We start from the raw sequence: 57,671 nt of genomic DNA on the forward strand, positions 1-57,671 counted from the left end.
ATTCCAAACACCCCCATTCCAATGAATGGGGGTGTTTTTTATTGTGTGGGAAAAATATATTTGTAGGAAATAAATATAAAATAGTAAGGAAGAGCTGTGCTATAAATAATAAGAAAATTAATCTATTAAGTATGCATAATAAGGGAAGAGCATTTATGATAATTTATGGTGATATCGGTTCGGGTAACTGTTATAAGATAAAACTATTACTTTCCTTATTAAAAATTAATCATAAATGGGTACATGTTGATATTTTAAATAAAGAAACCCAATCAGCTGATTTTTTGTCGTTAAATCCTAATGGAAAAATACCTGTATTAGTTCTAGAAGATGGTCGTGTTTTGAGTGAATCGAATGCTATTTTAGGTTACTTGGCTGAAGGAACAAAATTTATTCCTACAGATTCTTTTATTAAAGCCAAAATGTACCAATGGATGTTCTTTGAGCAGTATAGTCATGAACCATTTATTGCAGTTGCTCGTTTTATTAATAAATATTTAGGGTTACCACCAGAAAGAATAGAGGAATACCATAATTTACAGCCAAAAGGCCATAAAGCACTATCTATTATGGATAAAGCTCTAGTAGATCACGACTATCTTGTTGGAGATCAATTAACTATTGCTGATATTGCCTTATATGCATATACCCATGTCGCGGAGGAAGGTGGTTTTGATTTGGAGCTATATCCAAATATTCAAGCTTGGTGTCAAAGAATTCGAGAATATTTAGGTTATGTAGATATGATTTAAATAAAAAAAGAACTCATATAGAGTTCTTTTTTATTTCTGAAATTCTTCTGATTTAGAAATGTGCTTCTAAGCCTACATATGGGCCTTTAAACTCAAATTTAAGGTCATTGTTATCGTAGTCATCTAAATCGATATTAAGTATGCGATAGCCTGCTGTTAGACCCAGATCAATGAGTAGGTTATCTGCAAATTTATATTTTACCTCTGCCAGCGCATCTGTAATTCGTGCATCATCAAAGTTTGTATAAGTTGCTTCACCTTTAGCACTTAAGCCTGTAAACGGTAGTTTTACTTCACCTGACAAATAAGCAATAGGATATGTTTTATCAATATCCACGCGCTTACCTGTGTACGCAGTAATATCACCATTTAATACAGTTGCACCAAGACCAGCATCTACACTTACGATATTATCTAGTAACTCGTAGTAGAGGATAAAATCGCTATGATCTAAATCAACTTTATAATTGGCTTGACCTAAAGTTTCTGATTTAGTTTCGGTATCTAAATTTACATAACGAATTTTGGCATTGGGAAGAAATGGAATTGGGTGCTCTACTGCTAATGAGATTTGAGCACTACCTTTTTGGTCTAAGTCTTGATCTTCGGATGATTGAGAAGACATATTCGCTTTACCGTCATAAAACCAGTAACCGACGTCTCCTTTTACTCCTACGAAGTCTGCTTGAGCAAAGCCACTTAAGCCCATCCCGAGCGTTAATAAAGATATTTTTAATATTTTCATTTTTACATCCACATAAAAGAAATCTTTGAGCGCATGATATAGACATCTTGCTACAGATGCATTGATAAAAAATAAGGATCTGAGATGTGTGATATGAATAAATTTTTAATCCTTAAAAAAGTTTATTTATTTCAAGGAATTAATATTTTCTATTTAATTTAAATGAATTTAATCTTGTAGAAAATTTAGTATAAATTTTGTCAATCTTATCGCGCTTATTAAATTTTAATTGATAACTGGAGAGTTAAAAATAAATTAGTGGATAAGTTGAGTAATTAAAGGAGCTTTTTTAAGAGTTGGCAGAAAATGTCATTGAACAATAATGTTGAGCTACAAGTAGTAGAACGTAAACATTAGCTGAAAAATAACCAATTGTGAAAAAAACTCAGAAAATTCGTAAAATTTCTGACGGAAATTACAGTAAAAAGAAATAAAAACAGGTATTGTTCAGCTATATAGGGGCAAAAAATGGACAAAAATCTTTAAGGAAGAATTTTCTATTTTTGCTTGTTTGTTAAGGGAATAAAAATACTCAAAAGGTGCTTTTTATTTTCTACAAACACAAAAGTATTTTTTGGTTCTTTTTTTGCATGCGGAATAACAATCAACAATAGCAGTAAAAATAAGTAATCTTTTAACATTAGGTGTTCTATGACAGATTCTCGTGAAAACTGGACGTCACGATCTGGTTTTATTATTGCAGCCGTTGGTTCGGCTGTAGGCTTAGGTAATATCTGGCGCTTCCCATACGTTGCTTATGAAAATGGTGGCGGTGCGTTTCTTATTCCCTATCTATTGGCACTCATTACTGCTGGTTTACCGTTGCTATTTTTAGATTATGCGGTAGGTCATCGTAGTACTGGTTCACCTCCTAAAGCTTATCGTGCCCTATTTAAAGGCGGAGAAACTTTAGGTTGGTGGCAGGTTTGTGTCTGTATTATTATTGGTTTGTACTATGCAAGTGTACTCACTTGGGCTGGTAGTTATGTTTATTTCTCTATTGGTCAAATGTGGGGAAGTGATCCAGAAGGTTTCTTCTTTAATACCTATTTGCAGACCACAAAAGCAACTGGTTTTGATTTACAGTTTGTAGGCCATTTATTCTGGCCGATTGTTGGGATTTGGGCACTTACTTTAATCATTCTTTATGGTGGTGTGAAAAAAGGTGTGGAATTATCAAATAAGATTTTCATGCCTTTATTATTCATTCTCTTCACTATTTTAGTGATTCAATCATTACGTTTACCAGGTGCAGTTCAAGGCTTAAATGCTTTCTTTACGCCAAACTGGTCAGCAATGATGGATTATAAAGTTTGGTTAGCGGCTTATGGTCATACTTTCTTCTCCCTCTCTGTCGGTTTCGGGATTATGGTGACTTATGCATCTTATTTAAAACCGAAAACGAATTTAACAGGTTCTGGTCTTGTTGTTGGTTTTGCAAATGCATCAACAGAGATTTTAGCAGGTATTGGTATCTTCGCCGCACTTGGCTTTATGGCACATGCGGCAGGTACTGAAGTTAAAGATGTCGTGAGTGGCGGGATTGGATTAGCATTTATTGCATTCCCTAAAATTATTTCAAGTCTAGGTACAGGTGCCGATTTATTTGGCTTCTTATTCTTTGCTTCACTTTTCGTCGCAGGTATTTCTTCGATGGTGAGTATTTTGGAAGTACCTATTGCAGCAATGCAAGATAAATTGAAATGGGGTCGTAAAAAAGCAGTAACCATTATTGGTGGTGGTAGTGCGCTTGTATCAATTATTTTATTTTCAAGTGTAAACGCAATTAAGTTGGTTGATATCGTTGACCACTTTATCAATAACATCGGTATTATTGGCGGGGCTTTACTTTCTATTATTACCGTGGCTTGGTTTAAACGTTCTGCTCTAATTGAACTTCGTGATCACGTCAATCGCATCTCAACTATTCAATTAGGTAAGGGGTGGGATTTCACTTTAACAGTCATTACATCGTTAATCTTGTTAACTACACTCAGTATGACTGTATTTAATTTGATCAAAAATGGCTATGATAGTTACAGTATGAGCTTACAAGGTGTATTCGGCTGGGGCAGTGTGATTTTCTGTGCAGTCGTTGCAATTGTTTTAAGCAAAATGAAAGATCGCTAGGAGGATAGAATAATGAATACTTCAGCAATCGTGATGATGGTAATTTCGATGGTGTTTTTATGGGGCGGCTTGGCTTTATCCATTATCCATTTATCGAAACATCCTGAAGATTTAGATGACGTTTTAGAAGAAGTAAAAGATCAGCACACACTTTAATGCTGATCGAGTAAAAAAGCAGGCTTTAAGCCTGCTTTTTTTATGCAATTTTTTGGATTTTACAATAATAAAACCCATCACCAGACTGCGCTTCTGGCAGTAATTGACGGCCATGAGTTTGCTCGATTCCCCAATCAGCTTCAATTTTAATCTCTTTTGCATTTGGATTTTCAGCAAAAAATTTCATCATCTGCTGTTCATTTTCAGCTTTTAAAATTGAACAGGTGATGTAAAGCAATGTACCGCCAACTTTGAGTTGTTGCCACATGTGGTCCAAGATCTGCTTTTGTAGCTCAATGGTTTGAGCTATATCACTAGATTGGCGTAATAGGCGTATGTCAGGATGACGACGAATAACCCCTGTAGCAGAGCAAGGTGCATCGAGCACAATACAATCTACTGGTTGTGCAGGAGTCCATTGAGTTGCATCGGCTGCTAAAATCTCTGTATGACTTTGATCAAGTGCTAAGCGATTTAAGTTCTCAGTTACACGCACTAAACGGCTTGGGTCCTGATCAATCGCAATGAGCTGAGCAGGTTTAAATTTTTCAAGTAAATGAGCAGTTTTACCGCCTGGGGCAGCACATGCATCAACTACTATTTTATCGTTCAAATCTGGCAATAATGTTGCGCAAAGCTGAGCGTGTTCATCTTGTACAGAAAACCAACCTTGTTCAAAACCAGGTAGTTGAGTAATTTGTACAGATTGTTCAAGAACAATACCTGCCTCAGACAAAGTACATGCACGTGCCTGAATTTCTAAACTCTGTAATTTTGCTAAATAAGCATCGCGGCCAATATGACGCTGGTTCACTCTTAAGGTTAAAGGCGCGACTTGCTTCAAAGATTGGCAGAGAGATTCCGTTTGTTCACCCCAATCCTTTTTTAAGCGTTTGAAAAGCCAGCTTGGTAAGCCATGCGCCTGCTGTAAACCTTGCTGAAAGTCATCAGTTTCACGAGTAGCTCTGCGTAAAATTGCATTCACAATACCGCTGAGTGCAGGAAATCCAAGTTGTTTTGTCGCATCTACTGTTTCTGAAATAGCAGCATGTGCTGCAATACGCGTGCATAAAACTTGATAAAGACCAACATAAAGACAGGTTTCTACTGTCTCATTATTTAGAGGCTTGCTGAGTAGAGGTAGGCTAATTGATTTAAGTGCAAACCATTGGCGCAATGTACCTAAAACAAGTTCGTGAAACAAAGCACGATCACGCTCTGCGACCTGATTCAGCTGTGTATTTAAAATACTAGCGAGTGATTGGCCTTGCTGAACTTTTAATAATGTCTGGACGACTTGAGCACGCAGGTTAAAACGTGAGGAATTTGAGGTAACCTGACTCATGGCAAAATTTGTCCTACATGAAGTTTTTGAGTTTGTGCAATTTGTTGAGCGTTTAATGCTTTACCACCCGGCCACTGCACGCTAGTCAGACAAATAAATGTATTTTCACCGCAAGCAACATGTACACCTTGCTTATCGATTGCAATAATTTCACCAGCTTGAGCATTCGCTTTGCTTTGACTAGAAATTATTGAGTTCCAGACACGTAGAGCATTACTTTCATCTAACTGAATGAAGGCAACTGGCCAAGGATTGAATGCACGAATATTTCGGTCAACTTGAACAGCATCAATTGACCAGTCAATACGAGCTTCTGATTTTACGAGCTTATGAGCATAGACAGTTAAGCTTTCGTCTTGAACTTCGCGTTCTGCCAAATATTTTTGTAGTGTTTCTTCTGACTCAAGTACCGCACAAATTGCTGTTGCGCCTTGAGCTGCGAGTTTGTCATGTAAAGTCGCTGATGTATCTTCGGCAGTGATTGGGCAGAAGGTTTTATACATCATATCGCCTGTATCTAAACCAGCAGCCATTTGCATGATGGTGATACCAGTTTCGTCATCACCTGTTGCAATCGCACGTTGAATTGGTGCTGCTCCACGCCAGCGTGGTAATAATGAACCGTGAATATTTAAACAACCATATTTAGGTGTATCGAGCACAGTTTGTGGAAGAATTAAACCATAGGCTGCAACCACCATCACATCTGCGCCTAAAACTGCAAGTTCTTGTTGAGCTGCTAAACCTTCTTCGGTTGAAGCTTTGAAGTGAAGAGGTTGATAAACAGGGATATTATGCTCAAGTGCAAGTTGTTTTACGGGAGATGGCGTTAGTTTTTGTCCACGACCCGATTTACGATCTGGCTGAGTATAAACCGCGATAATTTCATGGGAAGTTTTTAATAAAGCCGCCAATGCTGTTGCAGCAAATTCGGGGGTGCCAGCAAAAATAATTTTCACAAATGCAATCCAAAAAGAGTTTAGGCGTAGTATACGTGAAAAACGATTGAAGCCCTAAACTCATGGCGATTGAGCATTTTAGTTTTTAAATAGTGAACAAAAAATTATTGAAAAACTTTTATTGATAAAAAAAGGTTATGAAAAAATAAAAAATTATTCATGTAAGTTTTGCTAAATATTGACTGTCTATTACTGTTCTTGGCTTTCCGAATATTATTTGCTTCTATAGAATGGAGAATGATCAAATTATGATGATGAGTCAATATTCCGACTGATCTAACGCTATATCAGTATCATCCGCCAGAGCGGGAAAAATTCCGCTCAAGCACAACTTGTTGGAAACACTAATGCCTGACTATCGTTCAAAAACATCGACACACGGAAGAAATATGGCTGGCGCACGTGGCTTATGGCGTGCAACAGGAATGAAAGATGAGGATTTCGGCAAACCGATTATTGCGGTGGTCAACTCATTTACCCAATTTGTGCCGGGCCATGTACATCTTAAAGATCTAGGGCAGCTTGTCGCAGCAGAAATTCAGGCAGCAGGTGGCGTTGCTAAAGAGTTCAATACGATCGCAGTAGATGACGGGATCGCAATGGGGCATGACGGCATGCTTTATTCATTACCATCACGTGATTTGATTGCTGACTCAGTTGAATATATGGTGAATGCACATTGTGCTGATGCAATGGTATGTATTTCTAACTGTGACAAAATTACTCCGGGAATGCTCATGGCTGCGATGCGCCTGAATATTCCTGTTGTTTTCGTGTCTGGCGGACCAATGGAAGCTGGTAAGGTTAAGTTCCGTGGTAATGAAAAAGCGATTGACCTTGTTGATGCAATGGTTGTTGCGGCTGATGAAAGTTATACAGACGAAGAAGTTGAAGAATTTGAACGTTCGGCATGTCCAACCTGTGGTTCATGTTCAGGTATGTTCACGGCAAACTCGATGAACTGTTTAACAGAAGCTTTAGGTTTATCTTTACCGGGTAATGGTTCGATTGTTGCGACGCATGCAAATCGTAAAAAATTATTCTTAAAAGCAGGCCAGCTTATTGTTGAATTGGCTAAGCGCTATTACGAACAAGAAGATGCAAGTATTTTACCTCGTTCGATTGCAACCAAGGCTGCATTTAAAAATGCGATGACCCTTGATATTGCAATGGGTGGTTCAACCAATACCGTTCTGCATTTATTGGCTGCGGCAAGTGAAGCAGAAGTTGATTTTACAATGGACGATATTGACGAATTATCACGTCGAGTTCCTGTATTGTCGAAAGTAGCACCTGCAAAACAAGACGTTCATATGGAAGATGTTCATCGTGCTGGCGGTATTATGGCTATTTTGGGCGAACTTGATCGCGCGAAGTTGCTTGATGTATCTGTACCGACTGTACACGAGAAAACTTTAAAAGATGCGTTGGATAAGTGGGATATTATTCGTACTGAAGATGCAGACGTTTATGAATTCTATCGTTCATCACCAGGTGGTGTTCCAACTCAAGTTGCATTCTCGCAAAATCGCTATTATTCAACGTTAGATGGCGACCGAGAAAAAGGCGTTATCCGTAATGCAGAACATGCATTCTCTAAAGATGGTGGTTTAGCTGTTCTATACGGCAACATCGCGCTTGATGGTTGTATCGTGAAAACCGCGGGTGTTGATGAATCAATCTTGAAATTTACAGGCACGGCACGTGTATTTGAAAGCCAAGATGCAGCTGTAGATGCAATTTTGGGTCATGACATTAAAGCTGGTGATGTTGTTGTGATTCGTTATGAAGGTCCACGTGGTGGTCCAGGCATGCAAGAAATGCTGTACCCAACTAGCTATCTTAAATCGAAAGGTTTAGGAAAAGACTGTGCATTGGTAACAGATGGTCGTTTCTCTGGTGGTTCATCAGGTCTTTCGATTGGTCACGTTTCACCAGAAGCAGCTGAAGGTGGTGCAATTGGTTTGGTTGAAGATGGCGATACCATTGAAATCGATATTCCAAACCGTACCATTCACTTAAACGTTGATGATGCGACTATGGCGCATCGCCGTACAGTGCAAGAAGCGAAAGGCTGGCATCCGAAAGAAGAACGTAAACGTAAAGTATCAAAAGCGTTAAAAGTTTATGCAATGCATACAACAAGTGCAGCGAAAGGAGCTGTACGCGTTCTATAAAATATTCAATTTTAATAATTGATTAGGAATCATGCACCCTTTAACACGATGAATTGCTATCATGTTAGGGGTGCATTTTTCATGTCTGGTAAAAAAAATCAGCTTGTAGAAAAAGGTGTTTTTAGATCATTCTATGGGTTTGCCATAAAATGGTGATAAAATCTTCACCTACGTAGAAACTTGCTAAAAACATGACTTATTTTCTGCGTGAACTAAGGTAGTTATATTTCAATCTCGACTACTGTTTTACCTTGCATTATGATCAAAACAATCTTTGATCTCGCTTAGGATTTATTTTTAGAGGCACAACTCATGTCACTGCTACGCCGTTGGTTTGACCCTATTCGATCGAGCTGGTTTTACCAAAAGCCTTCTCGTCAAGCGGTGTTACCCACGGAAAATGGTTTAAGTATTTATTTACGACTTGATGATGTGTATAGCTATTTGGCTGTTCAGCAATTGTCTCAGCTAGATGAAATTTTAAGTGATGAACTTAAGCCTTTAAAAATTATTATTTCGCATACGGCTTCTGAACCTCCAAACAGTATGTCGCATGAAGAGTGGCAGAATTATTGTCTAAATGATGCCAAGATATTAGCCAAACAACATCGTTTCGGTTTTGATGAATTTCCAGAAATCCCAAGCCCAGAATCTTTAAAACAAGCGGCAGTCATATTAAAAAGAACCCCATTACAAGGTCAGAATTTCTTCCATTTACTAGAAGATATTTTTCACATGCTTTGGCAACAACAATATGGAAAGTTGCGTACTTTACATGCCATGGCAGTTAAACATCAGCTTCCTCAACATTTTTCAGAACGTATTTTTACGGATGAGCCTGTACCTGCAGCATACTTTGAATTTGGTGGACGTAAATATCACGCAGTAGATGATTTATTACGTTTAACTCGTCGTCTGAAGCAGCAAAAGTTACTGACGGGCAATCCAATTTTTTTAATTAATCATATCGAATGGCGTGAACATTTGATTAATGATGCTGAAGCACTTACCGAGATTCAGACCCTTCATCCTGAGCTTGATATCTATATTGCTTTAGAGGATCCAATGAGTTGGCTGTTACTTGCCTATATTAAGGAAGAGCTTGCTGATTATTATGATATTCAACTAAAAGTTTACCCTTTAAGTTATCAAGGTCGAGACTGGTTTGACTGGAGTTTGGCGACACGTGTTTCTAAACGAACAGGGGTGGCCTTTACGCCATTTTGTCGCCCTACTGAGGAAAGCACATTAGAGATGGCAAAGCTTTTCTATAGTGTGCAAGAGAATCAGCAAATCGATACAATTTTTACGATATTGCAGGCAGTTTGGACAAAAGGAAAAGATTTATCTTTCTTAAAACATTTCCAACAGTTACAGCAACAACTTGGGATTGAGCAGCTAACCGACCAAGATGTGCAATCTGTTTTGGCGCAGAATGATGCACTTTGCAAAGACAAGCATCAGCCTGATTTGCCAGTTTTAGAGCTGCGTATTGATGGTCAGAGCTACGTATTTAATAGCTTGTATCGTGTATGGATGATCGAAAGTATTTTTAGCAATGTATTAGAAGAGAAATATAAAACAGCCTCAACTTTTAATTGAGGCCTACTTCTAAAAACAAGAATAGGGCAATACCTGTTTTTTCCGTAGCATATCCTTTAAGGAATCGGAGATAAACAGTGACTTTTTTAGCAATTATTATGGTGGTCTTTGCCTTCGCTGGCATGATTAAAGGCATGATTGGTTTAGGATTGCCCGCAGTATCTATGGGCTTACTCACCATCGCAATGAGTCCTTTTCAGGCAGCTTCTCTTCTGATAGTTCCTTCAATGGTCACCAATGTCTGGCAACTTTTTGCTGAAGGACATGTCTGGGCTTTTATTCGCCGTTTCTGGACGTTGCTTGCGGGCATTGTGGTGGGTTCAATATGGAGCTTTTTACCTACTTTAAGTCAAAGTCATGGGCATAGTAGTGAGATTTTATTGGGCTGTATGTTGGCCTTATATGGACTCTATGGTCTGTGCGTGAAGAAACTTCCACACTTAGGGAAGTATGAACGTTGGCTATCACCGATTATTGGATATATCGGCGGGGCAGTGACTGTAGCAACTGGTGTCATTATTATTCCAATCGTTCCTTATTTGCAGTCTTTACATTTAAAGCGTGATGAGTTGGTTCAGGCTTTAGGACTAACGTTTACTGTCTCTACCATTTGTCTTGCAGTCTTTTTACACCACAACCCGATGTCGGGAATGGCATTGGATTATCGTTTATCTTTCGCTGCATTGTTGGCGGCGCTCGTTGGAATGTGGTTAGGTAAAAAAATCCGTTATCGGTTAAATGAGCAGTTATTTCGTCGTATCTTTTTTATAGGTTTGGTGTCATTAGGGCTTTATATGATTTTGCATTAAGCCAATTTTTAAGGGCAATGTTGCAATAAAAAATCTGAAAACTGTTTATAACTATTAGGGAGCTGATTGAAATTTTGTGTAGCCAAAAGCAGTTTACGATTTGCCCAAGCACCTAGCAGTTGAATGGAATGAAAGTCATAGTCCGATTGCAAACGCTGGGCAGCGCGAGCCGGCATAATCGCAATTCCGACACCTTTGGCGACTACCTCAGCAATCGCCCCAAAATTAGGTAAGCGCAAACGGTACTGTATGTTAAAGCCTAATAGCTTAGCTTGAGTTTCGATGGACTGTTGCAATGAATGATGGGGTTTAAGACCAATAAAACCATAACTTAAAGCCTCTACCAAATTCAGCTGTTGGTGTTGAGCTAAGTTGTGAGTAGGAGGACAAATCAGAACTAATGGATCGCTAGCAAATTCCTTAGTTTGCAAATGCCTGGTATCAAAAAAACTTGAGACCAGCCCAAGACTTGCAACTCCTTGCGTTAATGCCTCTACAATTTCTGAACTTTCTGCCTCATGTAAATCAATGTTCATTTCGGGATGAAGCACCAAATATTGTGGTAATAACGGAGGCAAATATTCGCTTTGAGCAGAAGAGTTACACCAAAGCGTTAATGACTCTGTGGTAGGCGGCCTAAAACGCTGCATTTCTTGTTCGAGCTGCTCTTTTTGTGCTAAAAGCTGACGAGCATGTTCTACAAAAGCATGTCCTGCTGTGGTGAGCTCTACACCAGTGGTGTGACGAATAAATAAGGGCGTTTCGAAATATTGTTCGAGTTTTTTAATACGTTCGCTTGTGGCTTGAAGTGAAATCGCAGAGCGGTCTGCACCTTTGGTTAGACTACCTGTAGAGACAATATGAAGAACCAGCTGTAAATCAAAAAAATCAAAACGCATGAGAGGGAACGTATTGAAGGCTAAAAAGTCATCATACTAAATCGTAATAAAAAAAGGCAGCTTGCGCTGCCTTTTTGAATTTAGGTTTTATCTTTTAAACTAAACAGCCAATTTAAAATAATGGCCGCAAAAGTTGCTGTACCAATACCACCTAAATTGAAATTACCGAACAATAATTCAAAGTTACCAGCACCTAAAATAATCGTGACCGAAGCAACAATCAGGTTTTTATTGTTAGAAAAATCAACTTTGTTTTCAATCCAGATTTTTGCACCGGCAATGGTAATTAAACCAAACACAACAATAGATGCACCTGTTAAAACTGCGCTTGGGATCGTACTAATCACCGCGCCAAATTTTGGAGATAGACCTAAGAAAATTGCAAAGACACCTGCGATCACAAAAACAATGGTTGAGTACACACGAGTGACTGCCATCACACCAATGTTTTCACCGTAAGTGGTCATCCCTGGAGCGCCGACACTACCAGATAGTGTTGTTGCCAAACCATCTGCAACAAATGCTTTACCTAATTGTGGAGTCAGGTTTTCACCAGTCATCGCGCCAACAGCTTTAATATGTCCTAGGTTTTCTGCTACTAAGATAAGTGCAACTGGTGCAATAATTAGCATAGCATTCGTGTCAAAGGTAGGATGTGAAAAGCTTGGAATCCCAAACCATGCGGCTTGTGAGATCTGGCTAAAATCGATTGGTTTACCTAAACCTAGTCCATTGGTGGTGATGGCATAAATCACATAGGCCAAGATCAAACCAATCAACAGAAGTAAACGTTGCAACAGGCCACGAGTAAAGACTGCAATACTGCCCATACAAAGTACTGTAATTAAGGCCATCCACATTTCAAATGGTTGGCCTGCAACACCTTTAATCGTAACAGGTGCAAGGTTTAGACCAATAATCATCACAATGGCGCCAGTCACCACAGGTGGCATGAGTTTTTCAATCCAGCGTGTACCTGTAAGCATCACAATAAAACCGATGATGGCATAAAAAACACCACATGCTACGATTCCACCTAAAGCCATGGATAGATTTGGATTGGCACCTGAACCTGTAATATGTCCAGTTGCAGCTGCAACCACACCAATAAAGGCAAAACTTGAACCTAAGTAACTTGGAACACGACCACCTGTAATTAAAAAGAACAAGATGGTACAGATGCCAGACATTAAAATAGCAAGGTTAGGATTAAAACCCATGAGTAACGGTGCTAAAACAGTCGCCCCAAACATGGCAAATGCATGTTGAATACCCAAAACAGCACTTTGAACGGGTGGAAGATATTCATTGGTAGAGACTGGCCGATGGTCAATATCACCTTGGTAAGGCTGCCATTTTGGAAACCAATTGGACATAAAATGAGCTCATTATTCTTTAATTGCTGCAATGATACTCTTTCTTGGGAAAGCATTTAATCTCTAGTGAGAAGTATGTAAGTGAAAAGTAATTATTTTTTAACGATTGGTATAATTTTTAAAAAACTAAATATCCGTATTTAGTTATTTTTTTCTCATAAAAATTAATTTTATGATTTTTAAAAAATATTCAAAAAAATAGAAAATCGAGGAAAGTTTAAGAAAAATAGAGAATTTTGCAAGTAAAAAGCAGCACATCGGGATGCACTGCTTTATAAAACAATCGGTAAAATCAGCCTAGCCCGTATTACGTAATCCAGCGGCAATACCTGCAATACTCACCATAAGTGCATGGTCGACAGGGGTGTGCTCTGCCTGACGCTGCGCTAGGTAATCGCGACGGCGTTTCATAAGCTCGGCCTGTAAAAGATGCAAAGGAAGTAGGTATGGCTTACGAACCTGCATAGATTGATCAAGAACATCGTTATTACTCAGAAGCTTTGATTCATCTTTTAATGCAAGCAAGGTTTCAACCGCATCTTTTAAGCGCTGACGTAATTGGTTGCCGAGCACTTTTAAATCTTCATCTTCAGTCAAATGAGACTCGTAATAGAGTGCAATGTTGGCATCGGCTTTAGACAATACCATTTCCAGCATATCAATGAGTGTTTGGAAATAAGGCCATTGCTGGAGCATTTCATCAAGTGTCGCTTTTTGCTGATCTGCAATCACTTCATTAATAGCTGCGCCAGTGCCTAGCCATGCAGGTAACATCAAACGGATTTGAGTCCATGCAAACACCCACGGAATCGCACGTAAAGACTCGATGCCACCACTCACTTTACGTTTTGCAGGACGCGAGCCTAACGGCAACATTTGTAATTCAAGCTCAGGGGTAACCGTACGTAAATACTTCACAAAGTGTGGATTTTCACGGACTGTTTGGCGATAAACCTTAACAGAATGATCTGTCATACGGTTCATGAGTTCACGCCATTCGGCCTTAGGTTCTGGTGGTGGTAATAATGTCGCTTCAAGTGTTGCTGCGGTATAGATTTCAAGGTTTTGCATCGCAATACCTTCTAGACCGAATTTGAAGCGAATCATTTCACCTTGTTCTGTGACACGGATTGCCCCAGAAATTGAACCAGGAGGTTGCGAGAACAAAGCCTGTTGGGTTGGTGCCCCACCACGGCTAATTGAACCGCCGCGACCGTGGAATAGTGTCAACTGTACGCCGTGTGTTTGAGCAATTGCAGTCAACTCTTCTTGAGCACGGTATTGTGCCCAGTTGGCAGACATGAAACCTGCATCTTTTGCAGAGTCGGAGTAACCGATCATGACTTCGTGTTTACCCTGAATGTGCTGTTTATACCAATGCATATTGAACAGCGTATTCATGGTGCTTGCAGCACCATCTAAGTCTTTTAAAGTTTCAAACAGAGGCACCACACGTAAAGGATGCTGAATACCTGCTTCTTTTTGCAATAACAACACCGCTAAAACATCACTTGGATATTCAGCCATCGAAATAATATATGCCCCTAAAGACTCAGGCGGTTGGTCTGCCAAAGTACGCATGGTTGCAAATACTTCTTGAACATCTGGATGACCAATCAAACTACCTTCAGGCTCATTAATATATTTCGGTAAAAGCGGGCGTTTACTTTGTAATTCCTGAATGAGGAAGTTTTGGCGCGCTTGTTCAGTCCATGATTCAAAATTACCTAAACCTAAATATTCAGTAATTGCTGAAATCGCTTGGCGATGACGGCCTGATTCTTGGCGAATGTCGAGTTTAAGTAGTTCAATACCAAAACAGTTCACACGATAGATAAAGTCGAGAAGCTGACCATTCGCAATTTCAGGCAGGTTACTGTCGATTAAAGAGCGGTAGCACAGCAATAGTGGTTGTAAAAGCTCATCTTTGCTTTTAATGACATTGCTGTCGTCTGCTTCTAAGCCTTGCAAACGTTGAGCTAACCAGTGACGAGTCGCTTTTAAGCGTTCTCGTGTTGCACGTAAATACTCACGATAAGGTTCTGCATGTTGGCTACCAATTGCTTGAATCATTTCTTCAGAACAAGTCTGGATTGAAAGTTCCCAACGTAAATTTTCGATATCTCTTAAATAGAGGTCCGCAGCTTGCCAGCGTGATAACCAGAGTACTTCTTGGGTAATTTGATGAGTAACATTTGGGTTACCATCTCGGTCTCCACCCATCCAAGATGCGAAACGTACTGGTGCAATATTAAGTGGTAAATTGAGTTGGCAGTTTTCTTGAACTAATTCATTTAACTCACGAATGAATTTAGGTACAGCATTCCAAAGGGTTTGTTCGATTGTGGCAAATCCCCATTTTGCTTCATCGACTGGAGTCGGACGGTGCTGTCTGATTTCATCTGTTTGCCAAGCCGAACTAATTTGTTGCTTTAAGTTCGCAAGTGCACTTTGACGTTCGCGTGGAGTAAGTTTTTGCTGATCAAGTTGTGAGAGACAAGCATTGATATCATCATATTTTTGAATGAGGGTACGACGACTCACTTCAGTTGGGTGCGCCGTAAGTACTAATTCAATTTTAAGATCACAAATTTGCTGGAACAGTTTCTCTGTTGAAATACTTTTATCTTTAAATTTTTGAAATAAGTGAACAAGCGGATTCGGAGAGTTTGCATCCGAATCAAATTCTGCCTGTCTGCGGCTACGGACCACATGATATTGCTCGGCAATATTGGCAAAATTGAGGAAATGAGAAAAAGCGCGGGTGAGAGGTAATAGCTCTTCATCTGGCAGTTCTAAAAATAATTGTTCTAATTGCTTTTCGGCTTCAGCTTGACCATCACGTGCACCTTTGGCAAGAGCACGGATTTGCTCGATCTGATTAAACAGTTCTTGTCCTGCATGTTGTTTTAGGGTTTCACCTAACAAATTACCAAGTAAGCGGACATCCTCACGCAGTGGCGCATCGATTTGCTGAACCATGCTATTTTCTCCTGTTCTTATTCTTATCGAATATAGCGCGATTAGCGAACATTCCAAGCTTTGAGCGTAAGAAAATGTGAATTTTTGCTTAAAAAATAACATTTAATTCGCTTGTAGCGTCTTAAAAGCTGGCATGCACTCAGCGTAACTTTTGACAATCGGACTTTGGTTTAACTCCCATATTTGAGTAAGAATAAATGAATTGCATCGCGAATAATTTGCTCTAGCTCCTGAGCATTTGGGGCAGCAGTAATGCCCAGTAAAACCTTGTGATGGCGTACACCAAGCAATAAAGACAAAAGAAGCTCGGTTTGATAGGTTGGGTCATCGGCTTGGATAAAACCTAATTCAGCCGCTTTTTGGAAGAATGTGGCTAATTGATTTTGCAGTCGAGTATGTGATGCATCAAAAAACTGTAGGGCGAGTGGACTCTGTTCTGCTGCAAGCTCTAATAATACGTGATCAAGCTTTAATGCTTCAGGTGAATAAATAATCTGCAAAGCACGTGAACATACGATAAAGAGTGTTTGATAGAAGTCTGCTGATGTATCTAAGTCAAATTGTTTAGTATCCAGTGTCTCTTCACAAGTTTCTGTAATCGCACAGATAAATAGATTCACTTTATCTTGAAAGTGGTTATAAACCGTGAGTTTAGTAACGCCGGCTTCCTGTGCAATCTGGTTCATGCTAGTACCGTGATAACCGGATTTTAAAAAAATAGCTTTCGCGGCTTGTAGGATACGAGCACGCTTTTCCAGATCTTTGGGGCGACCACTTTGATTAACTGTTTGCACAAAATCCTCTAATAAAAGTTTAAAAAAATAAATATTTATAAGTTTTTTTTAATTAATGTACCCATAGGTATATTAATTAAAAAACAAACAAACTATGATGCAAGCATATTGTGCCTTAAAAAATCAGTTTGAATAAGAGCGATAAGATATGAATCTGTTAAAACCTCTCATCATGAGTATGGTGATTGTTTGTACGGTCACATTAATGGGATGCAGTAAAGAAGCACCCAAAACAGAAGAAATACCCTATGTGATGGTGGCGCAACCATTAACCACACTCAATGAACAAAAAAGCTATGCAGGGGATGTGCAGGCTAGACAACAAACGGCTTTGGCATTTCGGGTTGGTGGACAAGTTACTGCACGCTATGTGGATGTAGGCGACCGAGTTAAAGTTGGACAAGTATTAGCAAAACTCGATGTGGCAGATGCGCAGTTACAATTAAATGCTGCTAAAGCCCAACTGGATAATGCACAGGCTTCAGCGAAAACAGCAGCAGATGAACTTAAACGTTTTCAACAATTACTCCCTATTAATGCAGTGAGCCGTTCGCAATTCGATACGGTAAAAAATCAATACGATGCGGCACAAGCGGCACTACAGCAAGCTCGTTCTAATTATGAAGTTTCTGCCAACCAAACTGGTTATAACCAACTCGTTTCTAATAAAAACGGGGTAATTACTGCGCGAAATATAGAAATTGGACAAGTGGTTGCAGCAGGACAAGCTGCTTATCAACTTGCAATTGATGGAGAGCGTGAAGTTGTTATTGGTGTTCCTGAACAAGCGGTTAGCGAGATTAAAGTTGGTCAAGCCGCTTGGATTACCTTGTGGTCTAAACCGAATGACCGATTTGCCGGTTATGTGCGCGAAGTTTCCCCAGCGGCGGATCAGTCCCGTACATTTACAGTGAAAGTTGCACTTAAAGAAGGTCAATCTGTTATTCAGCTTGGACAAAGTGCACGCGTATTTTTTACCTCAGTTCAAACCAATGTGATGAGTGTGCCACTTTCGAGTGTTTCAGCAACAGATAATCAACCTTACGTATGGGTCGTTAATGCGAACCAGACTTTGCGTAAAGTACCTGTAAGGATTGGTGCATATGGCAAAGATAGCGTACCTGTGCTATCTGGTTTGGCTCCAAATGATTGGGTTGTGATTGGCGGTGTACATTTGCTTCGTGATAAACAGAAGATTCATCCGATTGATCGTGAAAACCGTGCGGTGAAAATTCAGGGAGCAACCCAGCCATGAAATTCAATCTCTCGGAATGGGCATTAAATAATAAAGGTATCGTCCTTTATTTTATGCTGTTACTTGGCATTATCGGTGCGATCTCTTATTCAAAACTCTCACAAAGTGAAGACCCACCATTTACCTTTAAAGTCATGGTCGTACAAACCTATTGGCCTGGAGCAACAGCGAAAGAAGTTTCAACGCTGGTGACTGACCGTATCGAAAAGGAACTCATGACAACAGGGCAGTATGACAAGATCATGGCTTACTCCCGCCCGGGTGAGTCGATGGTTACGTTTGTTGCCAAGGACTCGCTGACATCAGCACAGATCCCTGACGTTTGGTATAACGTCCGTAAGAAGGTGAATGATATTCGCCATGAACTGCCAAACGGTGTACAAGGCCCATTTTTTAACGATGAATTTGGGGACACTTTCGGTAATATTTATGTATTGACAGGCAAAGACTTTGATTATGCACTTTTGAAAGAATATGCAGATCGTTTGCAATTACAGCTTCAACGAGTCAAAGATGTCAGTAAGGTCGAATTAATTGGTCTACAAGATCAGAAAATCTGGGTTGAGATTTCTAACACTAAAGCGGTACAGCTCGGAATTCCAGTTACAGCGATTCAAGAAGCCCTACAAAAGCAAAATAGTATGGCAAGTGCGGGCTTTTTTGAAACGGGTACAGACCGTATTCAAATTAGAGTAAGTGGTCATCTGCAAAATATTGATGAAATTAAAAAAACACCTTTATTGGTCGGTGATAAAACAATTCAGCTTGGTGACGTCGCTGATGTCTATCGTGGTTTTAGTCAGCCTGCTCAACCGCGCATGCGTTTCATGGGTGAAAATGGTATTGGTATTGCCGTTTCGATGCGTAAAGGCGGTGACATTATTGCCCTTGGTAAAAATTTAGAAACAGAATTTGCCCAATTACAAAAGACACTACCTTTGGGTATGAAACTCCAAAAAGTTTCTGACCAACCTGTAGCAGTACAACGTAGTATTCATGAGTTTGTGAAGGTTCTCGCCGAAGCAGTCATTATTGTCTTGTTAGTGAGTTTTTTCTCTTTAGGCTTCCGTACGGGATTGGTGGTCGCTTTTTCTATTCCTTTAGTTTTAGCAATGACCTTTGCCGGTATGAGTTTATTCGATGTCGGACTGCATAAGATTTCACTTGGTGCTCTGATCTTGGCGTTAGGCCTGTTAGTCGATGACGCGATTATCGCCGTCGAGATGATGGCCATTAAGATGGAGCAGGGCTATAGTCGGATTAAAGCCGCCGGATTTGCGTGGAAAACTACCGCATTTCCAATGTTAACCGGAACACTCATCACTGCGGCAGGTTTTTTACCGATTGCTACTGCTCAGTCTAGTACAGGTGAATACACGCGTTCTATCTTTCAGGTCGTGACCATTGCTTTATTGGTGTCTTGGATTGCAGCAGTTCTATTCGTACCTTATTTAGGTGAAAAGCTATTACCAGATTTTACTAAGTTAGGACATCAGGCGCCTTGGTATGTCCGCTTATGGGCAAGATTAACGAAAAAACCACAACCGCAAACTGTGGCAATTTCACAGGACCATCATTACGATCCTTATCAATCTAGTTTCTATTTACGTTTTAGAAAGATGGTCGAGTTTTGTGTGACCTACCGTAAAACCGTGATTGCAACGACGGTGGGGATTTTCGTGCTATCTGTACTCATGTTTAAGATGGTACCTCAGCAGTTTTTCCCACCTTCAAACCGTGCCGAAATTTTAGTCGATTTAAAACTTGAAGAAGGCGCTTCTTTAACAGCAACAGAACAAGCTGTGAAAAAGGTTGAGAACTTCCTGTCTAAACAAAAGGGTATTGATAACTATGTGGCCTATGTAGGGACAGGTTCACCACGTTTTTATTTACCTTTAGACCAGCAATTGCCGCAAGCCAGCTTTGCTCAGTTTGTTGTACTCGCATCATCACTTGATGATCGTGATGACATTCGACGCTCGTTAGAAACACAAATTAAGCAATTACTTCCGCAAGTCCGTACTCGCGTATCATTACTCGAAAATGGCCCGCCTGTTGGTTACCCATTGCAATATCGTGTGTCAGGTGAAGATTTAAATCTGGTACGTAAAGAAGCACAGCAGGTCGCTAAAGTAATAAGTGAAAACCAGAATACCACCAATGTGCATTTAGACTGGGGCGAACCAAGTAAGATTATTTCTATTCAAATTGATCAAGACCGTGCTCGACAAATGGGTGTCTCTAGTCTGGATTTAGCGAATTTCATTAATGCATCAATTACAGGTAGTGCGATTGAGCAATATCGTGAAAAACGTGAACTGATTGAAATTCGTTTACGCGGGGACCAAGCAGAGCGCGTTGAAGTGGCTTCACTGGCAAGCTTAGCTGTGCCAACGAACAATGGAACCACTGTACCTTTAGCTCAAATCGCGAAAATTGAGTATAAGTTTGAAGATGGTTTGATCTGGCATCGTAACCGCTTACCGACTATTACTGTTCGCGCAGATATCCGAACTCAACTACAGCCTGCTACTGTTGTGGGTGAGTTAGCTGAATCAATGGATAAGTTACGTGCTGAATTACCAAGTGGCTATCTCATTGAAGTGGGTGGAACCGTAGAAGAGTCTGCACGTGGGCAAAATTCTGTGAATGCGGGTATGCCACTCTTTTTGGCAGTGGTCATGACATTACTGATGATTCAGCTCAAAAGCTTGTCTCGCTCGACGATTGTGCTGTTAACAGCTCCACTGGGGTTAATTGGCGTTGTTTTATTCTTATTGTTATTTAACAAACCATTTGGCTTTGTGGCCATGTTAGGCACAATTGCGCTCTCTGGCATGATCATGCGTAACTCGCTTATTTTGATTGATCAAATTGAGCAGGACCGACAAGCGGGACATCCAACTTGGGAGGCAATTATTGAGGCGACAGTGCGTCGATTCCGTCCAATTATTTTGACTGCTTTAGCCGCTGTTCTGGCCATGATTCCACTTTCTCGAAGTATTTTCTTTGGTCCGATGGCAGTTGCGATCATGGGCGGATTGATTGTTGCCACCTTACTGACATTATTTTTCCTACCTGCACTCTACGCAGCGTGGTTTAAGGTGAAAAAAACCGCATAAAATACATAAATTTTTTGTGAATAAAGGTGCGAAATATTGAAAACTCCAATATAGTAGCACCTGTCTTTACACAAAAAATACAGGATTATTTCACTGCATAAAAAATAGGCAAAATGCAGTGAATTGAGGTGAAATACAGATGGGGCAAGACCATATCGAACAGCATCGCCGTTATATAGTAATTTCTTATGCGTTCATGTTTCTTGCATTGTTTACGGTTATTTTTGCGGCCTTTGCTTATTTGGTCGCTCGTAAAGTGGCAGTTGTAGATAATGCAGAAGTTTGGATTCATGCGCATGCGCTATGGATTATGCGCAACGGGATTCTATTTCTATTTATGGCAATTTTTGCTGTTGTCTGGTTCATTCCGCTCTTCTTCTTTGCATGGGATAGTAATCTTTGGGTCACAGCCTCTACGGTTGCTGGCGTAGTTTTTAGCGCTATTGCGTGGTTATTTCTATTAAATGCATGGTTAAAAGGCTTGTCTAAATATTTAAAAAATAAGGCAGTTTTTTAATATATCTATTTTTTAAACATTTCCCCCTTGTAAATCCGGCTAAAGCCCCCCATTTAGTCGGCAATAGAGTATTGATAAAATTCCGTGAGGAGCACCGCCAAAAATGGCTAAACGTGATTATTATGAGGTTTTAGGCGTTTCAAAAACCGCAAGTGATGATGAGATCAAAAAAGCCTACCGTAAATTGGCGATGAAATATCATCCTGATAGAAACCCTGACAATGCCGAAGCTGAAGAGAAATTTAAAGAAGCTGCTGAAGCTTATGAAGTTTTATCGGACAGCGAAAAGCGTAGCATGTACGATCGCATGGGTCATAATGCGTTCGAAGGTGGCTTTGGCGGGGGCGGTGGTGGCTTCGGTGGATTTAGTGCAGAAGATATTTTTAGCCAGTTCGGTGATATCTTCGGCGGCGCATTCGGTGGTGGTGGACGTCAACAGCGTCAACGTCGCGGATCAGATCTACGCTATGTAATGGAACTTACCCTTGAAGAAGCTGTAAAAGGGGTGAAAAAAACTATTACCTTTACTGCTCCTGCACCATGTGATGTGTGTGATGGTAAAGGCTCTAAAAATCCAAAAGATGTTGAAACCTGTAAAACTTGTCATGGTTCAGGACAAGTTCGTATGCAGCAAGGCTTCTTCTCTGTACAACAAACATGTGGTACGTGTCGTGGCCAAGGTAAAATTATTAAAAACCCTTGTCAGGCATGTCATGGTTCAGGTGTTGCCGATCGCCAACAAACGTTGGAAGTTACAATTCCAGCGGGTGTAGATAATGGTGACCGCGTTCGTTTGAGTGGTAAAGGCGAAGCAATTCGTGATGGCCAATCAGGTGACTTGTACGTTGAAGTTGTCGTTCGTGAACACGAAATTTTCCAACGTGATGGTGCCGATCTTTATATGGATGTACCAGTAAGCATTGCTGATGCTGCGCTTGGTAAAGAAATTGAAATTCCAACTTTGGAAGGCCGTGTTAGCCTTAAAATTCCTGAAGGAACTCAAACAGGTAAATTATTCCGTTTACGTGGTAAAGGCGTTCGTCCAGTACGTAGCAGCATGGTCGGTGATTTACTTTGCCGTATTGTGGTAGAAACACCAGTCAACTTAAATTCTCGCCAACGTGAATTACTTAAAGAGTTGCAAGCTTCTTTTGATGGCGAAGACAGCGCTTCTTCACCGAAGAAAAAATCATTCTTTGATCGTTTATTTGATTAATACTTGATTAGACAAGAACTTAAAAAGAAGGCGGATATTTTATAAATATCCGCCTTTTTATTGCGCTGATGTATCTTATTATTTTTATTCTGCTTAAAAGAAAAATTATGTCTGTTTACTCTGTAGGGTGAGCAACATCAATATCATTAACACTTACAGTCGGTTCGCTAGAAGCAAGAGTCGGAGCATTTTCGATCACTGTTGCGGCTACTGCTTGTGGCTGTACAGCTGCTTTAGGTGTTTCTGCTGTAGTTTCGCCAATAATCGGGTCAATATCTTCAACTTTAACGTCAGCATTGGCATTGCTTGTTTGAGCTGTAGGCGTTGGTGTTTGGGTATTTACGTTTGTTGTAATACGCGCTTTAGATAAACTTTCTAATGTGTCTCCTGGCTGGATTGCAGGCTCTGCAAATGCCACTGAACTCATAATCCCCATCATCACTGTGAAGCTAATAATTCTCGAATGCATGCTGAACTCCTTATAGTCATCTTTTTCTCATTCGTGGCTCCGTAGTCTGCCGATCAATTCTTTAACTTTTGTGAAAACAGATTGAATTTCGTCCTAACTCAAAAAATAATTTTTACTTTTTAAGATGAGCAAAGAGTTTTGATATAGTAGGTAAATTACGTAAAACCGAAGATTGGGAAGATTATGTCAGCAGCTCCACGCATTGGTATTTTAGGTGCAGGCGGTCGTATGGGCCGTACGCTTATTCAAGCAGTTCAACAGGCAGGCTATCAATTAGCTGCTGCGGTAGAGCGTCCGGAAAGTAGTTTGGTGGGCACGGATGCAGGTGAGCTTGCTGGTATTGGTTCAGTGGGTGTGAAGGTTTCAGGAAACTTAGCAGAAGTTCTTAAAGACTGTGATGTAATCATTGATTTTACTGCACCAGTTGCAACTGCTCAGCATTTAAAGCTTTGTCGTGAAGCTGGGGTTGCCATGGTTATTGGTACAACAGGTATGTCAGATGAACAAAAAGCTGAGTTAGACGAAGTTGCTACGCATACCCCGGTGGTTTACGCTGCGAACTATTCAGTGGGTGTAAATGTATCAATCAAGTTACTTGAGCTTGCAGCAAAAGTATTTGGCGATACAGTAGATATTGAAGTGATTGAAGCTCACCACCGTCATAAAGTAGATGCGCCGTCAGGTACAGCATTAATGATGGGCGAAGCAATTGCAGATACTTTAGGTCGTAACTTAAAAGAAGTTGCTGTGTATGGACGTGAAGGGCATACGGGCCCACGTGACCGTCAAACAATTGGTTTTGAAACTATTCGTGGTGGTGACATCGTTGGCGAACACACAGTGATGTTTATTGGTGAAGGTGAGCGCGTTGAAGTGACTCATAAAGCGACTAACCGTATGAACTTTGCTGCTGGTGCAGTACGAGCTGCTGCATGGGTTGTGGGCCGTGAAGCGCGTAAATATGACATGAAAGATGTTTTAGGATTGAACGACGTACAGGTATAAAACCCTGTACGTATTCCATGTGTAGCGAGAAAAACAAGATAGAGCAGAACATGAATAAAAAACAAATTGCCTTGACCACTCTTCTTTGCTTAAGCAGTCTCTGGACGGGGGCTGCTTCTACTGAAAAAGCTAAACTCAGCTTAGACCGTAATAATATTAAAGTCTGGACCTATCAAAAAACTGATAATCCAGTCTTTCAATATAAAGCAGAAACCACATTTGATGTGCCACTTGAACGCGCTGTTGCTGTGATTTTAGATGTAAATCGTGCTGACCAGTGGGTGCCTTATATGGGCAAAGTTGAAATGTTGTCTCAAGATGAGAAAAAAGGTGAGTTCACACTGTATATGGTGTTGGATTTTCCGTTTCCTTTGAAAGATCGTGATGTCGTTGTAAAAGGAAAAATGAGCAAGGCCGCAAATGGTGTTGTGACAATTAAAAATACCGCAATTAGTGGAAATTATCCGTTACAACCTGATGTAGTGCGCTTAACACGCTATGAAGGGGATTGGACATTCCAGAAACTTGGAAATAATAAGGTGAAAGTAACAACCAGTGGTTATGCTGATCCTGCTGGTGCAATTCCGTTGAGCTTTGTAAATATGTTTGTTCAACAGCAGCCTTACCAGATGTTGCTTAAAATGAAGCGGGAAGTGACTAGTCCGATTTATGAACACCCTAAATTACCAGATATTTTAAAATAAATACCTTAAAAAAAAAGCGCCTGATCTCAGGCGCTTTTTTTATTAATCTGAACACTGCTGTAAAGCTTGTGCAGGGCTACTTTCGCGTTTGATTTGAAATAAAACCAATAACAAACCTAAGCCAGCTAGTAATGCTCCAGCAAATGATACTGCGCTATAACCCCAACCTAAATCGAGTACTAACGCGCCTGCTGCTGCTCCTACTGCGTTACCTAAGTTAAACGCACCGATATTCACTGAAGAGGCAAGTCCTGGTGCTTCATGAGCGACTGACATTACACGCATTTGCAAAGGTGGTACTAAAGCAAAGGTTGCTGCACCCCAGATCACTAATGCAATGGCTGCTCCAATCTGGCTTTGTGCAAGAATTGGGAAAGTCACCATCATCACAATTAACAGAACCAAGAAACCAATCAAAGTTTTATTAATCGACAAATCTGCAAAACGTCCGCCTAAATGGTTACCAATTGAGAAACCGACACCAATCAATACCAACATAAACGTAATGAACGTCGGTGAAGCATGGGTAAACTCAGTCAAACTTGGCGCAATATAGGTATAGAGCGTAAACATTGCACCTGCACCGAGTACGGTAGTGAGTAGCGCAAGAACTACAGGAGTACGCGTTAATACCTTCAACTCAGCTTTCACATTTGGTTTTTGGGCAACCATCCCTTGTGGGAGTGCTTTCCATAAAGCGAGCATGGTAATCACACCAAGCAAGGAAATCGCAAGGAAAGACATACGCCAGCCAATGTTTTGTCCAACCCAAGTTGCCAACGGTACACCACCAATATTGGCAATAGTTAAGCCCATAAACATGGTGGCTACAGCACTGGCCTGTTTATGTGCGGGTACAATGCTTGCCGCTACAACAGAGCCAATCCCGAAGAAGGCACCGTGGTTTAAGCTTGTGATAAGACGTGCACCTAATAAGCTCATATAACTTGGTGAAAACGCTGCGATTAGGTTACCTACCGTAAAGATCGCCATCAGTAAAATAAGCGCATTACGTCGTGCAAAACCACCAAACCACAGGGTCATGAACGGGGCACCTAGCATGACGCCAAGTGCATAACCTGTAATTAACATTCCGGCTGTTGGAATTGAAATACCTAAATCGTTAGCGATGTTCGGAAGTAACCCCATTGGAGAAAATTCCGTGGTGCCAATGGCAAAGGCACCTATTGCCAATGCCAATAACGAGAACGCCGTATTTGATTGAGTGTTCATGAGTTTAGTCCCAAACTGGTGCCCATGGCTCTGGGCTAACTTCACGACTGTTACGATCAAGTTCGGCAATCATTTGCATTTCAGCTGAAGTTAACTCGATATCCTGTGCTTTTAAGTTGCTAATCAGGTTTTCACGTTTAGTCGAAGATGGAATGACTGCAAAACCACGTTGCAATGCCCACGCTAGTGCAATTTGTGCTGTTGTTGCTTTATGCGCTGCTGCAATTTCAGCGAGAACTGGGTCTTGAAGCACTTTGCCGTACGCAAGCGTCATATATGAAGTCACATCAATATTCTTCTCTTGTAAGAAATTCACAAGCTTATGGTTTTGAAGATAAGGACTTAGCTCAATCTGGTTGGTTGCAATATGCTCAACACCAATTGTGTCAATTGCTTGTTGGGTAAGCGCAATATTGAAGTTTGAAATACCAATTTGTTTGGTAAGACCTTGTTGTTTCGCTTCAAGTAGAAGCTGCATAACTTCAGGAATAGAAACGCCTAAGTCCGGTGCTGGCCAATGAATTAAAGTGAGGTCAACATGGTCAGTACGAAGCTTTTGTAAGCTCTCTTTTAAGCTCGGAATAAACTTATCTTGAGCAAAATTATCTACCCAAATTTTTGTGGTTAAAAATAAGTCCTGACGTGATACACCGCTTTCGGCAATTGCTTGACCAATCGCAGCTTCATTATCATAAATTTGAGCAGTATCAATGACACGGTAACCTACGTCTAAAGCAGTTTTAACAGAATCAATAACTGCTTGTTCTTTAAGACGGAAAGTTCCTAGACCAAAACGTGGAATATTCATGTGTTTACCTAAATTTGAATAATCATTTAACTTGATGTGCATTTTGCTGTTTTTATTGTTGCGAAAAAATAGATGAATAAGCAAAATATCTTTGATCATTAGTCAACAATGGAATAAGACATGAAATCAACAATTGAAGAGCTAGTTGCCTTTATTGCAATCGTTGATACGGGTTCTTTTGTTGCAGCGGCAGAACATTTAAAACAAACGCCTTCAGGGGTCAGTCGATCGTTAACACGCTTGGAAGCGAAGTTAGATGTGACCTTATTGGAGCGCACCACACGTAAATTAAAACTCACACAAGAAGGGCAGCAGTTTCTTGTAAAGGCCCGTAAAATCTTAAATGAGCTGAACGCTGCCGAAGAAGAACTGCAAAAGTCTGATCAGGGCACTGCTGGGCTCATTCGCATTGATTCAGCAACGCCGTTTGTCTTACACGTAATTGCACCATTAATGCATAAGTTTCGTGAGTGCTATCCAAATATTGAAATTGAGTTAAATAGTAATGATCAGGTGATTGACCTGCTGCAACATAAAACTGATGTCGCATTTCGGTTTGGGGAGCTCAATGATTCAAGTCTTCATGCCAAACTGGTGTGTAAAAGTCGCTTATTTATCGTTGCAAGCCCTGAGTATTTAGCAATTAAGGGTACACCGACACAACCTGAACAGCTTGAACAACATGATTTGATTGGTTTTACCAGACCTACATATATCAATAGTTGGCCGATTAAAGTTGGTGATGAATATTTTTTTGCGCAATCAAAAATTAAAGCATCGAGTGGGGAAACGGTGCGTCAGCTGACGATTAGAGGACATGGTATTGCACGACTATCTGAATTTGAAATTTGGAAAGACATTGAAGAAGGGCGATTGATAGCCTTATTTGAAGACCAAATTGAACATCAATATCAAAGCATCCATGCTGTGTATTATCAACAAGAGCATCTACCAAAAAGAATTCGTTTATTTATTGAGTTTTTGGCAGAACAGTTAAAAGACGGTTTTAAAAACGCTCTCTAAAAGTAGTGTAACTGTCAGTTGGGAAATGAACTTCTAAAAGTGGAGTCGTTTGTCCTTCTGATGAATGTTGAGACAGAAAATAGCTTTTTTGATGTTCTCGGCAGCTAAAATATAAAGTCGAATAAACTGAGTTCACCATTACAACTTCATTTGAGCTATTCCGTTTATATTGATAATGAGAAATCGCATTGGTCTCGTCATCAGTGCGTTGCTCCATTTTATAGTCTTGTTGATTTGTCATTTTTAAATAACCTTCTATGAGGCTTTGGCAAACAGTATGTCTGTACTGCTCATCTTTTGGTTGTTGTTGGCAACCAGCTAAAACAATAGTAAATAACAATATAGCTTTTAATTTCATGAGTTTGCTACTTTCTGAGTTGATTTCTATAGCCTAAAGGTGTTCTATAAACCAGTACAGATACAGAAATTTTTAAAAAAGCAGCACAGAATGACTTTCCAATATCAGGTTCTTGCCAATCAATTAGCACATCGTATTTATCAAGATGAGCTTAAACCTCACCAGAAACTTATTTCTTTACGAGATTTTGCTCGTCAGCACAGCATTAGTTTAAGTACAGCAAAAAGTTGTTATGAGTTACTTGAGGCGAGGGGGCTTATTTATGTAAAGCCGAAGTCAGGTTATTTTGTGGTTGCCCGTGCACAATCGGGCCCCATTCCTGAAAGTCCAGATTTCTTGTCTTTACCTCGACAAGTTTCAAATCTGGAATTGCATAATCAAATTCAGGAAGCTGCCTTACAAAGCCATCTTGTACCATTAGGCTCTATTCAGTTAACGCCTCATTTTATTCCTGTGGAAGGTTTACGTCGTTCTATTCAACGGGCTTTAAAAAATTGTCAGCCTCAAGACTTTCTTTATTGTAATAAACAAGGGCATGAGCAATTAAGAAAAGCGTTATCTGATCATTGGCGTGAAGATGGGATTTTTATCGCGGCAGAAGATATTTTTATTACCAATGGCTGCATGCCTGCTTTGTCTTTGGTGATTCAACACCTAACAGAAGTAGGCGATAGTATTTTAATTCCGACGCCTACTTTTAATGGACAGCTACAGCTTATAGCAAGTTTAAAACGGCAGATTATTGAAATTCCAGCGCATCATCGTGGTATCGATCTTGAGCGCTTAGAATCATTTATGAAGCAAGGTTTGGCTAAAGTTTGCTTAATGACAGCCAACTATCAGAACCCATTGGGATACTGTTTAAGTAATACAGAAAAACAAAAGATTGCCGAATTAGCAGCAAAGTATCAGTGCTTTATTATCGAAGATGATATTTATGGAGAGTGTGGCTACAGTGGTGAGCGACCATTACCTATACGCTATTGGGACCGTGAAGGCTATGTGATTTGGTGTGGATCGGTTTCTAAGTCGTTATCGAGTGCGTATCGCGTAGGATGGTTCTGTTTAACAACAAAGTTAGAACATTTAAGGCTTGAGCTGTTAGCCAGTAATATTGGGGTCAATACACCGCTACAATTAGGTCTAGCTGATTTTATTTATAGTCGTGGTTATAGGGAGCATTTAGAGCAGTTAAGACCGAATTTGATGCGGCAAGTCGAGGAGTATCGTAGTTGTATTTTAAATGCATTTGAAGGTATTCCAATTGCACTGAGTCAACCAGAAGGTGGTTATGCTTTATGGATGCAGTTACCTAAAACTGTAGATAGTTTGGCGCTCTATTACACTGCAAAATCTCACGGAATTACTGTAGTTCCCGGTCATGTTTTTGGTGAGGATGAACGCTATCGGCATTTTATTCGTTTAAATGCAGGTCATGAGCTAACAGCAGATGTCCGCCAAGCAATTAAAGACTTAGCGGACTGGTCACGGCAACAGATTAAAACAGCGAGTTAGTCTTATTCTGAAAAGTCTGCCTTAAGCACAATGCGGTAGCGTGCCTGCCCCGAGTGTAGACGCTCAATTGCTTCATTGAGCTGTGACATTGGAAATAACTCAATTTGAGGCGCAATTTTTTTGCGTGCAGCAAACTTTAAAAGCTGACGTAGTGCAGCAGGTGAGCCCGTAGGTGAACCAGTCACTGACTTGGCACCACCAATAAGAGAGCCAACTGAAACAGGAACAGGCTCAAGTGTAAGGCCTAAGAAATGTAAGGTTCCGTTTGGTGCCAGTGTTGCAATAAAAGCAGACCAATTTAGAGTCACATTCACGGTACTCAGCAATAAATCGAATTTACCTTTTTGAGCTTTTACTGCCGCTGTATCGCGACTATTTACCACATGGTCGGCTCCCATTGCTTTGAGTTCTTCCGTTTTATCTGGGTTAGAACTAAAAGCAGTGATTTCACAGCCCCATGCTTTAAGTAGCTTAATGGCTATATGGCCTAAACCACCAATGCCAATTACACCAACATGATGCGTTGCCTGAATTTTGTGTTTGAGTAGCGGGTCAAAAACGGTAATTCCGCCACAAAGTAAAGGACCTGCACTTTCAGCGTCTAAATCTTCAGGGAGGGGAATAGCCCACTGCCAACCTGCGCGAACCTTATCGGCAAAGCCACCCGCATGTCCTACGATTGTTGCAACATTTCCACCTGTACACAGTACTTGCTGACCACCAATACATTCATCACAGGCTTGGCAACTTTCAGCTGTCCAACCAATACCGACACGCTGTCCAATTTGTAGACCTTTGGCTTCTGAGCCCAAAGCAACAATTCGTCCAATAATTTCATGACCTGCAACCACAGGGTACACGGTTGAACGCCATTCATTGTTTAAAACAGAAATATCAGAATGACATAAACCACAATATTCAACTTTTACCTCAACCTGATGCGGTTGTAATTCACCTGCGTCAAATTGATAGGGAACTAGTTTTTCACCTGCCTGCATTGCAGCATAAGCTTGAATCGTATTATTGCTCATCGGAAACTCCTTAAGCGGCTTTGAACCGTTCTGGTGGGTTATGAAGCTTTAAATTGACAATCGTTTTCATGATCATCGACCATGCCTACTGCCTGCATAAAAGCATAGCAGGTGGTTGGGCCAACAAATTTGAAACCATTCTTTTTAAGAGTTTTGGAAAGTTTTACGCTCAGTTCGGTTTGAGCAGGGGCCTTACGATAATCTACAACATCATTGTTTTGTGGCGCTGCATCTACAAACTGCCAAAGCCATGTAGGAACATCACCGACTTGTGCTTTGAGCGCTTGCCAAGCAATAGCATTATCACGAATAGCTTTGAGTTTCCCCAAGTGACGAATTAAGCCTGCATCAGATAATTTTAGTTCTAGAAAATCATCTGTAAATGAAGCAATGTCTGCAATCGGATGATTAAAAAAGTGTTGACGGTAGCTTTCTCTTTTTTTTAGTACGGTAATCCATGAGAGGCCGGCTTGCTGACCTTCGAGACAAAGCATTTCAAATAATCGTGCCTCGTCGTGTTCGGGTTTACCCCATTCCTCATCATGGTAGGCAATATAGAGTGGATCGTCGGAACACCATCCGCAACGTTGAGTTTTCATGATAATGCTCCTTATATTTATCTTAGAATTTTAAAGTTTAAATAAGACCCATTCATTTGGGCGAGTATCCCAATAATACAGTTCTGCTTGTGTTAAGTCTTCAAACTTCAGCCAAAAGTCTTTGCCGACTTTGTCTGAAAAACCGGTACTGATTAGTAGGGCATCATCGCTGATTTCCATGATCCAGCCTTGATAGCTATTGCCATTTAAAATGATCTTTTGCTGGTTACCAGACTCGGCAAACTCTACTAAGCGATTGATCAGCGCTTCCGACATAAAATGTTCCTAGCGTAAATATGAATAAGGATTAACAGCACCACGACCTTTACCATCTAGATAAAGACCATAATGAAGATGAGGTGAAGTATAACGTGCATTGCCCGTATTGCCGACATAACCAATGAGGTCGCCCTTTTTGACATAGTCGCCTACATTTAAGCCACGTTTGTGACCATCAAGATGGGCATAATAATGCCATGTTCCTGCTGGACCTAAAATCCAGATCACTTTGCCACCTAGATTATTATTACGAAGATCTGCAACGAGTCCTTCGGTTGCACTGTACACTTTGGTTCCACGTGGAGCCAAAATATCAATTCCTTCGTGCCTACGCCCCTGACTCCGAGCAGCTCCCCATGTGTCTTTTAATTCATCACGGTCAATACCTTTTACAGGCACAGGCAGTCGATTTGGAAGCTGCATACTTTTAAGTTTATTAACTTGAGCAAGTGGAAGTGGGGCAGGTTTTTTAGGTGCACTGGCACAGGCCGCCAAAAGAATAATCAGAAAACCAAGTGAGAAATGAGAAACAAAACGTCGCACAAAATACTCCCTGTCACAGCCATATCAAAATTATTTTACTCACTATGTCATGAACGGCTTGTCGAGATCAATTTTTTCATCGCGGTTGGAACACCTTTGGCAATGGCTTGTTCCGGACTCAACCATTGGCCTTCAAGTTCAATTGCCAGATGTTCTTTTTGATCAGGTTCCACGTGGAACACATGAGCATTAAGCAACCATGTAAAATGAGTGAAGCTATGACTGATCTGAAAAGTTTGTGCTTGAGGTTGTAGTTTAAATTGTTGACTTAAGCTCAGTCGTTCATGTTCATTTTCTAAAATAGGTAAACAGAATAAACCGCCCCATAGACCATGAGCTTGACGTTGTTGCCAGAACCATTCACCTTCGCACTGAATAATAAGAACATCTGCTGTTTTAACAGGCGGTGTTTTTTTCGGTGTTTTAAAAGGTAATTCTTGTTCTAACCCTTGCTGATAAGCCTGACAGTGAGCTTGCATTGGACAATATAAACATAGCGGTTTTTTAGGAGTACAAATGGTTGCACCCAAGTCCATAATCGCTTGCGTGTAATCATGGTTGCGATGTGTAGGGCAAAGCTCTTCAGCGAGTTTCCATATTTCACGCTCGTGCTGTGGTTTGCTTAAATCATCTTCAATTGCAAAGAAACGAGCTAAGACGCGTTTCACGTTGCCATCCATGATGACGCCATACTGACGTAAACCTAAAGACATGAGGGCGCCTGCGGTAGAGCGACCAATGCCAGGTAGTGCAATCCATTCTTCTAGCGTTTCAGGAAATTTACCTTGCTGAGTGACAAGACCAGCCGCTTTATGCAAATTGCGGGCACGAGCGTAATAGCCAAGACCTGCCCAATAAGGTGCTACTTCATCCCAAGTTGCATGACCTAAAGCTTCTACCGTCGGGAAGCGCTCCATAAAGCGATCAAAATATTGCAAGACCGTTTTCACCTGAGTTTGCTGTAGCATAATTTCAGAAACCCAAACTTTGTACGGATCATCGGCAACTTGCCAAGGCAAATCGTGACGACCATGTTGGTCGAACCAATTTAAGAGGGCATCAGAAAAAAAAAATTCAGGCATGAACAGCTATAGAAGAAAAGTAAGGGGTAAATTATAGCTGAAATTTAGATGAAATTTTGTTTAAAGCAGGCAAACAAAAAGAGTGTATTAAAACAGAGACTACTTCAAAGCGCGTAATCTCTGTTTCAATCAGATAAAAGGATTAATCCTTTTGTACACCCCAACGTTGATCAAGTTTCAACGGTTGGTTTTTATAGTAAGGAATGACATGAATGTGGAAATGATCTGAAGTTTTTCCAAAAACTTCACCATCATTAAAACCAATGTGAAAGCCATCTGGTTGATGACGAAGCTGTGTCTCATGACGGGCAATTTCAAGAAGTGTAAGCAAGCCTTGATGTTCTTTAGACGTAATGTCAAAAAAAGAACTAACATGGCGCAGTGGTGTTACTACACAATGGCCTTTAGATAACGGATTAGAATCAGGCAAAATTACGGCAAATTCATTCTTATCAATGATGTCATATTCATCAAATTCGCAATACGGACATTTCTTGTCAGTCATTGTTGTATCCTCTCATGTTATTCCATTAAACCCCGAGTGCGGGAAATAAGACTAGGCTTTGCTCTAGCTCAACGGGAGTATAGTTATTGAAGTATGGTTTAAAAAATACAGTAAAAATATTGCAAAGTCATAAACATTTAAGGGAGCAAATGCAAAAAAAAACCATTTGCTCCAAATTTGCTTCTTTTATTTTAGAGTACGATCTAATAAAGCGTACATTTTAGCAAGGCCTTGTTTTTCCGCTTCGCTATTGTAGCCAAGGTCCACACCGTTCGCTTTAGCTCTTTCATCGGCAAGCGGGTTACTAAAGCCATGTTTAGCACCTTCTAAAACCACTACCTCGTGTTTAACCTCAGCAGCTTGCATCTCTTTTTCAAAATTAGCAACATCTTCTAAGGTGACCATACTGTCTAGTTCACCATGTAGAACTAAAATTTCACCCTGAATGTTGCCTTTTTGAGCAGGAGCCTTCGGTGCTAATGTGGCATGGAACGTTACAATTGCTTTAAGTGGAGCACCTGAGCGAGCAAGATCCAACACGACTTTACCACCATAGCAAAAGCCAATCGCAGCCAATTTCTCGTTATTTACTTCTGGTTGGGCAGCAAGGGTTTGCAGTGCTGCATTAGCACGATCAGTCACCGTGTCTAAATCTTCAAATGTCTGCATCATCCATTCATAGGCTTGAGCTGCTGTTGTCGTGACTTTTTTATCGCCATACATGTCAATAGCAAGAGCTGCATACCCGTGTTCAGCAAGCTCACGTGCGCGTTGCTCAGTATATTCATTACGACCCCACCACTCAGGACCAATAATGATACCTGGTACCGGTTCTTCACTCTCTGGAGCCGCAAAGTAACCAATTAAATGGCTGCCATCTGGTGCAGTATATTGAATTTCACGGGTTTTAATTGCTGTACTCATGACATTAATCCTGAAATTAAACTTGGTTTAAACACGCTTGATTAAAGCATAAAAAATAAGAAGTAAAATAAAGAACTATGTAAAAAACTACATCAAAATAAAAAGATAGATATTTCTACGCAATAAAAAAGAAGGAAACCAGTTCCTTCTTTTTATATGGTGATGATTAAATTTAAGTCCGGCCTCTGGAAATGAACCCAATTACAGCTAGAATTACAGCCACAACTAATAAAATCACGGCAAAGTCTTTAGATAGTCCTGCAACACCACCAAACCCTAATAGACTGGCAATGAGTGCAATCACTGCAAAAATTATCGCCCAACGGAACATAATGCTGTCCTCCTTATTTTTCATTGTCATTTAACTATATAGTGTGTTTTTTAGCCCGAATGTGTCGTTTATGTGGTTGAAATGTATATTAAACAATCATTTTGTGATGCCAGAAATACAGCTTCTTTTTTAGTACAGGCCACTTCAATGCTATACTAATACATCGTTTTATCTCATCAGCTGTTAAAAGATTATGTCTACCGAGACCTCACTTCGACCACTCTTTTGGAAAAATTATCCATTAGAGCAACTGACTCAACTTGAGTGGGAAGCTTTATGTGATGGGTGTGGTTTATGTTGTCTGGTCAAACTAGAAGATGAAGATACACATGAGGTGGCTTATACCAAAGTGGCTTGTAAGTTACTCGATTGTGGTACAGGGCGTTGTACGGACTATCCAAATCGTCAGCAGCAAGTACCTGATTGTTTACAATTAACGGTAGAGTCTCTAAAAACAATTCATTGGCTGCCCTCAAGCTGTGCTTATAAGCGCTTGAATGAAGGTAAAAATCTACCTTCTTGGCATTATTTAAATACGGGTTCTAGACAAAGCGTGGTTAAGGCGAAAAAGTCAGTTGCAGGACGTTGTATTTCCGAAGTTGATGTACATGAAGATGATCTTGAAGATTATGTAGTACGTTGGGTACGTTAAATAGATCTTAAAAGGCGTTGTTTGATTACAGCGTATAATAAAGTAACATTTTTATCGTCATTTTTTTGCTCATCTCCGTTATATAACAATAAAAGCAAAAGGAGATAAAAACGATGAGACGATTAGCAGCCCCCTTATTATGTAGTAGCTTTTTTTTGTTAATGGCCTGTGGGTCTAATAATACCAATTCAAAAAATCCTGAACAAAATACGACTGCGAAAACAAATCAGTCTGTTGCTGTCAAACAAACTTATCAGGTCGAAGCAGTCGCACATTTTAATGAGCCTTGGGCTGTGACCAGTCTGCCTGATCAACGTTTATTAGTGACTGAACGGCAGGGTAAATTAAAAATTTTTAACCCTAAAAATAAACAAATATTAGATGTCCAGAATGTTCCTGCCGTGAACTATGGGGGACAAGGTGGTTTAGGAGATGTCATTTTACACCCTGACTTTGCCAAGAATCATTGGGTTTATCTTAGCTATGCTACAAAAGGGCAAGGCGGATCTGGCGCAGTGATTTCACGTGCGAAATTAGATTTATCTAATCCTAATCAGCCAAAACTTAACGATATAAAGCAGATTTGGCAGCAAGTACCTAAAGTCTCAGGACAAGGCCATTATGGACATCGCATGCTTTTTGGTACAGATGGTAAGCTGTGGGTCAGTTCAGGTGAGCGACAAAAGTTTGATCCTGCCCAAAACATGAAAAGTAACTTGGGTAAAATCTTGCGTTTAAATGAGGATGGCACCGCGGCTGAAGGTAACCCTTTTTATAAGCAAGGCGGGGTAACTGCTGAGATATGGTCACTTGGACACCGTAACCCGTTAGGTATGGCTTTTGACCGCCAAGGACAGTTATGGGTGGTTGAGATGGGGCCTAAAGGTGGTGATGAGCTTAATATTATTACTAAAGGTGAAAATTATGGTTATCCAATTGTTTCAAATGGAGACCATTATTCGGGCCAACCTATTCCAGACCATCACACTCGCCCAGAATTTAAAGCACCAGAAATTGACTGGACTCCTGTAATCTCGCCATCGAGTATGATCATTTATCGCGGACAACAATTTCCTGCATGGCAAAATAAAGCCTTAATTGGCGGGTTATCTTCCGAAGCGATTATTGTGGTGGATTTAGAGCATAAACCCGTGAAAGAAGTGCAAAGACTAGAGATGAAGCAACGTATTCGTGGGTTACATGAAGCTCAAGATGGTTCGATTTGGGTGATTGAAGATGGCTCAAATGCGCGTTTACTGAAGCTGAGTAAGAAATCTTCTTAATGCTGAGCAAGAGCCTGTAAATAAAGGACGTGTCTCATAGATTCAAATTGTAGATTTCTGTGAGACACAATAGACTATAGTGAAAAGACGATAAAGCCATTTGAGATGTCAGACACCCATATTCCACTTCCCGAACGCCTGCGCCCAAGAGACTTGTCTGAAATTATTGGGCAAGATCATTTATTAGGTGAACATGCGCCATTGCGTCAAATGATTGATCAGGGTCATTTGCCTTCTATTATTTTTTGGGGACCACCAGGCGTTGGTAAAACAACAATTGCTTTACTTTTGGCGCAGGCAATAGACCGTCCATTTGTGAGCTTGTCCGCGCTGAATACGGGCGTAAAAGAATTACGTGAAGTGATTGCAGAAAGTGGTGATTTACTGACACCTGTGGTTTTTATTGATGAAATTCATCGTTTTAATAAATCGCAGCAAGATGCTTTATTGGGTGCAGTTGAAAAAGGCAAAATTACTTTAATTGGCGCGACCACTGAAAACCCGTCTTTTGAAGTGAATAGCGCACTTTTATCACGCTGTCAGGTCTATACCTTAAATAGTTTAGACAGTGAGGCAATTCAAACACTACTCAACAATGCACTTCAAAGCGATAAATTCTTAAAAGAACGTTATATCCATATTGAAGAATATGATGCGCTGATTCAGTTTGCAGCAGGTGATGCTCGAAAAGCGCTTAATTTACTGGACTTGATTGCAAGTACTTTTGAACCAGAAGTTGAAAACACAATTACTAATGCGGTTGTGGTAAAAGTCGCTCAGCAAAATATTGCGCGTTATGACAAATCTGGCGAGCAGCATTACGACCTTGTTTCTGCCTTTATTAAATCAATTCGTGGTAGTGATCCAGATGCAACTCTATATTGGATGGCTCGTATGCTTAAAGGCGGAGAAGATCCAGTTTTTATTGCAAGACGTATGCTGATTGCAGCCTCAGAAGATATCGGGAACTCCAACCCCAATGCACTATTGCTTGCGGGTGAGTGTTTCCGCTCTGTACAAGCAGTGGGTATGCCTGAGGCCCGAATTATTCTAGGTCAAACAGCAGTTTACCTAGCAACAAGTGCAAAAAGTAATAGTACTTATTTAGCGATTAATAAGGCTTTGGAACTTGCTGAAAAAACGGCAAATTTACCTGTGCCTTTGCATTTGAGAAATGCGCCGACCAAGCTTATGAAACAGCAAGGCTATGGAATTAATTATCTCTATCCTCATGACTACCCAGAACACTTTGTGCTGCAAGACTATTTGCCGCCTGAGTTGAAGGGAACCAAACTCTATGAGTCTGCAAGAAATAAGCGTGAGGTTGAAGGTGAGCGCTTACAGCAACGCAGATGGCAGCAGGAACAATAGTTCCTGCTTTATGTTATTCCAGTTCTTCAGTGACCTGACCATAAATCAGTAGAGTGAACACGCCTGTACCGCCAATAATATTGCCGATAGTGGTTGGGATGAGGAAAGTAAACAGATACTTGCCAATAGAAGCTTCTCCTTGCCAGACCAGGTAGGACATTTCTGTAGAACCAACCACTACATGAGTAAAGTCACCCAGTCCTATCAAATACGTCATAAAAAAGATGAGCAGGAATTTATTACTGACCGAGGGCAACATCCAGACCAATGCTGCAATTAATAGCCCTGACATAATGCCTTTAAGCAGATTCTGGGTTGCAGAAAAGGAGCCCACATGATGTGCGAGTTCATCCAATGCTTTGTCAATATCTGGAGTAAACAGGTGAGTAGTTAGGAAAAATAAACTCGCCAAAGCTGTTCCAATAATGTTGCATAGAATCACAATGCCCCATAAGCGTCCCACTGCTCGTAATTTGTCGAAAGTAAAGGGATTAAATAAAGGCACAACTGTGGTGATCGTATTCTCAGTAAAGAGTTGCATGTGACTCAAAATAGCGATCAAGAACCCAATGGTATAACCCACATTAGTGATTAAATCGGTCCAGACTGCATCAGCTGGGAGATAAGCAGCAATAATCGCTTTAAATACAAATGAAAAACTGATGACTAAACCTGCGGCAATCCCTGAAAAGATCAGTGCAGTTGTTGGACGATCAAGCTCTTCGGCACCATCACGGCGGATAATTTCATAAACTAGACGGGGAGACAGTTTCTCATGTTCTTCAACTGCCATTTTTTCACGCCAGTTTAAGGTTTTCTCGACTTTCTTTTCCTCTATTTCATGGTCCATTAGATTTACTCCTCACTGAATAAATATCTTATATTTATTGTTTTATTTATTGTTAAGGCAGTGTTCAGGATAAATCTAGTCTATTCATAACAGCTTTATGTGTCTTTTTATAAATTGAATGCACAATGGCTGGATCATCAACAACAAGATTAAAGAAAAGTATAAGCTCTTAAAGTACGGATGAGCGCCATATAGTCGCCTTGAGAGGCTTTAGAAATAACAGATTCAACCTCTGCCTGACTGCAGCCTTGTTTTAAGGCAGTAGTGCTAAAGTTGTTTAATAGGACCAGAGGATTTTCACCAAAATGGATTGGATGATCCGTTACTCTCTTTTCAAGCTTAGATAATTCCATAGGTTCACCCTAGTTTTTAAATTTAATTATTGTGAAGTACTTTGTGTTTTTCTAGATTTTAGTGTTTTAAATTAAGCTTATGCAAGTGTTAATTTATTGAAATAGACAAATCTGTCTACATTATTGGACTTGTATAGTACTGAACATAAAAAAACCGGGCTTTGGCCCGGTTTTTTTTGAAGTTTTACTGATTAGATGTCAGATAAATCTACGCCTAAACGAGCAGCAACTTCTTCATAAGCTTCAACAACACCGCCTAACCCTTGACGGAAACGGTCTTTGTCGAGTTTCTTCTTAGAGTCTTTATCCCATAAACGGCAGCCGTCTGGAGAGAACTCATCACCAAGCACGATACGGTCATGGAACACACCGAATTCAAGCTTGAAGTCCACCAAAATCATGTTGCCTTCAGCAAATAATGCTTTTAATACATCGTTTACTTTATAAGTTAAAACTTTCATCTGTTCTAACTGTTCAGCAGTCGCCCAACCTAAAGCAATCGCTTGAGATTCGTTAACCATTGGGTCGCCTAGACCGTCATCTTTATAGAACAATTCAAATGTAGGAGGAGTTAACTCTTTACCTTCTTCTACACCTAAGCGACGGCATAGAGAACCAGCTGCGTAGTTACGAATTACACATTCAACTGGAATCATTTGAAGTTTTTTAACAAGCACTTCAGTTGGGGAAAGCAATTTTTCAAAATGCGTTTCAATACCCGCAGCAGCAAGTTTTTCCATGATGAAGGCGTTAAAACGGTTGTTCACCTTGCCTTTACGATCTAGTTGTTCGATTTTTTCGCCGTTGAACGCAGAGGCATCATCACGAAAGACTAAAATCAGATGGTCGGCATTGTCTGTTTCATATACAGATTTTGCTTTACCAGTATAGAGCAAGGTTTGTTTTAACATGAGGGAACCTTTTTAAAAAAAATGCCTAGTAAACGACTAGGCTGGCCAATTTTGGTAAATCTGGTTTAGCACTTCAGCAGCCACATCTGGGCTTGCAAAAGTGTTATCTACATTAAATAGAGCAAGAGTATGACTAGAACCTACACCAGTAAGTTTAAGCACATAAGTATTGTCATTTACTTTAATCGTCGCCTGATTGCTGCCTTGAGCGATGATGTTGAAATTTAAAGTACTTAAAGTTGCTTTGGTGTATTGCCAGATCTCGGCTGTATTTCCATCAACTTTTAACAACGGATTTTTATTACCGTCAGTCACAAGTTGAGGACGTCCAAGCGCAGTCGCCGTTTCAGTAGAGGCATCTAGTGTCGCATTACCTTGCGTTTGTTCAGGGCGAGGCAAGGCATAACGGTTGCCACGCTTGTTTTCAAACTTCGGTGCGTTATCGATAGCGCGCTGTTCTACAGTTGGTGCAGGATACAAAGGTGTCGCTGGTCGTACAGTTGCATCGGCAGGATACTCAAGCGGGGCAAGTTGCTTGGCATTTTTATAATCTAAAGAGTGATTATTAATTGCGAAGCGACCACAACCAGCTAAACTTAAGGCTGAAACTGCAAGGACTAAACCAAGACGTAATTGCATCATAAATTGCTCTTATTAAATAATTCCCGCATCTTTTAGGGCATTGCGGAGAGGTTCGCGATATTGCTCAGCGAGAGGAGTGAGTGGTAAGCGAATACCAGTATCAATCAGTCCCATCTCATGTAGTGCCCATTTCACAGGAATTGGGTTTGATTCGCAAAATAGAATATTGTGTAAATTTGCAATCTTATTGTTAAGCGTCTTCGCTTGTTGTTCATCTTTGGCAATCGCAACAGCACATACTTCACTCATTGCTTTAGGTGCAATATTTGCAGTAACCGAGATATTACCATCAGCGCCAAGAAGCATTAGTTCCCATGCTGTTTCATCATCACCTGAGTACACAGCCATCTTGCCATTTAACGCCTCAATTAAAGCTTTACCACGAGGTACATCACCTGTTGCATCTTTAATACCAACAATATTCGAGATCTCTGCTAAGCGTACAGCCGTGTCGTTTGAAAGGTCTACGCCAGTACGACCAGGTACGTTATAGAGAATAAGTGGTAATTCAACAGCTTCAGCAATCGCTTTATAGTGTTGGTAGAGGCCTTCTTGGGTTGGCTTGTTATAATATGGTGTTACAAGTAAAGCAGCATCTGCGCCAAGCTCTTTAGCAGCTTTAGTTAATTCGATTGCTTCACGGGTTGAGTTTGCACCAGTACCGGCAATAATTGGAATACGTTTATTGGCTACACGAATAATTTCTTTAATAACCTGTGTGTGCTCTTCCATGCTCAATGTTGAGGCTTCGCCGGTTGTACCGACGGCTACAATACTGTTTGTACCTTGTTCTATGTGCCACTCAACCAGCTTCTCAAGACCCTTCCAATCTACACCGCCGTCTTTCAACATTGGTGTGACGATTGCGACGATTGAGCCTTGAATGGTCTGTGCTTGCTGAGTCATTTTTAAAAATATCCTATTTATCCATCCGAATCTAAGGTAAGAAAAACAAAATGTGGGATGGTTGCAGTATTTTGATTGTCCAGTTCTAACAATAACAGATTGTTGAATGACAATTATGCAAATTATGACTGATCAGACGCATAAGAACAATACGCCTAACGGATAATCGCGATGTAAACTTGAGGAAAAGATAGGATGTTTTCGTTATTGCGCATTAAGAACCCTCACTAAACACAACAATACACTCGGATTCAGCTGAGCCTTACTTAATATCGGCTATTTTTGTGGCAAGATAGAATGCAATTTCCCAGTTGGGATTGAAGATGACATGAAAATGAATAAACAACCACAAAATGCGGTTTTAATCGTAGTTGATGTACAAAATGGTTTTACACCGAGTGGAAATTTAGCAGTTGCTGATGCCGATAGAATTATTCCAACTATTAACCAACTTGCTGGTTGTTTTGAAAATGTCGTCCTGACTCAGGACTGGCACCCGGATAATCATATCTCTTTTGCAGCCAATCATTTTGGCAAGCAACCATTTGAAACCATTGAACTCGACTATGGACAGCAGGTGCTTTGGCCTAAGCATTGTGTACAAGGTACTCAAGATGCCGAGTTTCATCCTGATTTAAATATTCCGACAGCTCAACTGATTATCCGAAAAGGCTTTCATGCTCATATTGATAGCTACTCGGCTTTTATAGAAGCTGATCACTCTACAACGACGGGTTTAACAGGTTATCTAAAAGAGCGCGGTATTGATACGGTTTATGTGGTCGGAATTGCTACGGACTTTTGTGTAGCATGGACTGCTTTAGATGCAGTTAAGCAAGGTTTTAAAACTTTAGTGGTTGAAGATGCTTGTAAAGGGATTGATCTGAATGGTTCTTTAGAACAAGCTTGGCAAACCATGCAGCAACAAGGCGTTATCCGTATCCAATCGAATGATCTGTTGAGCGAGTTTTAAGTATATTGCTCTAGTTTTTAACTTTCATATTTTAATTTTTAGGGATAGAAAGTATGGATGCATTCCTGCGCTTTACCCAATTTATTCAAAAAACTTTTGCCCTATGGGTGATTATTTTTGCAGCATTGGCGCTATGGCAGCCTGAACTTTTTGTCTGGCTCAAAGCGTACATTCCATGGATTTTGGGCATTATTATGCTTGGCATGGGAATGACCATGACTGTAGACGACTTTAAAGGTGTATTACAAAGCCCTAAAGCGGTATTGATTGGCGTGGTAGCGCAGTTTGTCGTAATGCCTGGCTTAGCATATGTTCTATGTAAATTATTTAACTTACCGCCTGAAATTGCGGTTGGAGTCATCTTGGTAGGCTGTTGCCCAGGGGGAACCGCTTCAAACGTGATTACCTATATGGCCAAAGGCAATGTCGCTTTATCGGTAGCCTGTACATCGGTATCAACGCTTTTAGCGCCTGTATTAACGCCTGCGATTTTTTATCTGCTTGCTAGTCAATGGCTAAAGATTGACGCAGCTTCGATGTTTATTTCGATTTTGCAGGTAGTGCTACTGCCTATTGTAGTCGGTCTAATTTTAAGAACATGGCTTAAACGTCAGGTCGAATCTTATATTCAAGTCATGCCTTTAGTTTCGGTCATTGCAATTGTCGCGATTGTGGCAGCCATTATTGCTGGAAGCAAAGCAGCAATTTTACAGTCGGGTTTGCTTATTTTAGCTGTGGTGATCTTACATAACGGGCTTGGATATTTATTAGGTTTTACCGCGGCACGTTTCTTTAAACTACCTTATGCGGACAGTAAGGCCATTGCTATTGAGGTAGGGATGCAAAACTCTGGCTTAGGTGTTGCGCTTGCAGCAGTACATTTTGCTGCTTCTCCGATTACAGCAGTACCAAGCGCGATTTTCAGTCTTTGGCATAATATTTCTGGGCCTGCACTAGCGACTTATTGGGCAAGTAAACACAAACAAGAATAACTGTATAAACAACATACATGACAAAAGAAGGCCAAACGAATAGTTTGGCCTTTTCCTTTAAAGCACATTTTATGGGAGCCTAATTTAGAACTGGTATGTCTTTTGCTTTGAATTGATGCACTAAAAATAACGTGAATATGAGTATAAATCGTAAAGAAAAATAAGGCATTTCCTTGATGAACCAGATTTTTAAATTATTTATTCCCATGCTCTCAAGCAATTTAATTCTAGTTTTAAGTGGATTGGTTGATATTGCTTATGTAGGGCATTTTAGTAACGATCATGTAGCAGCATTATCGGTGACCTTATCTCTATATACAGTGATCTATGTCATTGGTATGGGGATTCTACAAGGTGTGATACTTAAGCTTTCAGAAGCTTATGGTTGCCATGACATACCACGTATTCGTCAAATTTTTATTCAAGGCATTTGGCTGATGTTATGTTCGGCATTGCTGAGTATTGGCTTGCTTTACTTGTTCCGTGATTTGCCCAAATTGTTTGGTGCATCTGAACATGTTGTTTCAATTACTAAAAACTGTATTTGGCTTTTGGTATTTATTTTACCCGCGCATTTATTAATGCGCTTATTTACAGCTTTGTCTCAGGTCACTGAAAATGCGCATAAGGTTTTATTATCAGATAGTGTTTTCTTCATTCTTAAAATTATTTTGTCCTATCTTTTGATTTATGGTGTCGCTTCATTTTCAATTCCGCCACTTGGTGCAATAGGGGCTTTGTTAGCCACTCTCATTGTACGGTGGTTTATGTTGGCTGTTTATTACGTATTTTTCTTGGAAAAAGGATACCTCTTTATTGAGCATCCCGAACAGTCGATTGAAGATAGCCGAGAAAGTCTGCGGATGATTTTAAAAATAGGTATCCCGACAGCAATTATGGCGTTGATGGACGTTATTGCATTTTGTTCGGTTGCTATTCTGATTCTGCCTTTTGGGAGTGTGGTGTCAGCAGCACATCAAATTGTCGTGAGCACTGGCGGGTTCATGTTTATTATCCCTTCATCGATTGTATCGGCTTATAGCATTTTGGTATCGCGATCTATGGGCAGCGGGAACATGGAAGAAGCCGATAAAATTGCCAGGCAAAGTATATGGGTAATTATGGCAGTGAGTGGCTGTCTGTCTCTGTGTTTATGGTTGGAGCGGGACTTAATTGTTACGTTCTATTCGGATGATTTGGCCGTGCAGATTTTGGCTGCATCCTTGTTGTTGATTGTCTGTATGTTTCATTTTCTAGATGGCTTAATGGCGTTATTGACCTCTTTGTTACGCTGTTGGGATGTGTCGATTTTACCGATGCTAATTTTCTTGGTCGTGGTGTTATGTTTCGGATTAGGCGGTGGTTGGTGGATGGCCTATAAAGGACTGCATTGGCAGGATATCTCGATTTCTGCGATGGGAGTTTATGGTTTTTGGTGGATGGCTGCCATAAGTTATTTAGTGGCTTGTCTATTGAGTGCCATGTGTTTCCGTTTTAGAAAACAATTAAGAGGGTTTTGATTAGGTAGATCAACACAATCTTAAAGCAGATGTTCTACTAACCAATCTTCAATCTCATTTTCAGAAATCACTTCAAAACCATGGCGCTGTAAAAGCGCTGTGGTGATTCCAACTCCCGTAATTTTTTCATCTTGAAAAGTACCGTTATAAATTTTTTGACTACCACAAGATGGACTATTCTCTTTTAAGACGACACAGCTTGCTTTTATTTGCTGTGCAATTTCTAGAGTGCGGTAAGCACCTTTCAAATATAGCTCAGTCACATCTAAACCAGATGAATCGGTAATTTTTGCTTTGCCATCTAGCACATCTTGACCTGTTCCTCCCACAATTTCTGCGGGTAAACGGGGAGTGGTAAAACCACCTAATAGCTCTGGGCATAATGCTTGGGCTTTTTTATTGATTAATAGTTGCTTAAGTAACGTATTTGGACAGGATTTACCATCATATCGAACAGGTTCACCAATTAAACATGCGCTGACTAAAAGCATAGTTTTCCAAACTCAAAGCAAGAGAGATTTTTGAAGATAAAGGATCATAAACAGAATATCGAATATGACAATTGATTTTAAAAACAGACAAATTAAAAGATTACTAAAATTATGTAATTCATAATTAAGTTATGTATTGCATAATTTAATTGTTTTTAGTAGCATCTAATTCAAGGTAAATGGCCATTGGAGGTCCAACAAGGATGTTGGTCTCCATAAATCTACAAATGATTTTTAGGAAAAGACGATTTTTAAAGGTTTATTGAAAAATCTCAATCGTACTTTTAGATAACAAAGGACAGTGTGTATGGAAAACAAACACTATATGGAACGGAAATTAATCATCAAAGGCTCTACGCTCATCATATCTTCGTTTTAATGACTCGTTTTTTTCTCATAGGATGCGTTGGGTTAAGCCAATTTGACGGTTCAGGTCTTCACCTAATGATGACGTATTCTATAGAGAAAGGAGCTGAGTTCATCAGCAATAGAGATAAACGGAACAGGTAATCACCAGAGGGAAACTAGATGGATATTTTAGAGAACCCATTAGAATTATGCGGTTTTGCATTTATTGAGTTTGTTTCAAAAGAAAATGAATTAGATCCAGTTTTTGAAACAATCGGCTTTTCAAAAGTAGCCAAGCATAAATCGAAAGAAGCGTACTTATGGCGTCAAGGAAATATCAATATTATCCTGAATTATCAGCCAGAATCTTATGCTTCATTCTTCTTTAATGAACATGGTCCATCTGCTTGTGCGATGGGTTTTAAAACACGTGATGCAGCAAAAGCTTTCCAAAAAGCAGTAGAGCTTGGTGCTGAACCAATGTATTCAAAAGTTGGGCCAATGGAGCTCAACATTCCGGCAATTAAAGGTATTGGTGGTATGCCAATCTTTTTAGTTGACCGTGATATTTATGAAAATGACTTTGTTTTCTTTGATGATGCCGAGAAACGTCCAGTAGGGGCAGGCTTAAACGAGATTGACCACTTAACTCATAACGTCTACAAAGGCCGTATGGAGTATTGGGCAAACTTCTATGAAAAAATCTTTAACTTCCAAGAAATTCGCTACTTTGATATTAAAGGTGAATATACAGGTTTAACGTCTAAAGCATTAACTGCACCAGACGGCAAGATCCGTATTCCGTTAAACGAAGACTCTGACAAAGGAAACGGCCAAATTGCAGAGTTCCTATCTGATTTTAATGGCGAAGGTATTCAGCATATCGCGTTTATTTGTGATGACTTAATCTCGACTTGGGATAAGTTAAAAGGCCTTGGTCTGAAATTCATGACACCGCCGCCAAATACGTATTATGAAATGCTAGAAGATCGTTTACCTGAGCATGGTGAACCGACTGATGAATTAAAACAGCGCGGTATTTTGCTTGATGGTAATACTAAAGACGGTCAGAAAAAGCTTTTATTGCAAATTTTCTCTGAAAACATGATTGGTCCAGTTTTCTTTGAATTTATTCAACGTAAAGATGATGATGGCTTTGGTGAAGGTAACTTCAAAGCGTTATTTGAGTCGATTGAACGTGACCAGATTCGTCGCGGCGTTTTAGAAGCTAAATAAGCTGAGCCTTATCTCTAATCTAAAAAAACCAAGAGTTTGATCTCTTGGTTTTTTATGGCTATTCATTAGCGGCTTTTAATATATTGATTGATGAGGTTCACTTCATTTTTTAAGATTTCAATCGTTTTACTATGAGGGTCGACTGGTAAAAACATTTCGCTATCCAGTGCGACAATACAAAACTCAATGCTCTGGTTTGAATTAAATACAGGTAAACCCACCGCATTAATTCCCGTCAGTAAATCACCTTTCGCTGCCGACATTTGTTGCTGGCGAATGGTGTCTTTAAGCTCTGTAAATGCTTGCCAGTTTTGTGGTGCGATGTTTAGACCAAGCTCTTGATGCTTTTGCCATTCTGCTTCCATTAATGGACGAACAAAATGTTCTGGAAGATAAGAAGCAAATAGTCGTCCCGCAGCAGAATTAACTAAAGGCATAATCGAGCCGACTTTAGTAACAATCGAAATAGGGTGGTTTGATTCAATCGACTGAACCACGACAGGGCCTTTTGGTGACCATTTACTAATTTGTATACCGCAACCAATTTTGTTTTGTAGGTCGTAAATTAAATGCTGTACCAGCTGTAGTGTGTCGCTATGCTGGACACAGTTGAGACCTAAGCGCCATGCCTGATCACCTAAAGCATATTGTCCGTCATCAAGCTGTTTTGCATATTCCATTCGAATAAGGCTAACCAGATAGCGGTGAACCTTGGCCGGATGCATTTCTAGCTTGCTAGACAGATCTTTGAGAATAATAGGTTGATTGTGCTCTAAAAGGGCGTTTAGTACAGATAAACCGACTTCAAGTGATTGAACCCCCCCAGATACTTTTTCTTCAATCATTTAAATACCCTTAATAAATTTACTTCAGCTGTTAAACAGTGACGATCAAAACATAAATTGAAATTGGCGCGTTTTACATCATGCCTGAGCCTAGTGAAAAATAGAAATCACCTTTTTCTATTAGCGAAATTGACATGTTTAATAACCAACAACTTTCTAAAATCACTATGCTCTTATTTATAGCGCAATTTTCTAGAAATTTAGCAGTTTTAAATAATATAAATCGGCATTGATATAGAACTGCTCTTAAAACAATTCTAATCAATGCCGATTTTTTAGTGCGCTCTTTAAAAATTAGGTTCCTAACTCTTCTTCATGCAAGAAATGAGTGTGGTGTGGAGCGCGTTTAGTTTTGCTCCATTCCTCTAGCATTTCAGCTTTCATTTCTTCAGTAATTTTTGCAATTTTTTCTTCAGCATGCGCATCGTTATAAGTCAGTTCTAAACGATGGCCATTTGGGTCAAAGAAGTAAATTGAGTGGAAAATGCCATGGTTAGTTACACCTAAGACTTTCACACCATTTTCTTCTAAATGTTGCTTGGCAGCCATCAACGCATTTAAGTCTTCAACTTCAAAAGCAATATGTTGTACCCATTGAGGCGTATTTTCGTCTCGGCCCATTTCTGGTTGAGTTGGCAATTCAAAAAATGCCAAAACGTTGCCTTGTCCTGCATCTAAGAATAAATGCATATATGGGTCAAAGGCTTTAGTTGATGGCACGTGGTCTTCAGCAAAAGCTAAAATGAAATCCATATTGAGCATTTTTTTATACCACTCAACAGTTTCTTTCGCATCCTTACAACGATATGCAACGTGATGTATTTTTTTAATGGCAAATGTCATATTAAAACTCCTTTTTACTATTCCCAATCTGGTTGTTGTTCTGGCGCCGCGTTATAGAAGGCTGGGATAGACAAACAATGGTGATAAATCGATTCAATTTTTGGAAACGCAGATAAATCAATCTTGAAGCGTTTCGCGTTGTAGACCTGTGGAATCAGACAGCAATCGGCAATGGTTGCTTGTTCTCCAAAGCAAAATTGTCCATTTGAATCTTGAAGTTGCTGTTCGAGATTTTGAAAGCCTTCAATAATCCAGTGCTGATACCAATAATTTTTCTGCTCATCTGAAACATTTAAGTCATTTTTTAAGTATTTCAGTACGCGTAAGTTGTTTAATGGGTGAATATCACAGGCGATTGCTTGAGCAAAAGCGCGAACTTTTGCTCTCTCTTGCACATCACTTGGAAGTAGTTTGTTTTCTGAGTATTGTTCATCCAGATATTCCAAAATACTTAACGATTGAGACAAGGTTAAATCGCCGTCAATTAAAGTCGGAACTAGAGCACTACGGTTTAACTTTAAATAGTCTTCGCTTTGCTGTTCGTTTTTTACCAGATGAACTGGAACAGTCTCATAAGCTAAACCTTTAATGTTTAGACCAATCCGTACTCTGTAGGCTGCAGAGCTACGAAAGTAACTATACAGCTTCATAGTCAGGCTCCGAAGTTTCTGCAAAATCGAAATTTAATGCAGGAAGGACTGTATTTCGAACTTCACCGAAGCCAATGCGAATACCATTTTTCTCACAGTGACCTTTCATGATCAGGGTATCGCCGTCTTGCAAGAAACCACGAGTTTCGCCATTGGCAAGTGTTAAAGGCTTGGTGGTGTTCCATGTAAGCTCAAGCAAGCTACCATACGAATCTGGTGTAGACCCTGAAATGGTACCTGAACCCATTAAATCGCCAACCTGAACATTACAGCCGCCAATGGTGTGGTGAGTAAGCTGTTGAGCCATAGACCAATACATATATTTAAAATTGGTTTTGCAGATCACGTCAGCTTGTGCCGATTTCGGGCTTTGAATTTCAACACTCAAATTAATGTCGTAACTATTCGCGATATTTTCTTGTAAATACGCTAAAGGTTTAGGCTCTTGTTTTGGGCCTTCCACTTTAAATGGCTCAAGTGCTTCAAGTGTGACTACCCAAGGTGAGATGGCACTAGCAAATGATTTTGAATTGAAAGGACCTAGAGGCACATATTCCCATTGCTGGATATCGCGTGCTGACCAGTCATTGAGTAATACCATTCCAAAAATATGGTCCCACGCATTTTCAATTGAGATTGGCTGACCAAGCTCGGTTGGTTTACCAATAACAAATGCTGTTTCAAGTTCAAAGTCGAGTTTACGCGTAGCTGAGAAAACTGGACGCTCTTCATTTGGAAGTTTAATTTGTCCAGATGGACGCACGACTTGAGTGCCACTGACTACCACAGAGCTAGCACGGCCATTGTAACCAACAGGCAATTCAGTCCAGTTTGGAAGTAAGGCATTTTTAGGATCGCGGAACATACAGCCTACATTGGTGGCATGTTCTTTAGAAGAATAGAAATCGGTATAACCAGGTACTTGAAGTGGTAAATGCAACGTAACGCTGTCTTGCTTAACCAAAACTTCCTGACGCAATGCTTCATTTTCTTGAAGCGTTAAATTTTCAACCGAGAGAAGAGACTGTAGTGTCTTACGAACTTTTGACCAGTTGGCTTTGCCAGACTCGATAAATTTATTGAGTGTTGGCTGGTTAAAATATGTGTCTTGTTCTGAAAGTTTTAAAAGACCGTGCTTTTCAAGAGCAGCGAGATCAATCACCCAATCACCAATAGCTACACCAACTTGACGCTCACTTTCGTTAGCTCTGCTAAAAACACCGTAAGGCAAATTATGAATAGTGAAATCTGATTGAGGTGAAACTTCAATAAAAGAGTTTAGTTTTTGTTCCATTTTCGCTTCCTTGTCTTTATCTCGGGTCTTATACAAATAAAAGTTCGGTCTAGGACTGAGCTACTCAATAAGTTTTAACCTTTGCTTAGATCATCTTTTGTCTTATGAGTTTGATATAGACCGAGCACAACCAATTGCTTCATGTCTCTATAATACTGAATTCATCAAATTACGCAATACATAATTTAATTACATATTTCATAATAATTGTCATTTCTTGTATTTTCTGTTTTCATTCGCGCTTATGAGAAAAGTCACGCAATTATTTTTTTCATGAATCTCTATGAAAATCTGATCAATTTATGATATACGTAATTTATTGGAAAAAAATTACGTGACACGGATGAGAATAATCATATGTCAGCACAAGAGCAAGGAAACCTGAAACATGGTTTGAGTAATCGGCACATCCAGCTTATTGCATTGGGTGGGGCGATTGGCACAGGGCTTTTTCTTGGTATATCACAATCGATTAAATTAGCAGGTCCATCGGTCATCCTCGGTTATGCCATTGCAGGATTTATTGCTTTTTTAATGATGCGTCAGCTTGGCGAAATGGTGGTTGAAGAGCCAGTCAGTGGATCTTTTAGTCATTTTGCCTACAAATATTGGGGACCATTTGCAGGGTTCATGTCAGGATGGAACTATTGGGTACTCAATGTTCTCGTCTGTATGGCAGAACTAAGCGCAATTGGTCTTTATATTCAATATTGGTGGCCGCAAATTCCGACGTGGGCATCTGCTTTAGCCTTCTTTGTCTTAATTAATGGCATTAATTTGCTACACGTTAAGTTTTTTGGCGAAATGGAATTTTGGTTTTCTATTGTCAAAATTTTAGCAATTCTTGCAATGATTGGCTTTGGTTCATATTTACTTGCAACAGGCACAGCAGGTCCACAGGCAAGCATTTCGAACCTTTGGGCACTTGGTGGTTTCTTCCCGTTTGGCGTTGAAGGCTTAGTGATGGCGATGGCAGTCATTATTTTTGCTTTTGGTGGTATTGAGCTTTTCGGTATTACTGCGGCTGAAGCGCGTGACCCTGATAAAACTTTACCTAAAGCTGTGAATCAAATTATTTACCGTATTTTGATTTTCTATATTGCGACGCTTTTTGTTTTATTCTCGCTATTCCCATGGAATCAAATGGCACAAGGCGGAAGCCCTTTTGTGATGGTCTTTGCTTCTTTAGATAGCCAAGGCATTGCAACGTTATTGAACTTTGTTATTTTGACAGCAGCGGTTTCAGTTTATAACGGCACAAGTTATTGCAGTAGCCGTATGCTATTGGGCCTTGCGCAACAAGGAAATGCACCAAAAGTATTTGCACGTATTAATAAACGTGGTATTCCAACCAATGCAGTAATCCTTTCTGCGGCAGTCACTATTTTATGTGTACTGTTAAACTATATTTTCCCTGAAAAAGCATTTGGTTTGCTCATGATGCTGGTAGTTGCAGCGATTGTAATTAACTGGGTAGTAATTTCATGGACGCATTTAAAATTCCGCAAATATATGCAGCACCAAGGGCAAACAACGAAGTTCCCAAGCTTTATGTATCCGTTTAGCAACTATTTATGCATATTATTTATGCTTGGCATTTTGATCGTGATGTCTTTAACACCAGATATGCGTGTTGCAGTCATGATGATTCCTGGTTGGATCTTATGTTTAATGGTGGCGTACCAATTTAAACGCCGAAAATTAAAAGCTGAGCAGTCTGTACCTGCCTTAGAAGCAGATATTTAATAATTTATTGAGTTGTATCTAAAAAGGACGTCTGACAGGCGTCCTTTTTTATTTTTAAAATTTAGCAACAGAAATTAAAGGATTTTATTATTGTTATAATATAACATTTCATTAATTTAATGATGAGCAATTTTCCCATTTTTGGTGAAGATAGAGCATATTTATGAAGCGTTATTTAGGTTTAATTTTATTATCTCTCACAGCATGTAGCACTCAAACTCCCAAGCCAACAATTCCTCAACACACCCAAACAACTTTACCTCAACCTACAAAAACAGTGGTCAGAATAAAGCCTCAACCCGAGGCGTATGTTGCGTGGTTAGCAACAGCAGACCATCGACAGTCTGTGCAAGCTTACAAGCAATTTCTTAAGCAAAAGGGACTTGCCGATTTAGTGCCAGACCATGAGTTATTACGCTCAGCTCGAGATTGGCAAAAATGTGGAGTTGAGCCTTACGCAGTGCCACCACGCGAGATTTGGTCCAATATCGTTCCGACACTTAGTATTTTAAAAGCGTTAGTTGAGGATGGTGTAATTAATGATTTTGAAGTGACTTCGGTCTACCGAGCGTTATATCTAAACCGCTGTGCGGGTGGTGCTGATGCTTCTCGACATGTCTTTAATGCAGCGCTTGATTTTCGAATTGGCCCAGAACAGCCGAGTGATTTAGACCAGTTTAATATTCAACAAACCAAAACCAAACTTTGTCAGTTTTGGGCCACAAAAGGTCAAGCGCTTAATATGGGACTAGGTGTTTATGCTTCGGGACAAATTCATATTGATAGCCAAGGATTCCGTGCATGGGGGCCTGACCATCACTACAAAACCTCAATTTGTCAGGGACTATAAAAGCAATTTTTTCAAAGACTAACTGAGTTGTTTTGAATAAAAGCGGAATAAAAACTTGATCAATAGTTATGTTATAACATAACATTATTGTGGTTTAGAAATAGATTACGCCTGTGATCTGGTCATATTAAATGGCCAGCCATGATCAGTTTAAATATTATTCAAAGAGATCAAGCCATGCGCACTGCAATCGCCAACTCATTTGCCAAGCTTCCTGTCACTGTTCTATCGGGCTTTTTAGGTGCAGGAAAGACCACATTACTCAACCATATTTTAAATAATCGTGAAGGCCGCCGTATTGCCGTAATTGTCAATGATATGTCTGAGGTGAATATTGATGCGGCATTAGTACGTGAAGGTGGGGCAGAGCTTTCAAGAACAGATGAAAAGCTGGTTGAAATGAGTAATGGCTGTATCTGTTGTACGCTACGAGAAGATTTATTGGTTGAGGTAAGACGTTTAGCTGATGAAGGACGCTTTGACCAGTTAGTCATTGAGTCAACTGGCATTTCAGAACCTTTACCTGTGGCAGAAACCTTTACCTTTGAAGATGAAGATGGAAACTCACTCAATGAGTTCGCTCGACTCGACACCATGGTCACGGTAGTCGATGCTTTTAACTTTCTTAAAGATTACAGTTCAGTTGACTCCCTGCAACAACGCGGCGAGTCATTAGGCGAACAAGATGAGAGAACTGTGGTTGACCTTCTTATCGATCAGATTGAGTTTTGTGATGTGATTGTGCTGAATAAAATTGATTTGATTGACCAAGCTCAGCAAGACCAGCTTATCGCCATTTTAAAAACATTAAACCCGCGTGCCCGAATTGAAATTGCACAATTTGGAAACATCGCTTTAGATAAAATCTTAAATACACAGCTATTTGATTTTGATGAAGCCGCACAAGCACCAGGCTGGTTAAAAGAGTTACGTGGTGAGCATACGCCAGAGACTGAAGAGTATGGCATTAGTAGCTTTGTTTACCGCGCGCGTCGACCTTTTTATCCAGAGCGTTTTTATGATTTGGTACAGGCTGAATGGCCGGGAGTCGTGCGTTCCAAAGGCTTTTTCTGGTTGGCTGCCGAACCGACATTGGCTTATTCATGGTCACAAGCGGGTGCAATGGCTCGACATGGCTTAGCTGGTTATTGGTGGGCGGCCGTTGCAGAAGAAGACTGGCCGAGTGACCTAGCCAGTATTGAACAAATTAAGAAAAATTGGGATGCCCGCACAGGTGATGCGCGTCAGGAGCTGGTTTTAATTGGTATGCAAATGGATGAGCAGGCTTTAATACAACGCTTAGATCGTTGCTTGTTAAGCGATGAAGAAATGGCTTTAGGGCCACAAGTTTGGCAGAGCTGGTCTAACCCTTTTAAGCAAGATGATGAAACTATGTTGATTGCTTAATTAAATAAGCCCCTATTTTAAAGGGGCTTATTTTTATGATTTATCTTTAATGAAAATCTTTCGAATATAGTTGTTGAGCGGAGTTGAATAGTATTTTTCAATCGCTGCGCTGATGATAAAAGTCAAAACCAGATAGCTAATTAAAAGCATAATTTTGATGCTAGAGTCGGTTTGGGCCGGAATAAAAGCAACTTTCATAAGGCCCAGCACAACCAGATGAAACAAATAAGTTTCATAACTTCTTTGCCCCAACCAGACCATCACTTTGGTAAATAGGCTATGCGCTTGCGTTCCAGCAGGATGTTGAAAACACAAAATCAGTAAGCCTGTGGCAAGAGCAAATAAGCTAATACCCCATGTACTCACTTCTTTAATTGGTGCATATAAATATAGAGCGGCCATACCCAAAATAAGCAACCAAGAAAAAGGTTTTTTATAGTGCCAATTTGGCTGGTATTTATGAGAAAAAATCGCCGTTAAACAGCCAATTGCTATGCCGTCAAAACTTGAAAAATAATGATATAAATAAGCGCCGCTTTCTTCTCCAAAATGCAGAGATCTAAAATAAGGGCCATATAAAATTACGCCAACAAGTAAAGCAATAAAGACCTTATTACTACGTGTGAGTAGGCACAATAATGGGAAAACAAAGTAAAAAACTTCTTCTACAGAGAGTGACCACAACACTCCCAAAGCGTAGTTTACCCAACCAAATTTAATAATCAGGATATTCATCCAGAAGGTTAAAGCCGCAAAAATTGTTAGTGGATAGGAAACCTCAATGCCATTCGGTGCTTGGTTCATAAAGGGTTTTAAGTCAAATGAACCAAGTATGCTTACACCTAAAATGAGTAATATCAGACACGGTAAAATACGCGCTGCCCGTCGGATATAAAAATGCTTGAGGTTAATTGCGGAAAATTGTTTATCTCTTTTTAAAGTGTGATGGGTAATTAAAAAACCCGAAATCACAAAAAACATGGTGACGCCATAATTTCCATTTCTTGCGATGACTGTGCTAAATGCTTCACCTAAGAAATCAAAACCTAACCATGTATCTTTGAGTTTATAGGGAATATTAAAATGATGTAAAAGAACCAAAAGGATAGAGATTCCTCGAAGAATATCTATTTTATAATTACGCATTCGATGTGCTTCCAGTTTTATTAATATACTGTGTGGCAGAAGAATACTATCGATCAGTTATTTTAAATAAAAGTTTTAAGCATCATTTCGTAAATTAGAAAAGACGATACTTTTTACATCCTTGAATTGAGCATAGACTTAGCAGAAATAACTATTAAATAAATATTGATAAAATCCTAATATATTTGAATTTCTCTACATAAAACTTTAAATTAGCTCTTATTGAGATATGTTTATTTTTTAAACTTTTTGAAATCTATTTAATTCATAAATTAACATGTTGTATGTAGTTGTATATACATAGCATGTCAACTAAAATACCTTTTTGCCTGCTGCCTTTTTGAGTAATTAGTTATGCCCAGAACATCAAAACAAGAACATACTGAGCTTTCGATTGAAGCTGATAGTCCAGTTCCTCTATACCAACGCGTCAAACAGCTGATTTCAAAAAAGATTTATGAAGGCTCGTGGGCTGTAAATAAAAAAATTCCTTCGGAAAGTGAACTGGTTAATCAACTCGGCTGTAGCCGTATGACGGTAAACCGTGCGCTACGTGAGTTAACAACAGAAGGCTTACTTGTTCGAATTCAAGGCGTTGGTTCTTTCGTTGCTGAAGGGCAAGGCCGAACTGCACTTTTTCAAATTAATAATATTGCCGATGAGATTATTGCACGAAACCATAAGCACCATGCTGAAGTTTTAGTCTTAGAACAAATTTATGCAAATGCAGAGCAAAGCGTATTAATGCAGACTCGCGAAGGGCAAAGATTATTTCATTCGATTATTGTGCATTATGAAAATGATGTACCTGTGCAGGTCGAGGATCGTTTAGTTGATGCAGCGCTTATTCCAGATTATTTAGAACAAGATTTTAAAACCATTACTCCAAATGCTTACCTCATGGCAAAAGCACCCGTGACAGAAGGTGAACACATTGTTGAGGCCGTTTTAGCATCTCCTCAAGAGTGTAAGTGGTTGAAGATTACTAAAGCTGAGCCATGCTTACTCATTCGCCGCCGTACATGGTCAAATAAACAACTCATTTCAAGTGCGCGTTTGATCTACCCGGGTAGTCGCTATTATCTCGAAGGGAAATTTAACCCATGATTGAATTGAT

Annotated in this window: 56 protein-coding genes (1 of these 56 running past the window's edge); 26 read left to right on the forward strand and 30 right to left on the reverse strand. The window is 40.0% G+C overall.

The window, feature by feature from the left end:
- Positions 1-155: 155 nt before the first annotated feature.
- Positions 156-752 (forward strand): glutathione S-transferase family protein, encoded by a 597-nt coding sequence (locus ACXM0J_RS13210; protein ID WP_086265742.1) that lies wholly within the window; start codon positions 156-158, stop codon positions 750-752.
- A 52-nt stretch (positions 753-804) separates the two neighbouring features.
- Here the strand turns inward: ACXM0J_RS13210 and ACXM0J_RS13215 are convergent, their stop codons facing one another.
- Positions 805-1,509, reverse strand: coding sequence for a TIGR04219 family outer membrane beta-barrel protein (locus ACXM0J_RS13215; RefSeq protein WP_086265741.1), 705 nt, complete (start codon positions 1,507-1,509; stop codon positions 805-807).
- A 639-nt stretch (positions 1,510-2,148) separates the two neighbouring features.
- Between ACXM0J_RS13215 and ACXM0J_RS13220 the strand changes: the two genes are divergently transcribed.
- Together ACXM0J_RS13220 and ACXM0J_RS13225 are read left to right on the forward strand one after the other, a co-directional pair.
- The gene (locus tag ACXM0J_RS13220) at positions 2,149-3,627 is read left to right on the forward strand and encodes a sodium-dependent transporter (protein WP_086265740.1); all 1,479 of its coding nucleotides are present in this window, start codon (positions 2,149-2,151) and stop codon (positions 3,625-3,627) included.
- 12 nt (positions 3,628-3,639) lie between these two features.
- Positions 3,640-3,783 carry a methionine/alanine import family NSS transporter small subunit gene (locus ACXM0J_RS13225; protein WP_016143896.1) on the forward strand — a complete coding sequence of 48 codons (144 nt, stop codon included), beginning with the start codon at positions 3,640-3,642 and terminating at the stop codon, positions 3,781-3,783.
- Positions 3,784-3,823: 40 nt separating this feature from the next.
- Here ACXM0J_RS13225 and rsmB read toward each other — a convergent pair whose 3' ends face one another.
- Complete coding sequence (gene rsmB, locus ACXM0J_RS13230; protein ID WP_086265739.1) at positions 3,824-5,128, reverse strand: 16S rRNA (cytosine(967)-C(5))-methyltransferase RsmB; 1,305 nt, start codon at positions 5,126-5,128, stop codon at positions 3,824-3,826.
- Positions 5,125-6,087 (reverse strand): methionyl-tRNA formyltransferase, encoded by a 963-nt coding sequence (gene fmt / locus ACXM0J_RS13235; RefSeq protein ID WP_086265738.1) that lies wholly within the window; start codon positions 6,085-6,087, stop codon positions 5,125-5,127. Before fmt ends, rsmB begins: the two co-directional genes overlap by 4 nt.
- A gap of 347 nt (positions 6,088-6,434) precedes the next feature.
- On the opposite strand from fmt, the gene ilvD reads away from it, so the two are divergent.
- The 3 genes from ilvD (at position 6,435) to ACXM0J_RS13250 (ending at position 10,675) form a co-directional block, all read left to right on the forward strand.
- The gene (gene ilvD / locus ACXM0J_RS13240; RefSeq protein WP_013196516.1) at positions 6,435-8,264 is read left to right on the forward strand and encodes a dihydroxy-acid dehydratase; all 1,830 of its coding nucleotides are present in this window, start codon (positions 6,435-6,437) and stop codon (positions 8,262-8,264) included.
- A gap of 312 nt (positions 8,265-8,576) precedes the next feature.
- A complete protein-coding gene (locus ACXM0J_RS13245; protein WP_032007455.1) occupies positions 8,577-9,866 on the forward strand; it encodes a hypothetical protein in 1,290 nt (429 codons plus the stop codon).
- A gap of 77 nt (positions 9,867-9,943) precedes the next feature.
- Complete coding sequence (locus ACXM0J_RS13250; protein WP_213034447.1) at positions 9,944-10,675, forward strand: sulfite exporter TauE/SafE family protein; 732 nt, start codon at positions 9,944-9,946, stop codon at positions 10,673-10,675.
- An 8-nt stretch (positions 10,676-10,683) separates the two neighbouring features.
- Here ACXM0J_RS13250 and ACXM0J_RS13255 read toward each other — a convergent pair whose 3' ends face one another.
- The 4 genes from ACXM0J_RS13255 to ACXM0J_RS13270 form a co-directional block, all read right to left on the reverse strand.
- The gene (locus tag ACXM0J_RS13255; protein ID WP_086265737.1) at positions 10,684-11,574 is read right to left on the reverse strand and encodes a LysR family transcriptional regulator; all 891 of its coding nucleotides are present in this window, start codon (positions 11,572-11,574) and stop codon (positions 10,684-10,686) included.
- Positions 11,575-11,654: 80 nt separating this feature from the next.
- Positions 11,655-12,950: a solute carrier family 23 protein gene (locus ACXM0J_RS13260; protein ID WP_002119102.1), complete on the reverse strand. Its 1,296-nt coding sequence runs from the start codon at positions 12,948-12,950 to the stop codon at positions 11,655-11,657.
- 297 nt (positions 12,951-13,247) lie between these two features.
- Complete coding sequence (gene ppc, locus ACXM0J_RS13265; RefSeq protein ID WP_086265736.1) at positions 13,248-15,932, reverse strand: phosphoenolpyruvate carboxylase; 2,685 nt, start codon at positions 15,930-15,932, stop codon at positions 13,248-13,250.
- Between the two features lie 170 nt (positions 15,933-16,102).
- On the reverse strand, positions 16,103-16,726 hold the full coding sequence (locus tag ACXM0J_RS13270; RefSeq protein ID WP_086265735.1) for a TetR/AcrR family transcriptional regulator: 624 nt from the start codon (positions 16,724-16,726) through the stop codon (positions 16,103-16,105).
- Positions 16,727-16,874: 148 nt separating this feature from the next.
- Between ACXM0J_RS13270 and ACXM0J_RS13275 the strand changes: the two genes are divergently transcribed.
- The 4 genes from ACXM0J_RS13275 (at position 16,875) to dnaJ (ending at position 22,836) form a co-directional block, all read left to right on the forward strand.
- A complete protein-coding gene (locus ACXM0J_RS13275; protein ID WP_086265734.1) occupies positions 16,875-17,981 on the forward strand; it encodes an efflux RND transporter periplasmic adaptor subunit in 1,107 nt (368 codons plus the stop codon).
- Complete coding sequence (locus ACXM0J_RS13280) at positions 17,978-21,103, forward strand: efflux RND transporter permease subunit (protein ID WP_086265733.1); 3,126 nt, start codon at positions 17,978-17,980, stop codon at positions 21,101-21,103. Before ACXM0J_RS13275 ends, ACXM0J_RS13280 begins: the two co-directional genes overlap by 4 nt.
- A gap of 139 nt (positions 21,104-21,242) precedes the next feature.
- Positions 21,243-21,620, forward strand: a complete 378-nt coding sequence (locus tag ACXM0J_RS13285) for a membrane protein (RefSeq protein ID WP_005804326.1) — start codon at positions 21,243-21,245, stop codon at positions 21,618-21,620.
- Positions 21,621-21,723: 103 nt separating this feature from the next.
- Positions 21,724-22,836, forward strand: a complete 1,113-nt coding sequence (gene dnaJ, locus ACXM0J_RS13290) for a molecular chaperone DnaJ (RefSeq protein ID WP_002119101.1) — start codon at positions 21,724-21,726, stop codon at positions 22,834-22,836.
- Between the two features lie 115 nt (positions 22,837-22,951).
- Here the strand turns inward: dnaJ and ACXM0J_RS13295 are convergent, their stop codons facing one another.
- Positions 22,952-23,305 carry a hypothetical protein gene (locus ACXM0J_RS13295; RefSeq protein WP_086265732.1) on the reverse strand — a complete coding sequence of 118 codons (354 nt, stop codon included), beginning with the start codon at positions 23,303-23,305 and terminating at the stop codon, positions 22,952-22,954.
- Positions 23,306-23,488: 183 nt separating this feature from the next.
- On the opposite strand from ACXM0J_RS13295, the gene dapB reads away from it, so the two are divergent.
- A complete protein-coding gene (dapB, locus tag ACXM0J_RS13300; protein WP_002119175.1) occupies positions 23,489-24,310 on the forward strand; it encodes a 4-hydroxy-tetrahydrodipicolinate reductase in 822 nt (273 codons plus the stop codon).
- A 50-nt stretch (positions 24,311-24,360) separates the two neighbouring features.
- Positions 24,361-25,014, forward strand: coding sequence for an START domain-containing protein (locus ACXM0J_RS13305; RefSeq protein ID WP_086265731.1), 654 nt, complete (start codon positions 24,361-24,363; stop codon positions 25,012-25,014).
- Between the two features lie 42 nt (positions 25,015-25,056).
- Here ACXM0J_RS13305 and ACXM0J_RS13310 read toward each other — a convergent pair whose 3' ends face one another.
- Positions 25,057-26,247, reverse strand: coding sequence for an MFS transporter (locus ACXM0J_RS13310; RefSeq protein WP_005066574.1), 1,191 nt, complete (start codon positions 26,245-26,247; stop codon positions 25,057-25,059).
- Between the two features lie 4 nt (positions 26,248-26,251).
- On the reverse strand, positions 26,252-27,055 hold the full coding sequence (gene dkgB / locus ACXM0J_RS13315; protein ID WP_017481886.1) for a 2,5-didehydrogluconate reductase DkgB: 804 nt from the start codon (positions 27,053-27,055) through the stop codon (positions 26,252-26,254).
- A gap of 120 nt (positions 27,056-27,175) precedes the next feature.
- Here dkgB and ACXM0J_RS13320 point away from each other — a divergent pair, with 120 nt between their 5' ends.
- Positions 27,176-28,078 (forward strand): LysR family transcriptional regulator, encoded by a 903-nt coding sequence (locus ACXM0J_RS13320; RefSeq protein ID WP_057069173.1) that lies wholly within the window; start codon positions 27,176-27,178, stop codon positions 28,076-28,078.
- Here the strand turns inward: ACXM0J_RS13320 and ACXM0J_RS13325 are convergent.
- Complete coding sequence (locus ACXM0J_RS13325; protein WP_086265730.1) at positions 28,062-28,436, reverse strand: hypothetical protein; 375 nt, start codon at positions 28,434-28,436, stop codon at positions 28,062-28,064. The two genes, ACXM0J_RS13320 and ACXM0J_RS13325, sit on opposite strands and share 17 nt — an antisense overlap.
- Positions 28,437-28,526: 90 nt before the next feature.
- Between ACXM0J_RS13325 and ACXM0J_RS13330 the strand changes: the two genes are divergently transcribed.
- The gene (locus ACXM0J_RS13330; RefSeq protein WP_086265729.1) at positions 28,527-29,951 is read left to right on the forward strand and encodes an aminotransferase-like domain-containing protein; all 1,425 of its coding nucleotides are present in this window, start codon (positions 28,527-28,529) and stop codon (positions 29,949-29,951) included.
- A 2-nt stretch (positions 29,952-29,953) separates the two neighbouring features.
- Here ACXM0J_RS13330 and ahr read toward each other — a convergent pair whose 3' ends face one another.
- From ahr to ACXM0J_RS13370, 8 genes are all read right to left on the reverse strand, one after another.
- Positions 29,954-30,982, reverse strand: a complete 1,029-nt coding sequence (ahr, locus tag ACXM0J_RS13335; protein WP_086265728.1) for an NADPH-dependent aldehyde reductase Ahr — start codon at positions 30,980-30,982, stop codon at positions 29,954-29,956.
- 38 nt (positions 30,983-31,020) lie between these two features.
- Positions 31,021-31,581, reverse strand: a complete 561-nt coding sequence (locus ACXM0J_RS13340; protein ID WP_005066585.1) for a DNA-3-methyladenine glycosylase I — start codon at positions 31,579-31,581, stop codon at positions 31,021-31,023.
- Between the two features lie 30 nt (positions 31,582-31,611).
- Positions 31,612-31,857, reverse strand: coding sequence for a hypothetical protein (locus ACXM0J_RS13345; protein WP_001287364.1), 246 nt, complete (start codon positions 31,855-31,857; stop codon positions 31,612-31,614).
- A gap of 9 nt (positions 31,858-31,866) precedes the next feature.
- On the reverse strand, positions 31,867-32,403 hold the full coding sequence (locus ACXM0J_RS13350) for a M23 family metallopeptidase (protein WP_086265727.1): 537 nt from the start codon (positions 32,401-32,403) through the stop codon (positions 31,867-31,869).
- 47 nt (positions 32,404-32,450) lie between these two features.
- The gene (mutY, locus tag ACXM0J_RS13355; RefSeq protein WP_479750587.1) at positions 32,451-33,485 is read right to left on the reverse strand and encodes an A/G-specific adenine glycosylase; all 1,035 of its coding nucleotides are present in this window, start codon (positions 33,483-33,485) and stop codon (positions 32,451-32,453) included.
- Between the two features lie 142 nt (positions 33,486-33,627).
- On the reverse strand, positions 33,628-33,990 hold the full coding sequence (locus ACXM0J_RS13360; RefSeq protein ID WP_014207996.1) for an HIT family protein: 363 nt from the start codon (positions 33,988-33,990) through the stop codon (positions 33,628-33,630).
- A 186-nt stretch (positions 33,991-34,176) separates the two neighbouring features.
- The gene (locus ACXM0J_RS13365; protein WP_033849192.1) at positions 34,177-34,914 is read right to left on the reverse strand and encodes a dienelactone hydrolase family protein; all 738 of its coding nucleotides are present in this window, start codon (positions 34,912-34,914) and stop codon (positions 34,177-34,179) included.
- Positions 34,915-35,086: 172 nt separating this feature from the next.
- A complete protein-coding gene (locus ACXM0J_RS13370) occupies positions 35,087-35,245 on the reverse strand; it encodes a DUF1328 domain-containing protein (RefSeq protein ID WP_002053759.1) in 159 nt (52 codons plus the stop codon).
- A 193-nt stretch (positions 35,246-35,438) separates the two neighbouring features.
- Here ACXM0J_RS13370 and ACXM0J_RS13375 point away from each other — a divergent pair, with 193 nt between their 5' ends.
- The 3 genes from ACXM0J_RS13375 to ACXM0J_RS13385 all read left to right on the forward strand — a co-directional run bounded on the left by ACXM0J_RS13375 (position 35,439) and on the right by ACXM0J_RS13385 (position 38,551).
- Positions 35,439-35,897 (forward strand): YcgN family cysteine cluster protein, encoded by a 459-nt coding sequence (locus ACXM0J_RS13375; RefSeq protein ID WP_032063516.1) that lies wholly within the window; start codon positions 35,439-35,441, stop codon positions 35,895-35,897.
- Positions 35,898-36,010: 113 nt separating this feature from the next.
- Positions 36,011-37,180, forward strand: coding sequence for a PQQ-dependent sugar dehydrogenase (locus tag ACXM0J_RS13380; protein ID WP_213034446.1), 1,170 nt, complete (start codon positions 36,011-36,013; stop codon positions 37,178-37,180).
- 105 nt (positions 37,181-37,285) lie between these two features.
- On the forward strand, positions 37,286-38,551 hold the full coding sequence (locus tag ACXM0J_RS13385) for a replication-associated recombination protein A (RefSeq protein ID WP_002119242.1): 1,266 nt from the start codon (positions 37,286-37,288) through the stop codon (positions 38,549-38,551).
- A 13-nt stretch (positions 38,552-38,564) separates the two neighbouring features.
- On the opposite strand, the gene ACXM0J_RS13390 is transcribed toward ACXM0J_RS13385, so the two are convergent.
- The 5 genes from ACXM0J_RS13390 to dapA form a co-directional block, all read right to left on the reverse strand.
- A complete protein-coding gene (locus tag ACXM0J_RS13390; RefSeq protein WP_086265725.1) occupies positions 38,565-39,401 on the reverse strand; it encodes a formate/nitrite transporter family protein in 837 nt (278 codons plus the stop codon).
- Positions 39,402-39,550: 149 nt separating this feature from the next.
- On the reverse strand, positions 39,551-39,754 hold the full coding sequence (locus ACXM0J_RS13395) for a hypothetical protein (protein WP_086265724.1): 204 nt from the start codon (positions 39,752-39,754) through the stop codon (positions 39,551-39,553).
- 191 nt (positions 39,755-39,945) lie between these two features.
- The gene (gene purC / locus ACXM0J_RS13400) at positions 39,946-40,665 is read right to left on the reverse strand and encodes a phosphoribosylaminoimidazolesuccinocarboxamide synthase (RefSeq protein WP_002119240.1); all 720 of its coding nucleotides are present in this window, start codon (positions 40,663-40,665) and stop codon (positions 39,946-39,948) included.
- Positions 40,666-40,701: 36 nt separating this feature from the next.
- The gene (locus ACXM0J_RS13405; protein WP_075383299.1) at positions 40,702-41,304 is read right to left on the reverse strand and encodes a lipoprotein-34 precursor (NlpB); all 603 of its coding nucleotides are present in this window, start codon (positions 41,302-41,304) and stop codon (positions 40,702-40,704) included.
- A gap of 15 nt (positions 41,305-41,319) precedes the next feature.
- Positions 41,320-42,213: a 4-hydroxy-tetrahydrodipicolinate synthase gene (gene dapA / locus ACXM0J_RS13410; protein ID WP_002119253.1), complete on the reverse strand. Its 894-nt coding sequence runs from the start codon at positions 42,211-42,213 to the stop codon at positions 41,320-41,322.
- Positions 42,214-42,541: 328 nt separating this feature from the next.
- On the opposite strand from dapA, the gene pncA reads away from it, so the two are divergent.
- From pncA to ACXM0J_RS13425, 3 genes are all read left to right on the forward strand, one after another.
- Positions 42,542-43,186 (forward strand): bifunctional nicotinamidase/pyrazinamidase, encoded by a 645-nt coding sequence (gene pncA / locus ACXM0J_RS13415; RefSeq protein WP_086265723.1) that lies wholly within the window; start codon positions 42,542-42,544, stop codon positions 43,184-43,186.
- Between the two features lie 53 nt (positions 43,187-43,239).
- The gene (locus ACXM0J_RS13420; RefSeq protein ID WP_086265722.1) at positions 43,240-44,178 is read left to right on the forward strand and encodes a bile acid:sodium symporter family protein; all 939 of its coding nucleotides are present in this window, start codon (positions 43,240-43,242) and stop codon (positions 44,176-44,178) included.
- Between the two features lie 176 nt (positions 44,179-44,354).
- A complete protein-coding gene (locus ACXM0J_RS13425) occupies positions 44,355-45,698 on the forward strand; it encodes an MATE family efflux transporter (RefSeq protein WP_086265721.1) in 1,344 nt (447 codons plus the stop codon).
- Positions 45,699-45,718: 20 nt separating this feature from the next.
- Here the strand turns inward: ACXM0J_RS13425 and ACXM0J_RS13430 are convergent, their stop codons facing one another.
- The gene (locus ACXM0J_RS13430; RefSeq protein WP_086265720.1) at positions 45,719-46,189 is read right to left on the reverse strand and encodes a 2-thiouracil desulfurase family protein; all 471 of its coding nucleotides are present in this window, start codon (positions 46,187-46,189) and stop codon (positions 45,719-45,721) included.
- 528 nt (positions 46,190-46,717) lie between these two features.
- Here ACXM0J_RS13430 and hppD point away from each other — a divergent pair.
- Positions 46,718-47,773: a 4-hydroxyphenylpyruvate dioxygenase gene (hppD, locus tag ACXM0J_RS13435; protein ID WP_086265719.1), complete on the forward strand. Its 1,056-nt coding sequence runs from the start codon at positions 46,718-46,720 to the stop codon at positions 47,771-47,773.
- Between the two features lie 65 nt (positions 47,774-47,838).
- On the opposite strand, the gene ACXM0J_RS13440 is transcribed toward hppD, so the two are convergent.
- The 4 genes from ACXM0J_RS13440 to fahA all read right to left on the reverse strand — a co-directional run bounded on the left by ACXM0J_RS13440 (position 47,839) and on the right by fahA (position 51,405).
- Positions 47,839-48,618 carry an IclR family transcriptional regulator gene (locus ACXM0J_RS13440; protein ID WP_005066619.1) on the reverse strand — a complete coding sequence of 260 codons (780 nt, stop codon included), beginning with the start codon at positions 48,616-48,618 and terminating at the stop codon, positions 47,839-47,841.
- A 294-nt stretch (positions 48,619-48,912) separates the two neighbouring features.
- Entirely contained in the window at positions 48,913-49,461 is a 549-nt protein-coding gene (locus ACXM0J_RS13445; protein ID WP_005066622.1) for a VOC family protein, read from the reverse strand.
- 17 nt (positions 49,462-49,478) lie between these two features.
- A complete protein-coding gene (gene maiA / locus ACXM0J_RS13450; protein WP_086265718.1) occupies positions 49,479-50,111 on the reverse strand; it encodes a maleylacetoacetate isomerase in 633 nt (210 codons plus the stop codon).
- The gene (gene fahA, locus ACXM0J_RS13455) at positions 50,098-51,405 is read right to left on the reverse strand and encodes a fumarylacetoacetase (RefSeq protein WP_069141376.1); all 1,308 of its coding nucleotides are present in this window, start codon (positions 51,403-51,405) and stop codon (positions 50,098-50,100) included. The genes maiA and fahA overlap by 14 nt, the downstream gene beginning before the upstream one ends.
- A 357-nt stretch (positions 51,406-51,762) precedes the next feature.
- Between fahA and ACXM0J_RS13460 the strand changes: the two genes are divergently transcribed.
- From ACXM0J_RS13460 to zigA, 3 genes are all read left to right on the forward strand, one after another.
- Positions 51,763-53,151 (forward strand): amino acid permease, encoded by a 1,389-nt coding sequence (locus tag ACXM0J_RS13460; RefSeq protein WP_046812110.1) that lies wholly within the window; start codon positions 51,763-51,765, stop codon positions 53,149-53,151.
- 163 nt (positions 53,152-53,314) lie between these two features.
- Positions 53,315-54,001: a D-Ala-D-Ala carboxypeptidase ZrlA gene (zrlA, locus tag ACXM0J_RS13465; RefSeq protein WP_046812109.1), complete on the forward strand. Its 687-nt coding sequence runs from the start codon at positions 53,315-53,317 to the stop codon at positions 53,999-54,001.
- Between the two features lie 141 nt (positions 54,002-54,142).
- Positions 54,143-55,408, forward strand: coding sequence for a zinc metallochaperone GTPase ZigA (gene zigA, locus ACXM0J_RS13470; protein ID WP_086265717.1), 1,266 nt, complete (start codon positions 54,143-54,145; stop codon positions 55,406-55,408).
- Positions 55,409-55,441: 33 nt separating this feature from the next.
- Here the strand turns inward: zigA and ACXM0J_RS13475 are convergent, their stop codons facing one another.
- On the reverse strand, positions 55,442-56,554 hold the full coding sequence (locus ACXM0J_RS13475) for an acyltransferase family protein (RefSeq protein WP_086265716.1): 1,113 nt from the start codon (positions 56,552-56,554) through the stop codon (positions 55,442-55,444).
- A 354-nt stretch (positions 56,555-56,908) separates the two neighbouring features.
- On the opposite strand from ACXM0J_RS13475, the gene hutC reads away from it, so the two are divergent.
- Together hutC and ACXM0J_RS13485 are read left to right on the forward strand one after the other, a co-directional pair.
- Positions 56,909-57,661, forward strand: coding sequence for a histidine utilization repressor (gene hutC / locus ACXM0J_RS13480; RefSeq protein ID WP_086265715.1), 753 nt, complete (start codon positions 56,909-56,911; stop codon positions 57,659-57,661).
- On the forward strand, positions 57,658-57,671 hold the start of the coding sequence (locus ACXM0J_RS13485; protein WP_213034445.1) for a HutD/Ves family protein. Its footprint extends 562 nt past the window's final position; 14 of the gene's 576 nt are visible here — the first part of the coding sequence; it begins with the start codon at positions 57,658-57,660; its stop codon lies beyond the right edge, outside the window. The genes hutC and ACXM0J_RS13485 overlap by 4 nt, the downstream gene beginning before the upstream one ends.

This window comes from Acinetobacter sp. GRABPA_MV_2, assembly GCF_056725885.1.

What these genes read in the sequence shown, in the direction of transcription:
- purC (WP_002119240.1), bottom strand. Translation starts at nt 40,665, where the DNA reads ATGTTAAAACAAACCTTGCTCTATACTGGTAAAGCAAAATCTGTATAT.
- dapA (WP_002119253.1), bottom strand. Translation starts at nt 42,213, where the DNA reads ATGACTCAGCAAGCACAGACCATTCAAGGCTCAATCGTCGCAATCGTC.
- ACXM0J_RS13255 (WP_086265737.1), bottom strand. Translation starts at nt 11,574, where the DNA reads ATGCGTTTTGATTTTTTTGATTTACAGCTGGTTCTTCATATTGTCTCT.
- dkgB (WP_017481886.1), bottom strand. Translation starts at nt 27,055, where the DNA reads ATGAATATTCCACGTTTTGGTCTAGGAACTTTCCGTCTTAAAGAACAA.
- dnaJ (WP_002119101.1), top strand. Translation starts at nt 21,724, where the DNA reads ATGGCTAAACGTGATTATTATGAGGTTTTAGGCGTTTCAAAAACCGCA.
- ACXM0J_RS13310 (WP_005066574.1), bottom strand. Translation starts at nt 26,247, where the DNA reads ATGAACACTCAATCAAATACGGCGTTCTCGTTATTGGCATTGGCAATA.
- ACXM0J_RS13320 (WP_057069173.1), top strand. Translation starts at nt 27,176, where the DNA reads ATGAAATCAACAATTGAAGAGCTAGTTGCCTTTATTGCAATCGTTGAT.
- ACXM0J_RS13365 (WP_033849192.1), bottom strand. Translation starts at nt 34,914, where the DNA reads ATGAGTACAGCAATTAAAACCCGTGAAATTCAATATACTGCACCAGAT.
- ACXM0J_RS13225 (WP_016143896.1), top strand. Translation starts at nt 3,640, where the DNA reads ATGAATACTTCAGCAATCGTGATGATGGTAATTTCGATGGTGTTTTTA.
- pncA (WP_086265723.1), top strand. Translation starts at nt 42,542, where the DNA reads ATGAAAATGAATAAACAACCACAAAATGCGGTTTTAATCGTAGTTGAT.
- ACXM0J_RS13370 (WP_002053759.1), bottom strand. Translation starts at nt 35,245, where the DNA reads ATGTTCCGTTGGGCGATAATTTTTGCAGTGATTGCACTCATTGCCAGT.
- ACXM0J_RS13390 (WP_086265725.1), bottom strand. Translation starts at nt 39,401, where the DNA reads ATGGACCATGAAATAGAGGAAAAGAAAGTCGAGAAAACCTTAAACTGG.
- ACXM0J_RS13260 (WP_002119102.1), bottom strand. Translation starts at nt 12,950, where the DNA reads ATGTCCAATTGGTTTCCAAAATGGCAGCCTTACCAAGGTGATATTGAC.
- ACXM0J_RS13475 (WP_086265716.1), bottom strand. Translation starts at nt 56,554, where the DNA reads ATGCGTAATTATAAAATAGATATTCTTCGAGGAATCTCTATCCTTTTG.
- ACXM0J_RS13380 (WP_213034446.1), top strand. Translation starts at nt 36,011, where the DNA reads ATGAGACGATTAGCAGCCCCCTTATTATGTAGTAGCTTTTTTTTGTTA.
- ACXM0J_RS13420 (WP_086265722.1), top strand. Translation starts at nt 43,240, where the DNA reads ATGGATGCATTCCTGCGCTTTACCCAATTTATTCAAAAAACTTTTGCC.
- hutC (WP_086265715.1), top strand. Translation starts at nt 56,909, where the DNA reads ATGCCCAGAACATCAAAACAAGAACATACTGAGCTTTCGATTGAAGCT.
- ACXM0J_RS13220 (WP_086265740.1), top strand. Translation starts at nt 2,149, where the DNA reads ATGACAGATTCTCGTGAAAACTGGACGTCACGATCTGGTTTTATTATT.
- ACXM0J_RS13275 (WP_086265734.1), top strand. Translation starts at nt 16,875, where the DNA reads ATGAATCTGTTAAAACCTCTCATCATGAGTATGGTGATTGTTTGTACG.
- rsmB (WP_086265739.1), bottom strand. Translation starts at nt 5,128, where the DNA reads ATGAGTCAGGTTACCTCAAATTCCTCACGTTTTAACCTGCGTGCTCAA.
- ACXM0J_RS13295 (WP_086265732.1), bottom strand. Translation starts at nt 23,305, where the DNA reads ATGCATTCGAGAATTATTAGCTTCACAGTGATGATGGGGATTATGAGT.
- ACXM0J_RS13245 (WP_032007455.1), top strand. Translation starts at nt 8,577, where the DNA reads ATGTCACTGCTACGCCGTTGGTTTGACCCTATTCGATCGAGCTGGTTT.
- ACXM0J_RS13395 (WP_086265724.1), bottom strand. Translation starts at nt 39,754, where the DNA reads ATGGAATTATCTAAGCTTGAAAAGAGAGTAACGGATCATCCAATCCAT.
- ACXM0J_RS13305 (WP_086265731.1), top strand. Translation starts at nt 24,361, where the DNA reads ATGAATAAAAAACAAATTGCCTTGACCACTCTTCTTTGCTTAAGCAGT.
- ACXM0J_RS13425 (WP_086265721.1), top strand. Translation starts at nt 44,355, where the DNA reads ATGAACCAGATTTTTAAATTATTTATTCCCATGCTCTCAAGCAATTTA.
- zrlA (WP_046812109.1), top strand. Translation starts at nt 53,315, where the DNA reads ATGAAGCGTTATTTAGGTTTAATTTTATTATCTCTCACAGCATGTAGC.
- ACXM0J_RS13280 (WP_086265733.1), top strand. Translation starts at nt 17,978, where the DNA reads ATGAAATTCAATCTCTCGGAATGGGCATTAAATAATAAAGGTATCGTC.
- dapB (WP_002119175.1), top strand. Translation starts at nt 23,489, where the DNA reads ATGTCAGCAGCTCCACGCATTGGTATTTTAGGTGCAGGCGGTCGTATG.
- mutY (WP_479750587.1), bottom strand. Translation starts at nt 33,485, where the DNA reads ATGCCTGAATTTTTTTTTTCTGATGCCCTCTTAAATTGGTTCGACCAA.
- hppD (WP_086265719.1), top strand. Translation starts at nt 46,718, where the DNA reads ATGGATATTTTAGAGAACCCATTAGAATTATGCGGTTTTGCATTTATT.
- ACXM0J_RS13340 (WP_005066585.1), bottom strand. Translation starts at nt 31,581, where the DNA reads ATGAAAACTCAACGTTGCGGATGGTGTTCCGACGATCCACTCTATATT.
- ahr (WP_086265728.1), bottom strand. Translation starts at nt 30,982, where the DNA reads ATGAGCAATAATACGATTCAAGCTTATGCTGCAATGCAGGCAGGTGAA.
- fahA (WP_069141376.1), bottom strand. Translation starts at nt 51,405, where the DNA reads ATGGAACAAAAACTAAACTCTTTTATTGAAGTTTCACCTCAATCAGAT.
- ACXM0J_RS13330 (WP_086265729.1), top strand. Translation starts at nt 28,527, where the DNA reads ATGACTTTCCAATATCAGGTTCTTGCCAATCAATTAGCACATCGTATT.
- ACXM0J_RS13325 (WP_086265730.1), bottom strand. Translation starts at nt 28,436, where the DNA reads ATGAAATTAAAAGCTATATTGTTATTTACTATTGTTTTAGCTGGTTGC.
- ACXM0J_RS13285 (WP_005804326.1), top strand. Translation starts at nt 21,243, where the DNA reads ATGGGGCAAGACCATATCGAACAGCATCGCCGTTATATAGTAATTTCT.
- ACXM0J_RS13405 (WP_075383299.1), bottom strand. Translation starts at nt 41,304, where the DNA reads ATGCAATTACGTCTTGGTTTAGTCCTTGCAGTTTCAGCCTTAAGTTTA.
- zigA (WP_086265717.1), top strand. Translation starts at nt 54,143, where the DNA reads ATGATCAGTTTAAATATTATTCAAAGAGATCAAGCCATGCGCACTGCA.
- ACXM0J_RS13385 (WP_002119242.1), top strand. Translation starts at nt 37,286, where the DNA reads ATGTCAGACACCCATATTCCACTTCCCGAACGCCTGCGCCCAAGAGAC.
- ppc (WP_086265736.1), bottom strand. Translation starts at nt 15,932, where the DNA reads ATGGTTCAGCAAATCGATGCGCCACTGCGTGAGGATGTCCGCTTACTT.
- ACXM0J_RS13375 (WP_032063516.1), top strand. Translation starts at nt 35,439, where the DNA reads ATGTCTACCGAGACCTCACTTCGACCACTCTTTTGGAAAAATTATCCA.
- ACXM0J_RS13440 (WP_005066619.1), bottom strand. Translation starts at nt 48,618, where the DNA reads ATGATTGAAGAAAAAGTATCTGGGGGGGTTCAATCACTTGAAGTCGGT.
- ACXM0J_RS13345 (WP_001287364.1), bottom strand. Translation starts at nt 31,857, where the DNA reads ATGTCGGAAGCGCTGATCAATCGCTTAGTAGAGTTTGCCGAGTCTGGT.
- ACXM0J_RS13360 (WP_014207996.1), bottom strand. Translation starts at nt 33,990, where the DNA reads ATGACTGACAAGAAATGTCCGTATTGCGAATTTGATGAATATGACATC.
- ACXM0J_RS13460 (WP_046812110.1), top strand. Translation starts at nt 51,763, where the DNA reads ATGTCAGCACAAGAGCAAGGAAACCTGAAACATGGTTTGAGTAATCGG.
- ACXM0J_RS13210 (WP_086265742.1), top strand. Translation starts at nt 156, where the DNA reads ATGATAATTTATGGTGATATCGGTTCGGGTAACTGTTATAAGATAAAA.
- ACXM0J_RS13430 (WP_086265720.1), bottom strand. Translation starts at nt 46,189, where the DNA reads ATGCTTTTAGTCAGCGCATGTTTAATTGGTGAACCTGTTCGATATGAT.
- ilvD (WP_013196516.1), top strand. Translation starts at nt 6,435, where the DNA reads ATGCCTGACTATCGTTCAAAAACATCGACACACGGAAGAAATATGGCT.
- ACXM0J_RS13445 (WP_005066622.1), bottom strand. Translation starts at nt 49,461, where the DNA reads ATGACATTTGCCATTAAAAAAATACATCACGTTGCATATCGTTGTAAG.
- maiA (WP_086265718.1), bottom strand. Translation starts at nt 50,111, where the DNA reads ATGAAGCTGTATAGTTACTTTCGTAGCTCTGCAGCCTACAGAGTACGG.